We start from the raw sequence: 57,671 nt of genomic DNA, 5'->3' as shown, positions 1-57,671 counted from the left end.
TTTTGAAACGCTTTGCAGCGCCGCGATGAGTTTTTTGTTTAGGCATAGGTATTTCCTCCTCTATCTATTACTTATCGTTTTTCGGTGCTAAAACTAAGAACATACTGCGTCCTTCCATTTTAGGCTTAGATTCAACTGTGCTAACTTCAGCACAAGCTTCTGAGAAGCGATCTAAAACACGTTGACCGATTTCTTTATGAGTAATGGCACGTCCTTTAAAGCGAATTGATGCTTTAACCTTGTCGCCTTTCTCTAAAAACTTGATAGCATTACGAAGTTTTGTGTTAAAGTCGTGTTCATCAATTGTTGGACTTAAACGAACTTCTTTCATGCTAATTACTTTTTGATTTTTGCGCTGCTCTTTTTCTTTCTTCTGTTGCTCAAAGCGGAATTTACCGTAGTCCATAATGCGGCATACTGGCGGTTTCGCATTTGGAGCAACTAATACTAAATCAAGATTAAGATTTGCAGCTAAGTCTAAAGCGTCATTACGAGACTTGATTCCAAGTTGATCGCCATTTGCGCCAACTAAACGTACTTCACGTGCACGAATTTGCTCGTTAATCATCATATCCTTGCTAATAGTAAGCCACCTCCAAGGTTTTCTCAGAACATATTTTGTAGTCATAGAACCCGAACAAAAAAAGTGCGGGCATACGACACCCACACTTGTAAAATCTTAAGTAAGAAATACATTTACCTGTTAACTGCGAATGCGTCCATCAGGTGAGAAGCGGGTGCTTCTACTTGTTCCACAAAACAATATTCTATTATCCTTGATGAGTTTATCATAGGACATGACGTCTGTCAAGAAGACGCGATGTGTTTTACTAACAACAAGAAATATTGTAACAAACAACTAACATACTTGCAATACTTTTTTATGATAAGTGTTACATGGTTATTTTTTCTAATTTTTCTCAAGTATATTACATAAAAAAGCCGCGGTATACCGCGGCTTTTTCTTATCGTTTTCCTTCTACTTTAATCATGTCAACAAAAGCATCTAATGCGATTGTTTCTGATTTTTGTTCACCATATTTACGTACGTTTACGCCGTTTTCAGTTACTTCATTGTCACCTACTACAAGCATGTACGGAATTTTTTGCATTTGTGCTTCACGGATTTTGTAACCGATCTTCTCTTCACGAGTGTCTAATTCAACACGGATACCAGCACGACGCAATTCGTCTTGTACTTTCTTCGCATAGTCTAAATGTACTTGCGGAGAAACTGGAATTACTTGTACTTGAACTGGAGCTAACCATGTTGGGAATGCACCTTTGTATTCTTCAATTAAGAAGGCTACAAAACGTTCCATAGTTGATACAACACCACGGTGAATTACAACTGGACGATGTTGTTTACCGTCTTCACCAACGTATGATAATTCAAAGCGTTCTGGAAGCAAGAAGTCTAATTGTACAGTTGAAAGTGTTTCGTCTTTTCCAAGAGCAGTACGAACTTGAACGTCAAGTTTTGGACCGTAGAATGCCGCTTCACCTTCAGCTTCATAGTAATCAAGACCCATTTCATCCATAGCTTCTTTTAACATACCTTGTGCTTTTTCCCACATCTCATCATCCGCATAATACTTTTTAGTATCTGCTGGGTCGCGGTAAGATAGACGGAATGAGTAGTTCTCTAAACCGAAATCTTTGTACACTTCTAGAGTTAAGTTTACAACACGTTTTAACTCTTCTTTAATTTGATCTGGACGAACGAAAATATGCGCATCGTTTAAAGTCATTCCGCGTACACGTTGTAATCCAGATAACGCACCTGACATTTCATAACGGTGCATTGTTCCAAGTTCCGCAATACGGATTGGTAATTCACGGTAGCTGTGAATATCATTTTTATAAACCATCATATGATGAGGACAGTTCATTGGACGAAGAACTAATTCTTCGTTATCCATTTCCATTGATGGGAACATGCCATCACGGTAGTGGTTCCAGTGACCAGAAGTTTCATAAAGCTCTCTGCTTCCTAGTACTGGAGTATATACGTGATCATAGCCTAAGCTTGCTTCTTTATCAACGATATAACGCTCGATAATACGACGAATTGTTGCACCCTTTGGTAACCAAAGTGGTAAACCTTGTCCTACTTTTTGGCTATTAGTAAATAGTTTTAATTCTTTACCTAATTTACGGTGATCGCGCTCTTTCGCTTCTTCAAGCATACGTAAGTGCTCATCTAATTCCGCTTTTTTAACGAATGCAGTACCGTAAATACGTTGTAGCATTTTATTATTGCTATCGCCGCGCCAGTAAGCACCTGCAACGCTTAATAATTTAAACACTTTAATTTTCCCTGTAGATGGAAGGTGAACACCACGACAAAGGTCGAAGAATTCGCCTTGCTCATAGATTGAAATAACTGCATCTTCTGGAAGATCGTTAATTAAATCTAATTTTAACTCATCGCCGATTTCTTCAAAGCGACGAATTGCTTCTGCACGTGGTACTTCATGACGAACGATTTCTAAGTTCTCGTTCACGATTTTTTGCATTTCTTTTTCGATTTTCTTGAAGTCTTCAACTGTAATTGCTTCTTCCATATCAATATCGTAGTAGAAGCCATTTTCAATTACTGGACCAATGCCGAGCTCAACCTTAACATCTTTATATAAACGTTTTAACGCTTGTGCTAAAAGGTGGGCTGTTGAATGGCGTAAAATATATAGGCCATCTTCAGAATCTAATGTAATGATAGAAACTGCACCATCTTCTTCGATTGGTGTAACAAGATCGATCATCTCATCGTTTAATTTTCCAGCTACAGCTTTTTTCTTTAAGCCTGGGCTAATAGAAGCTGCGATTTCTTCAGTTGTTACGCCTTTTGGAAACTCCTTCACAGCTCCATCAGGGAAAGTAATTTTAACTACATCTGCCATCACTGGTCACTCCTCTTTTTCTCAAAATAAAAAACACTCATCCCGTAAAAAGGGACGAGTGTTGAATTCGTGGTTCCACCCTTGTTCCAATTAACATAATTGTTAATTGCTCAAGTTCAACATAACGGTGTTGTCCGTTAGCAATTACTAGAAAAACCGTTCACTGCTAAAGTTTAGAGGTGGTAAGTAATAATCCCGTACTAGGAAGCTCACACCCTAAGGCTTCCCTCTCTGAAAATCGTAGAAAACTACTCATGTCCTCATCATAACATTTCAATATATTTCATTTATGTAGGTAATTATATGCTCAAAAACTTAGAAAATCAAGGGCGTTACCTTTATTTTTTAAATTTTTCACATTGCGCTCAAAATCATGTAATCCATGTAATTGGACCCGTTCTTGGAACACATTTCGCAAAGTAATAATCATATTATGGTCTTGTTCTTTCGTATATAAATAAATCTTTTTAGGCGAAATAGAAAGAAGCGGCGCAATTACTTTCGTATCAATATATACATCATTTTGCTTTAATAATTCCTCATCTATATATTGGACCAACTTCTCCTGTTTTAAACGTCTACCTTTATCATCATAAAAGATAAAGCTTTCATCAAAAATAAGATGCACGCAAGACAAACGTGATTTACGGCTACTTACTTGTTGCCGAAGCGTCTCAATGAACATTTGGTATTCTTGCTCCATCTTATATTCATCAATTGCCACTTCCGCAAGTTTAGCCACCATTTCCCTATATGTACGAAGACGAAAACGGATATATGATGAAAACGAGAATGAGAGCGGATCACAAAGCCAATTATTTAAAGAAGACTTAATATATGACTCAAATGCGTTACGCGTTAAATCCTGAGCTACACCTTTTCTTCTTCCCTTTAAAATCTCATGTGCCATGTGCAATATTTGATGACACTCTTCTTGTTCTTCATAAAAAAACTTTTCTTTTAAAATCGTATAAATCCACTCATTTTGTTTCACATTCACAATGAAATACACCATTACTGGCAATAAGATTTTTTCAATATAATTCGATTCACGTACTGGTATGTGAATCACCACTTTTTGTTCCTGTAAATACACACTCGTTTCCTTATATAACACTTCCGCTCTTTTCAGCAATTGTCTATATACGTGCATAGCATCATTTTTTTCTTCGAAGCAAATTTCAATCACTTTTGTCCCCCCTTTTATCCCCGCTCTAAAGGACTGTATCTATACGTTACAAATCCTATAAGAGTCCGTCCCGCGTGAATTTCACTCTTAGTAGAATCACATTTCCTATCGTTAGAAAATCCACTCAATATGGCTTGCTAATTTTATATATATTAAGGGAGGGAGAAAAAAATGATACAAGCTACTATGAATTTTTATTGTATACTTTACTTATCAATAAAAGGGGGTATCTGAATGTTTGAATATAAATTCGTAAAAGTCGAATTACATTGGGGGTTCACTCGCTCAAAACCAGCTGAAGACTACCAAGAAATTATTCAAGAACATGCTAGAGATGGCTGGAGGTTCGTACAGATTGTTGCCCCTACGTTTGGCAGTTCTGGACAACCTGAATATTTCGACCTCATATTTGAAAAGAAAATATCACTATAATACAAAAGAGCAAGCTTCTCAGCTTGCTCTTTTACTTATGACGACGGTTTTTCCCACCAATCGGAATTGGTTTCGCTAAATATTTAATTCGTTCCATAATACGTGCTGCCTTCATTTCTTCAGCCTCGCCACGCTGCGTATACGTTAAATGGTGTTCCAGTTGTTTAAAATCAAAATTAGACGTAAAGAACGTCGGTAAGTTTTCTAACATACGGAATTGTAAGATTGCACCGAGTACATCGTCACGGACAAAGCTTGACATCGCTTCTGCCCCGATATCATCTAACATTAAAACTTGTACGCGTTTAACCGCATCAATCTTCTCACCAATCGAATTATCTTGAATTGAACTTTTAATTTCACGTAAAAATTCCGGGAAGTATACGAGCATCGAACTTATTTTCTTTCGAGCAAGCTCGTTCGCTATTGCTCCTAACAAATACGTTTTTCCTACACCAAATTTACCGTACAAATATAAACCTTGTGCTTTTTTACCTGGTTCATATGTACTTAAAAATTCATTCGCTGCACCAATCGCATCGATACGTGCATTTAAATCAGAAGGATCTAAGTTTTCCATAGTTGCCTGTAAAATATCCGTTGGCATATATACACTTTGAACAAGTTTTTCATATTTCTTTCTCTCGTCATGCGCTACTTTTCTAACGCAGCGATCGTATTGAATATCAATCATCTTCCCTTGAATAACAAGCTTTGGCTCGTACCCTTGTAGCATATTTTTACATGAGCCTAAATCCGGACAATCCACGCAACCTACACTTTGTCCAATATATTCATATAACTTCACAAGACTGCGCTCAATCATAGAAGTCGTTACTTCACCCTTATGTTCATCTATAAATTCTTTCACACGCGGATGCGCCATTACTTCTGCCTTTAATACTTCATATCTATTTTTAAAGTTTTCATTTTCCATTAATTTTGCAAATGAATTTTGAATATGCTCCATTTTCTCACCTCAAAGAGCGTTCATTCTCTTCTATTAATCACGCTTATATTTTTTTAACACTTCTTCTAGTCGTTTTCGTTCATCTTCTAGCGTACTTGCATCTTTTTCTACACTTACATCTTTCTTCACTGTTTCTTTCTCTTGTTCTTTCGGCTCTTCTTCCTTAAGCCAATCTGGCACCATTTCTTTCCGCACCGTTTTCTTCGCCGTACGGCCTTTTTTCTTCGTCTCAGCCCACTCTTGATATTGACGGTTCTCTTCTTTCGCTAACGCCATCGCGTCCGCTACTGTACCGACCTTTTTACGTGCCCAATGCCCAGCAATCTTCTCGACATACGTTTTCGCAAGTTTCATATCTGAGCGTAGCATAACGTAATAAATAAGTACATTCACAACTCCTGGTGTCAATTTTTGATTAATCATGACATCTTCAACGATTTGCAAGTCCGCTTTCGTTGCCTCTGCACCACCAGAAATCTCTTTCAATAGTTGTTTTGGTGAGATTTCCTCTAGCTGCTTTATTAGCATCTCCTCTTGCGATGAAGGCTCTTTCTCTTTCATCGTACGTGCAGCATGAGGCTGTACTCTTTCACTTAATACCGGTAATGCTTGACCATTTTCAAATTGATACCAATCGCGCGCTCCTTTTCTAAGCCTTTCCATATCAATTGTTTGCATTTCTGTCACTGCACCAAGAACGATATTTTGCATCGATAACACATCTACACCATACACGTAAGCAAGTGTTATAACGCAGTCTCTCACTTGATCTGTAATCGCCTTTTTAGGAACAAGAGCGGACAATCCATCTACAAATAAAGAGAAATCAAAGAAATCATTCCAAAGTTTCGGAGCGTCTCCCTTCTCGTTACTTGGCATAGTTGTCGTTTTTGGAATACGAAGGTCTTCTTGCGCATGCTCAAGTTGTCCTGGATTAAACGAACCAAACACATCATTGAAAGAACGCGTAACATTTTCATAAGAAGCAAAATCAAATTCTTCTTCTAAGAAATATTGCTTTACTTGATTATATTTTGTCCTGCTCAATCGATTGTATAAAAAGATACTTAAAACAATATCATCAAAAAACTGCTTCGGAGATAAAGGTGGTTGCAACTCATATATGAACATTCGAATATCTTTTTCTTTCTTAATATATACCTTCAAAAGCCCAATTGCCTCTAACTTTACTCGTTCCTCATATACTTCAGGAAGTTGCATTTGCATAGTCACCATAAGGGAATGATGCGTATTCTCTTTTCCAAATACACGATCTTGCTCAAGCTCTCCCCATAGTGTCATGTATAAGCTAAAAGCTCTACTACCTATTAACGGCTGATACAACATCGTTAACACTTTTCGGTCGTAATTGTGCAGTAGTCCTTTCGCACTTACTTTATAACGATCAATCGGCAATAGCTCCATCCATGACTGTTTTTCCATTCTTGCTTTTCCTTTCTCTCATCCAATCTATCCTCTACTTCATTCGTTCTATCTTCATTATATAAATTCTTAGTGAAAAAGAGCTATTAGCTTGCGCTTCTAGCTCTCTTATCCTATTACTTACGGTATGTAAAGAGAATAAAATACAACTTCTACTCTCTTTCTTTTTGCAGTATATCTTTTAATTCTTCAATAAATACATTTAAATCTTTAAATTGACGATATACAGAAGCAAAACGTACGTAAGCAACATCATCAATATCGCGAAGTTCTTCCATAACAATTTCACCAATCATATCACTTTTCACTTCTGATATACCTAAATTACGCAGTTCACGTTCCACGCTTTGTGTTACTTCTTCTAATTGTCTTAAAGATACTGGTCTTTTTTCACACGCTTTAATTAAACCGCGTAAAATCTTTTCTTTATTAAACTCTTCTCGTGTGCCTTCTTTTTTTACAACGATAAGAGGTGACTCTTCTACCCTTTCAAAGGTCGTAAAGCGACTTAAGCAACTTTCACACTCTCTCCTTCTTCGAATAGAGCGCCCCTCGTCTACCGGACGCGAATCTAACACTCTTGTACCATTATGAGAACAGGATGGACAACGCAATTCATTCACTCCTTTACACTATACTCTTTATTTTTCTCTACTCACTTCACCTAAAATATATATACAATATTATATAACTCATTCTAACTCTCTTACCACTTTAAGTTCCAGCGCATCACTTTATCATCTCATCCTTAAAAATAAGATGGTATATAGGGCACTACCTCATTTGCAAGAGTCCAATTTATTCAACTAACGAGTACGTTATATTTTCCCTTTTTTATAAACTAAAAAAGAGGTGCATTATACACCTCTTTACATTTTAAATCAATTATGTTCTTTTTTAAAGAGCTTTTGTTTCTCTCTGCTTAATTTCGAAGCTACCAGTGCCTCGAGGAAGCTCGATGCTCTCACGCGTTTTCGCGTTTAAACCTTCTGCAATATATTCTGCAGCAACATTTGGATCAATACGATCCCCACAAGTATAAACATCAATACTTGCGTAACCGTGCTCCGGAAAGCTATGAATTGTTAAATGTGATTCTGAGATAATTACTACTCCACTTACACCTTGTGGTGCAAATTTATGGAAAGCAACCTCACGCACTTCAGCACCAGCTCTTAGTGCTGCATCCACAAATAATTGTTCAATATACGGCATGTCATTAAGCTTGTCGAAATCGCAATCCCAAAGTTCAGCGATCACGTGACGACCCATCGTATCCATAGTATCCATTCTACAGTTCCCCCTTGTAAATTTATTCTAACTGTTCGAATTGAAAACTAATTTGCAATTTGGCTTGCTCCACTACCACGGGGGAAAGTTAGTCCAGAGAGGTCCTAACCCTTTAAGTAGTGACTACGTACCTCAGCTCTTAAGTTTACGAGTGTTAGTATACTTTGTTTATTTTCATTTTGCAACAACAGTTTTTTCGATTTTCTGTCATATTTTCCTCTTTACTTTTCCCTAAAAAAAATAAACGATTCACAAATGCAGTAATCACAACGTTTCGTGGTATGTCCACTTTTTAAAATATACTTATATAATTTTTTTCCTTTTCAGAAAAAATTAAAAAAAGAGGGCAAATATCGCCTTGCCCTCTCCTCCCTTATTCACTTAAATGTGTTGCACATTTTCTTGTTTCGCTAACTCTTCAACAACTAACGTTACAAGATCTACAACACGACGAGAGTAACCCCACTCGTTATCATACCAAGCAAGTACTTTCACTTTACGATCACCCATTACCATTGTAGATAAACCATCGATAATAGCTGAGTGTGTATTTGTATTAAAGTCGATAGATACTAAAGGCTCTTCGCTGAATTCTACAATACCTTTTAACGCACCGTTTGCAACAGTTTTGAATGCATCGTTAATAGCTTCAACTGTCACATCGCGTTTTACATCTACTACTAAATCAACAAGAGACACGTTTGGTGTTGGTACACGAAGTGCCATACCATGAAGTTTTCCGTTTAAATGTGGAAGAACTTTTGCTAGCGCTTTCGCAGCACCTGTCGTTGTCGGAATGATTGATTGTCCGCAAGCACGTGCTCTTCTTAAATCTTTATGTGGGTTATCAATATTTTTTTGGTCATTTGTATAAGCGTGAACTGTCGTCATTAAACCGTTTTCAATTCCAAACTGCTCATCTAACACCTTCACAACAGGCGCTAAACAATTTGTTGTACAAGATGCATTTGAAATAACAGTATGTTTTGTAATATCTAATTGGTCTTCGTTCACACCAACTACAATTGTTACATCTTCATTTTTACCAGGCGCTGTTAAAATAACTTTTTTCGCTCCAGCTTCAACGTGAAGAATTGCTTTTTCTTTCGAATTAAATTTACCAGTTGCTTCAATTACAACTTCAACACCTAAATCTGTCCAAGGCAATTCCTTTGGATCGCGGTTGTTTAAAAGGCGAATCATTTTTCCATCAACTAATAAGTGATCTTCAAATGCTTCTACTGTTCCGTCAAACTTGCCATGAACTGTATCATATTTAATTAAGTGTGCTAACGTTTCAGATGGATAGCTTGCATTGATTGCTACAATTTCGAATGCGCTTTCTTTTATTGCTTGACGAAATACCATTCTCCCAATACGTCCAAATCCATTAATTGCCACACGAGTCATAATATGTTATCCCCCTTGAATGCGTTATACTATTTATCTCCAATCCCAATAATAGTATAACACAAAAAGGGGCTATGTCACTAAGCATTTTCATTAATTTCACAATTTTTTAGTCAATAATGTTCCACTTTTTTAAAATTACCTGCAATTGTGTTTTCGTTCCCATAATTGTGCCATCATTATTTATCACTTCATCTGCATTTTTCACTTTTTCTTCTAACGGCATTTGAGATTGAATACGAGCTGTTGCTTCTTCTTCTAAAAAGTTATTTCGTTTCATTAAACGTTCTAATTGCGTATGCGGCTTAACCGCTACAACTAAAATGCGGTCAACGAGACTTGTTAATTTGCTTTCAAATAAGAGAGGAATATCTAACACAACCGCTTGCATACCTTCTTTTATGTACATTTCCTTTTGCCTATTCATTTCCTCACGCACTGCAGGATGAACAATTTTATTTAACTGCAATCGTTTTTCTTCATTATAGAAAACGACACTTCCTAGTTTTGGACGATCTAGTTCTCCATCCTCTTGTAACACTTCCGTTCCAAATACTTCTACTATTTTGTTATATGCTGGTTTTCCTCGCTCTACAACTTCTCTTGCGATAATATCTGCATCAATAACCGGTATGCTCAGTTCACGAAACATTTGAGACACTGTACTTTTTCCGCTTGCAATGCCTCCCGTTAATCCAATTACTACTGTCATAATAATCCTCCTCATAATAAAAGGCGCGAAACTAATGTTCCACGCCCATACTTACATTTTCCAAATTCCAATAATGATGAGTAATACTCCAGGCAGGAATGTAAATTTTTGTAACCACTTCATATTTGATAAAACCGTTCCAAGTTTCATTCCAATAAATAAAAACAAAGAACTCATAACTGCAACTAATATCGCCATCATAGCGGGTGCATACCCTAATAAAGATGCACCAATTCCGGCACCAAATGAATCTACAGAAAGAGCTATACCAAGAAGTAATGCTTCTCCTGCAGAAATGGTGCCTGATTTATCAAAATCTGCAACAGTCGGTTTCCGTAAAATTTGAATCACTAGGCCTAGCGAGGCAATCTCTAATTTCCAGACCTTCTCCTCTTGCTTCGGTTCTTCTTTTCTCTCACTTCGAAAAAATTGATATAATACCCAAATCCCTATTCCAATAAGAACAAGCCCACCGATACGCGTTGCGATAACAGGTGAAAATACTTTCGCGATCATATGTCCAATTCCCATTGAAACAAGCATAACAGCCGCTGAACACATTCCGATAATTATAATTGATCTTAGTGGAATTCTTACGCTTCTTAAACCATATGTTAGCCCTACACTACAGCTATCTAAGCTTAATGTAAAAGCTAATAAAATAAGAGATAAATAAAGGTACATCGGTAAGCTCCTCCCTTATACATAGCTCTGCTGTATGTATATGACAAATGCCTATCCGATGTTATCTCTTTTCTATATTCTAGGCTGACAAATTGGGCAGTAATGCGTTCCTCGCCCGCCAACAACTGTTTTTTCTAATATCGTGCCACAAGTTACGCACGGCTCTCCTTTTTTCCCATATACATTTAGGAGTTCTTGGAACGAACCAATTTGCCCTTGTGAGTTGATATACGTCCGAATTGTACTTCCGCCACGCTTTACTGCTTCGCCTAGCGTTGTAACGGTAGCCTCATAAATTCGCTCAATTTCTTCTACTGTTAAAGACGAAGCTTCTCGTTCTGGATGGATTTGAGAACGGAATAAAACTTCATCTACATATATATTTCCAAGCCCTACTAAAAGACGCTGGTCCAGTAGCACAACTTTTATTTTACGATTTGTCTTTTGTAATCTTTCTTGTAAATACTGCGGTGTCATTTCAGCATCAAATGGCTCCGGACCTAAGTCAGCAAGAGGCATTTGGTTCATTTCTTCACCTTTCTTAAAGAGATGCATCGTACCAAACTTTCTCACATCTTTATAATGTAATTCCGTTCCATCTGTAAATAAGAAACGGACGTGCGTATGTTTATCAATCGGCTCATCCTCTTGATGTAATAAAAACTTACCTTCCATACGCAAATGTGAAACAATGACATAATTCGTTACATATAAAAGCAAAAACTTTCCTCTTCGCTTTATATTTTCAATCTTCTCGCCTTTTAGCATTTCTTTAAAGATTTCTGCATCATCCGGTCGTTTCACTATTTTTGGATAAGTAACAATAACATCTTCAATCGTTTTTCCTGTTACAAGATTTTCAAGTGTCCGTCTGACGTTTTCAACCTCTGGTAATTCAGGCATTTCATCACTTCCTTATTTTGCGTCGTACCAAGTTGGACCGTAAGAATAATCAACTTTCAGCGGAACTGCAAGTTCAATCGCATGTTCCATTACTTCAGGTACAAGCTGCTCTAATTTTTCGATTTCTTCTTTTGGTGCTTCAAATATTAATTCATCGTGTACTTGCAGAAGAAGACGCGCTTGTAATCCTTCTTCTTCTAAACGATCTGCCATAATAATCATCGCTTTTTTAATAATATCTGCTGCAGTACCTTGAATTGGTGTATTCATCGCTGTACGCTCAGCGAAGCTACGCAAGTTAAAATTACGACTCGTAATTTCTGGAATATAACGGCGACGATTTAATAATGTAGCTACATATCCTTTTTGTTTCGCATCTTTTACGATGTCCTCCATGTATTCTTGTACACCAGGGAAACTTTCTAAATACTTTTCAATAAATTCCGCTGCTGCTTTTCTTGTAATTCCTAAGTTTTGTGAAAGACCATAATCACTAATACCATACACAATTCCGAAGTTAACAGCTTTCGCTTGTCGTCTCATATTTGAAGTTACTTCATCTTTTTCAACGCCAAATACATCCATAGCTGTTTTCGTATGAATATCCATGTCATGTTGGAACGCTTCAACTAGCCCTTTATCATTTGCAATATGAGCTAATACACGCAGTTCGATTTGTGAATAATCAGCCGCATACATAATCCATCCTTCTTCTGATGGAACAAATGCCTGACGAATCTTTCTTCCTTCTTCTAATCGAATCGGGATATTTTGCAAGTTCGGATCCGTTGAACTTAATCGACCTGTTTGCGTTAACACTTGATTAAAGCGAGTATGAATTTTAGATGAATCTTCATGTACAACTTTCAGTAAACCTTCAATGTAAGTTGAATTTAGTTTCCCTAATTGACGATAATGTAAAATATTTGGAATAATTTCATGGTGATTCATAAGCTTATCTAGTACATCAGCTGACGTAGAATAACCTGTTTTCGTCTTTTTAATAACCGGTAAGTTTAAGTTCTCAAACAGAATAACACCAAGCTGCTTCGGTGAATTAATATTAAACTCTGTTCCCGCAAGCTTATAGATTTCCTGTTCCATTTCCTTTAATCTACCCGCAAGTTCTTCTCCCATATTACGAAGACGCTCTGTATCAACTTTTACACCCTTTACTTCCATATCAGCTAATACACGTGCAAGCGGCAATTCTAACTCTGTAAACAGTTCATATTGCTCATTCTTCTTTAACTCTTCAACGAATGTTTGCTTTACATCATATAATACATGCACTTTACGAGCCACATGCTCCGCGACTACCTTTAACTCTGGAACAGCACGTTTCGCACCTTTTCCGTAAACTTCTTCATCTGATTTCACAGCATGCGTTTCTTTCATTTTCGCTACAGTACGGAAATCTTTATCTGTATCAGCCGGGTCAAGTAAATAAGCAGCGATTAATAGATCAAAGTCAATCCCTTGCATATCTATCCCATTCCATTTCAGTGCAACGATTGCACGCTTCGCATCAAATGTATGCTTTCTCATCTCTCCATCTGCAAGCCACTCTTTAAAAGCATCTGACTTAAGAGCAATGTCTGTCTGAATAAAGTAACATCCATTTTCATTTTGAATACCGAAACCTTGAATGTCTGCTTTATGATAGTTATCTTCTTGTACTTCAACGATAAGCGCACTATCTTGCTGAAGCATTTCTTCTGTAACTTCTTCCACAATATCAAATGTAATATCATCTAATTCAGCTGGAGCTGTTTCTTCTGGCGTAACGCCTAATTTATTTAAAAGAGATGTAAATCCTAAACTCTCGAACATTGGAATGACATCACTTGCTTCATATCCTTTATACGACATATCATCCACATGAACTGTAATCGGCGCATCTGTAATAATAGTTGCAAGATCCTTACTCATAAGAGCTTGTTCTTTATTTTCTTCCAGTTTTTCTTTTAATTTCTTCCCACTTACTTGATCTAGATTTTCATACACTTCTTCAACCGTTCCAAACTGTGTTAACAATTTAATCGCCGTTTTTTCACCAACTCCTGGTACACCCGGAATATTATCTGATTGGTCTCCCATTAAACCTTTCATATCGATAATTTGCTTTGGTGATAAGCTGTATTTTTCAAATAAAGCTTCTTTCGTATATTCATCCACTTCTGTAATCCCTTTTCGCGGAATACATACAAGCGTGTTATCAGAAACAAGTTGAAGTAAATCTTTATCTCCTGAAATAACTTTTACACTCGCCCCTTGCTCACTCGCTTCTTTCGCTAACGTTCCCATGATGTCATCCGCTTCATAATTTTCTAATTCATAACGCGGTACATTGAACGCATCCAGCATCTCACGAATAAACGGGAACTGCTCTGATAATTCAGGTGGAGTCTTTTGACGTCCTCCTTTATACTCACTATACGTTTTATGACGGAACGTTGTTTTGCCTGCATCAAACGCCACTAACATATGAGTTGGCTTTTCTTCCTCTAATATTCTCATTAACATCATTGTAAAACCGTAAATTGCGTTCGTATGTATACCTTTGTCGTTATTTAAAAGCGGTAGTGCAAAGAAAGCACGATACGCGATATTATTACCATCTACTAATACGACCTTTTTTTCCAAAATTGAAACCTCCCCATACAAATTTGAAATGATTTTTTTCACAGAAAAAAACCGTTCCTTTCCTCTCTCTATATTAACATGACTAATAGAGAGAAGAAAAATAACGGCTATTTTCTTTCATATATAAAACAGACTTATATTGGCATAAAGGGAAGTGACGAGAACAGCTTAACTATTCTCGTCCAAAATTACTCCTTGGATGAAGGGGTTTTCATGTATTATATTAACAGAGCTTTATTAATATTTAATTAAGCCATTGTTAATATATTGTAAACATCCTTCATCCTATTTTTCAGTTGCTGATTTCGGTAAAACAACTGTAAACGTTGTCCCTTCTCCAACTTCACTATCTACTGTAATCGTACCTTGATGCGCCTCAACTAAATGCTTTACGATCGACAATCCAAGGCCGGTACCACCAGTATTTCTACTTCTTGCTTTATCCACCCGGTAGAAACGTTCAAAAATACGCGGAATTTCCTCTTTACTAATACCAATTCCAGTATCCGATACTTTTATATAAGCATTATATTTATCTTCCGCTAACTCTACTGAAACAACGCCTCCAGCCGGTGTATATACGATTGCGTTATTAATTAAATTAATAAAGATTTGTTTCAAACGACTTGGATCTCCAATAACAGAGGCACGTTTTAACACATTAACTTGTAAAGAGATTTCTTTTTCTCCTGCTTTATTATCAAGTACCATATGAATATCTTCAAGCAGCCCCTTCATATCAACGGTTCCCATATTTAATTTAAATCCTTGTTGTTCGATCTTCGACAAATCTAATAAATCTTCAATTAATCCTTGCATGCGCTCACTTTCTTTTAAAATAATGTGCAAGAAATGTTCGCAGAATTTTTTATTATCCATCGCTCCGTCTAAGAGTGTTTCTGAAAAACCTTTAATAGAAGTAATCGGTGTCTTTAATTCATGAGAAACATTCGCTAAAAAGTCTTTTCTCATTTGTTCTAATTTCTTTAACTCTGTTATGTCATGGAATACGAGAACAATCCCTTTCCATTCATGGTTTGTCCCGATAATCGGCGCTCCATATACTTCGAAATGCTTCCGTTCAATTCCAAGTGGCAATAACATTTGTTTACGCACTTTCACTTCTGTCATAAAGATTTCTTCTACAAGCTCAATAATTTCTGTATGATGAAACGATTCATAATATAAGCGATCTAAATATTCTTCATCTGTTACGTGGAAAGTTTCCTTATAAGAGCGGTTTACAAGGTTTATATATCCTCGGCTATCAATTAAAATCATTCCGCTTCCCATATTTTCAATTAACGTATGCAGACGATCTTGCTGCATTTCTTGTTCAAGTGTCATCTCTTGTAAATTTCGAGCTAAAATATTAATCGCTTTACTCAGCATTCCAGTTTCATCCGAATGACTTTCGTATGCACGTGCTTTATAATTGCCCTTTGCCAATTCAATTGCAACTTTCGTAACCGATTCAATTGGCCTAATATATTGCCCTGTAATTTTCATACCTAAAAATACAACTACGAGACAAGCAATGACAAATCCGATAATTAATAATCCCCACGTTTTTTGATGTACGTCTCTTAAAGGATCAATTATACTTTTCACCAAAATGTATCCTTGTTTTCCTTCTACATCTTGAACGAACACCGCATGATAAAATTCATTCTTTCGATCCGTTTCTTTCGTAATCACTTTACTTCGTTGTTTTGCCACTTCCGAAGAAAGTTCTTTAATCGTCTCTGGACTAAATGCCAATTCTTGTCCTTTTCTATATTGAACTTTCTTTTTTTCATCCAAAAATACGATAGAAGCTGGTATTTTTTCTTCTAACTTTTCAAATATGTATGGGTTTTTTAAGACATTATCAAAACCTTGCTCTTCTGCTAACGTCGCAACATACTCTGTCTCTTTTACCATTCTCTCTTTAGCATGATCTATATAGTAGTTTTCAAACACAGTTTCTAGTAATAAACCTAGTCCAACTAAAATAAATACAATAAGAGAAACAAATGTAAAAAGAAGCCTGGAACGAAATTTATTCATTCCCTTTTGGCTCCTCTAATTTATATCCTAAACCACGTATCGTTTTAATGTACGTCGGTTTTTTCGTATTTTGTTCAATTTTATCGCGCAAATGGCTAATATGAACATCAACAATTCGTGTATCACCAGCAAAATCGTAATTCCATACAGCACTTAGTAATTGATCACGTGTCAACACGCGACTTTTATTTTTCGCAAGATACACAAGTAGTTCAAATTCTTTTGGTGTTAATTCAAGCTTTCTTCCTTGGAAATAAGCCTCATAAAATTCCGGTAAAATTTTAAGTTCTGCAATTGTGATGCTATCTTCATCTGGCGCTTCTGCAACTTGTTCTTCTTGTTGTAATTTCGTACGACGCAAAATCGCCTTCACACGAGCAACAACTTCTCTTGGACTAAATGGCTTTGTCATATAATCATCCGCCCCAAGTTCAAGGCCTAGCACCTTATCAAACTCATCATCTTTTGCCGTTAACATTAAAATCGGCGTCATAACGCGCTGCAATCGTAATTCTTTACACACTTCCATACCATCCATTTTCGGAAGCATTAAATCTAATATAATTAAATCTGGGCGTTCTGTTGTCGCTTTTTGAAGCGCCATTTCTCCATCCATCGCTGTTATAACTTCAAACCCAGCTTGTTGTAAATTAAATTCGATTAAAGTTAAGATAAATTCCTCATCATCAACTACTAAAATACGATTGTTCATTCTTTTCCTCCAAGTTATAGACTTGAAACCTTCTTCATCCTAGTATTTTCCCCGTTATTCTCATCATACTAGAAAACAAGGTCCCTCTCAATATAATTGTCTATTCATGGAGAGCGTTTGTGTAGAATTGAGAAAATAGAAGTAATTACAATTCACCTGCAACTACACAGGATTTTGCCAAACTTTATAGATTGCTCTCTCTTCTTTAAAGCTCACTTCCGTATGAACTATAAAATCTTAATTTTGTGCTAGGAAAAACGAAAGAGCATACGCTATTTTATAATCTGGTGTTTCATATCCATCAAATACTCTTCCATACATTTCATTTGCTACCCCATCTGGCCCACACTTCAGCTTCTCTTACCGTTTCAAAGATCACGTCTTCTCTTTTCCACCTTACCTAAAAAACCACTCCTTTAATTGACTTCAATTACCGATAATAATATCATTAATCTTAATATATAAATTAATAATATACGGAGGTCTATTATGCGACTAATACTATCCATTCTATCTTTAGCAGTCACATGTATCCTTGCTTTTAACGCTCCGAGCTGGGATACGATTAAAACGGGGTGCTCAGAATTTGCTGAAGGGTTCTTCAACTAAAAATAGCGCTAGCATCCTTATTAAAGGTATGCTAGCGCTATTCATATTTTCATCTTTTTAAAAATTATCTAATGCTTTTTCCATAATAGAAACTGATTTAAAAGGTGGCGTTACTGTTAATGAACCTTTCACAACAGTTTCTCCTTTTTCATCATGAGCAGATACAAGCATATCAATTGTATGTTCCTCCTCAGAAACAGCCACAACTTCAAAGTGGATTTGTAACGTTTCATAATGGTGAACATGTTTCACGAATGTAAGGTCCTTTCTCGTAATATGACTTCCTGGACCCGGTAAATATTTCGTAACCGCCGTTGTAATCATTCCCGTTAGCATAATGCTTGGTACAATCGGCTTTTCATACGGAGTTTGGGATGCGTAATCATGCTGAATATATAATGGATTGGCATCATTCGTTAACCCTAAGTACAATAACAAATCTTTATCCTCAATTTTTTCAGTGATAGATAATTTCTCTCCTACTGTAATTTCATCCATTTTACGACCAATTTGAACTTTTTTCTTTAACATGTTACAACCCCCTCCGATTTTTTCACCTTATTATCCTACTAAAAGCGATACCTTATCCGAAATTTACTATGATGAGGGCAATGTATAGTATAAATCTACAGTTTCATTATAGGATATTACAAATGATAGCGTTTTCATATTATTTCAAAAAAACAATTCGGTAAATAGTAGAAAAAGATTCGGAATCCCGAATCTTTTTCACTACTATTCAATTATTAAACAAGAACTTTCATTACATTACGTACAGATTCTACAGAGCGATCTAACGCTTCTTTTTCATCTGCAAGAAGTTCTAATTCAATAATTTTTTCAATTCCGTTACCACCTAGAATTACTGGTACCCCTAAGTAAAGGTCACTATAACCATACTCACCTTCAAGGTACGCAATAGCTGGTAATATACGGCGTTGATCTTTTAAGATTGCTTCTGTCATTTCAACTAAAGAAGCTGCTGGTGCGTAATATGCACTACCGTTTCCTAATAAGCCTACAATCTCACCGCCACCTTTACGTGTACGTTCTACGATTGCTTCTAAACGCTCTTTCGGAATTAACGTTTCTAACGGAATACCGCCTGCATAAGAATAACGCACAAGAGGTACCATGTCGTCACCGTGTCCGCCAAGAACAAATCCTGTAATGTCTTTTACAGAAAGATTTAATTCTTGTGCGATGAATGTACGGAAACGAGCTGTATCTAATACACCCGATTGGCCGATTACACGCTCTTTCGGGAATCCTGCTTCTTTAAATACAGAATATGTCATTGCATCAACTGGATTTGTTAACACAACAATAATTGCATTTGGTGAATGTTTTGCAATGTCGCGCGTAATACTTTTCATAATTTTAGAGTTTGTTGCTACTAAGTCATCACGGCTCATACCAGGCTTACGTGCAATACCTGCTGTAATAACGACAACGTCAGAATCAGCAGTATCTGCGTAATCAGATGTTCCAATAATGTTAGCATCAAAACCTTGTACTGGGCTCGCTTCTAACATATCTAACGCTTTCCCTTTTGTTGGATTTTCCAGTTGTGGAATGTCCACTAATACAACATCTGCAAGTTCTTTTTGTGCTAATAAGAATGCCGTTGTTGCTCCTGTAAATCCTGCACCGATGACTGAAACCTTCTTGCGTTTGATTGTCATAATTTACCCCCCGCTTTAATTATGCGTTTTTGATTATCGCTACATCCATGTTTTTAATAAGTTCATTAGCGAACTCAGAACATTTCACTTCTGTTGCACCTTCCATTAAGCGTGCGAAATCATAAGTTACTACTTTTGAAGCAATTGTTTTCTCAACAGAAGCAGTTACTAATTTCGCAGCTTCGTTCCATCCTAAGTGTTCTAATAATAATACACCTGAAAGCAGAACAGAAGATGGATTTACTTTATCTAAACCTGCATATTTTGGAGCTGTACCGTGTGTAGCTTCAAAGATAGCATGTCCAGTCACATAGTTAATGTTTGCACCAGGTGCAATACCAATTCCACCTACTTGCGCAGCAAGTGCATCAGAGATATAGTCACCATTTAAGTTCATTGTTGCAACAACATCGAACTCACGTGGACGAGTTAAAATTTGTTGTAAGAAGATGTCTGCAATAGAATCTTTTACGATGATTTTTCCAGCCACTTCAGCGTCTGCCATCGCTTTATTCGCTGCATCTTTACCATCTTTTTCAACGATACGATCGTATTCAGCCCAAGTAAATACTTTGTCGCCGAATTCTTGTTCCGCTACTTCGTAACCCCAGTTTTTGAAAGCACCTTCTGTAAATTTCATAATGTTTCCTTTATGAACTAATGTAACAGAAGAGCGTTTTTCGTTAATTGCATATTGAATTGCAGCACGAACAAGACGCTTTGTCCCTTCTTCTGAAATTGGCTTAATACCAATACCAGATGTTTCTGGGAAGCGGATTTTATTAACACCCATTGCTTCTTTTAAGAAAGCAAGAACTTTTTCTGCTTCTGGAGATCCTTGCGCATATTCAATTCCAGCATAAATGTCTTCTGTATTTTCACGGAAAATAACCATATCAGTATCTTCCGGACGTTTTACAGGTGAAGGAACACCTTCAAAATAACGAACTGGACGTAGACATACATATAAATCTAATTCTTGACGAAGTGCTACGTTTAGAGAACGAATACCACCGCCAACTGGAGTTGTAAGTGGACCTTTAATCGCGATTAAATATTCACGAATTAAGTTTAAAGTTTCTTCTGGTAACCACTCGCCTGTTTGGTTGAATGCTTTTTCCCCTGCAAGCACTTCTTTCCAAACGATTTTCTTCTCACCATCATAAGCTTTTTCAACTGCTGCTTCTAGTACGCGAGATGCAGCTGCCCAAATATCAGGACCAATTCCATCTCCCTCGATAAATGGAATAATCGGATTGTTTGGTACATTCATAACACCATTAGTTACAGTAATTTTTTCACCTGTCGTCAATGTGATAACCCCCATGTTTGAAATTTCATATGTATGAAACTGAGGGAATAACCCCTCAGTTCAAACCGTTAGTCAAATTAAAATATTCTAATCATTACATCTTTCCGAAAAAATCAGACTTTTGAAAGCGTATTTTCACTATCAAAATAGTGTTATTCGCTTATCGTTGTGCAATTGGAACATACACTTGATGCGTTGGTCCATTATAATCAGCACGCGGACGAATTAAACGGTTATTTTCATATTGTTCTAGAATATGAGCTAACCAGCCTGACATACGGCTAATTGCAAAAATAGGTGTAAATAAGTCATGGTCAATTCCTAAACAATGGTATACAGAAGCTGAATAGAAATCAACATTTGGTGGAAGACCTTTTTCTTTTGTTACAATGTCTTCAATTTTGATAGACATATTATACCATTTCTCTTCTCCTAAAAGCACGCATAATCTCTTAGACATTTCACGTAAGTGTTTTGCACGTGGATCACCCTGCTCATACACACGGTGGCCAAAGCCCATGATTTTCACTTTATTTTGAAGAGCATTATGAATATATGACTCTACATTTTCTTCTTCACCAATCTCAGTTAACATCTTCATTACATTTTCATTTGCCCCACCGTGAAGAGGACCTTTTAATGCACCGATTGCTGCTGTAATACCAGAATATACATCTGAAAGTGTAGCTACGCAAACACGTGCAGTAAATGTAGAAGCGTTTAACTCATGATCTGCATGAAGTACAAGCGCCTTATCAAAAGCTTCAATTTCAACTTCATTTGGCTCGCGATCATTTAACATGTACAAGAAGTTTGCAGCTAATGATAAATCCTTTCTTGGCTCAACAATATCTAAACCTTTACGGATTCTCGCGTAAGCAGCAACTAAAGTTCCCACTTGCGCCTGTAATTTAACCGCTTTCAAATAATTGGACTTTTCGTCCATAATTTCAGCGCTCTCATCGTATAATGATAGCATGGAAATTGCAGTTCGTAAAACCGACATCGGATGTGCAATTTTTAAATCTACTTGTTTCAAATATGTTAAAATCTCACCTGGAACTTTATAGTATTCTGATACAATTTCATTAAATTCCGCTAGTTCTTTTTCATTAGGAAGCTTGCGGTGCCATAATAAGTACACTACTTCTTCAAACGTAGCATTCTCAGCTAAATCATCAATATTATACCCAACATAAGTTAATGTATCATCAATAATAGAGCTCACAGATGATGTTGTTGCTACTACCCCTTCTAAACCTCGAATAACAGTCATGACATTCTCTCCTTTTCCTGAAAATTCTCCCAACCTTGCTCCTTATATCTATTTGCTCCCCTTATGAATTATGAACGCCCGTTCACTCTTTAGGCAAGCAAAATGCACGATCATGCAAATTTGTTGCGATGTTCCCCTCTTATTGTCCATTGTTTACATGGAAAGCATGAGCGTGAATGTCTCCCCGAATCCTCACGCTCAAAACAACAAGTTAGTGAGGAAAATACATTCCGAAGAGTTTTATGATAAAAACAACATAAAACAATATCATTATAAAATTGTTTTATGTTGTTTTTATTTTATCTGGTGTAAAGTCTCTGCTGTTATGTAACTTTTCAAAGTTTCTAATCCTATTATAAACAATTATCTGACTTTTGTGAACAGAAAGAATTCAAAAATTTTATATTACTATAAAATTCCTTATTTAAACATTTGTATAATACTCATAACCGCATAGGCAATTCCAGCCCCAATTAACGGACCAACAGCAACCCCATTAAATAGCGCAACCGCTATAATTGTCCCAAAAACAAGCGCAGTTGTAATGTGGGGATCCGTTGTCAACAATTGTACGCCGCCTTTCGCTAACAAAGCGACCGCTACACCTGAAGCTAAAGCAATCCACGCATAATAAGATTTTGCCGCTTCTCCAAGTTGTTTAAAACCTATTTCCCCCGTCGCAATCGGTACGAGCACCGCTATTGTAATGACCGTTACACCTAGGTTAATTCCTTTCGTTTGTAAATAAGGAAAGACCTTATCTCCTAAAAACGTAAACTTCAATAAAAATAACACACCAATAGCCACAGTAAGCGATTGGTTTTTCGCAATAAGTCCTATAATAAGTAGTATGAATAAAAATAACGTTGACTGACTAATCATGTTTGCACTTCCTTTCTGAAAATAATGAACTCATTTCCAAACAAAAATACCTTTAAACCTATCGTTATACATGATATATCGATGCCTATTCAACATGAATCACTTCATTTTTTATGTATTTTAAAATGATAAATTGAGACTTTCACCATAAAAATTTAAGCGTGTATACATTTTAAAAAACAGGCGTCTCTTCTTTCTTTTCTAATTAGAAACAGGTAAAATAAAAAGAAGAGAAAATGAAGTTTTTACCATATAGTAGAAGCATCAACACCAAGCTTTCACAGTCACTCACATACTGAAAAAGCAGGAAAAATCCATCATTCCACTATAACATAAAGTGAAACTTTAATCAGTGGGGCACACTCGTTATAAGTTGAACGAATTAGGATAATCCAAATTGGAATGGGAGGTATACATCTTTGAACCGAAACTTACTATATATGATATTGCGACTCATATTTGTCATTGTAGCAACGGTAGCTGGGTTCTATGTATTACTATACATGTCAGGGCTTATCTATCCTTTTATTATCGCTTTTGCATTTGCTTATTTGATTAATCCTGTCGTCAATTTCCTTAATCAAAAACTACAATTTCCTCGCGCACTAGCAGTACTCGTTAGCTTAATTCTCGTATTTGGAGCTATCGTTGGACTTGTTACATATCTTGTGACTGAAGCAATATCTGCCACAACATACTTACTACAACTTGTTACAGTAAAGTTTCCAGATATCGTTACATTCGCTCAGCAATTTGCACTTAATCATATTATGCCTCTCTACGATGATTTAATCTCTAAATTTAATCATCTTGGAGAACCACAGCGCTATACAATTACACAAAACATTCAAAACTTAGGAACAGAAGCGACAACACAAATGAAAGAACTTTTAACCGCCATTATAAGCGGGTTAACGAATTTCATTAGTGCACTGCCAACAACTTTAACTGTCCTTGTATTCATTTTATTAGCCACTTTCTTCATTAGTTACGATTGGCACCGTCTTGCTCAGAAAGCAAGAAAATTGCTACCGAATCGTGTACATGGCTATGGAAAAACTATTTTTGTCGACTTAAGAAAAGCTTTGTTTGGTTTTGTGAAAGCACAACTTACACTCGTATCTATGACAACTGTCATTGTACTAATCGGGCTTTTAATATTACGCGTACCATACGCCATTACTATCGCGATTATTACAGGGGTTGTAGATTTACTACCATATTTAGGAACAGGCGCAGTCTTTGTTCCATGGGTTATATACGTATTTTTCACTGGCGATACCGCATTCGCCATTGGTCTTCTCATTTTATACATCGTCGTGATTGTCCAAAGACAAATTATGGAGCCGAAAGTACTTTCATCTAACATCGGTCTCGATCCATTAGCAACACTCGTCGCTCTATTTGTCGGCTTTAAACTTTTTGGCTTTTTAGGATTAATCATCGGCCCAGTCACCTTAGTACTACTTAATACATTACACAAAGCTAATGTCTTCCATGACTTGTGGAAATATATTAAAGGTTCACCTTCAAAATAATAGTTTCTAATTCATACACAACAAAAAACTTACCTGTAATCAGTGGGAAATTCCCACTGATTATTCCTTGTACTTATTTTTCATACTTATTACATAAAACAAGAGAATTGCACTCAAAAAAGATAATTCTCTTGTTTTTTTGCATGAAAAACGCATATTCCGTGGTGTTTTTACATATTTATTCTATTTATTTTATAATTATCATTTACATTTATTACTTTTTATGTAAATGAATAAATATACAAAATAGCATAAAATACGACTTCAACTAACAATCTCCGCCTTTTTATATGAATTTTTTACACCAATCGTTCCTCTATATAAGAAAGCAAAACTTTAATTTAGCAGTGTTTCCCTCCATCTTATTCATCTAAATTAATAGCACTAAAAAATCACAAGTTTAATCGAAGTACACACAAGAGTTCAAACGAAAATTATATAGCAAATATAATAAGCGAACGTTTTGTTCATCCCCACTCATCATTCGCCCCACATCAGACACTTACGAGCAGCCCAGCTTTGAGATAGAAATCCCCCCCACAAATAGCGCGGTAAAACAAAGCTTCAATCAGCAAGTTCCTCTCCTTTTACAAGACAAAAAAATAGCACTTAGATTTCTACAATCTAAGTGCTATTTCTGAATAATAATAGTAGAATTCTTTCTAAATTTCCATTCCATCCACTTCATAACAAGCGGCTTCAATAAAGCTCTCGTAATAGGGATCACGCAGATAAACCCTAGCATATCTGTCACATACCCAGGAAGCACTAAGAGAATACCTCCTACAAATACAAAAATACCATCTAGTACCGCCTCACCTGGCATTTCCCCTCTATTCAACTTAGATTGAATCTCTCCAAGCACTTTAAACCCTTGTCTTTTCGCCAAATACACACCTACAACACCTGTAAATACAATCATAGCGAACGTAGACCATAAACCTATTACATGACTTGATCCAATTAAGACCGTAATCTCAATCGCCGGTATTAAAATAAACAAGAATAGTAACCACTTCATAGTTCTACACCTCTCTCACATCTCACTTTTAACGCCCTCACAATGCCTATATACATCATATGAAATATAGATACCCTTTCATATTAAAACCCATAACAAACAGCTTTTAAAAGCAATTCTAGGCGCTTCAAGCTAATTTTATCTCGTTTTTGTGTAAAAAAAAGAGAAGGACTCCGATCCTTCTCTCCGTATTACTTATAGCACTTCCGCATGTCCATTATAAACAATTCCGCGTGCTGCATCAACTGTTACTTCTTGGCCATTTTTTAAAGTTGCTGTTACGCCGTTTACACCAACGATAACAGGAATACCGATTGATACACCTACAACAGCTGCATGGCTTGTTAAGCCACCTTCTTCTACAACTAAAGCTGCAGCTTTTTCGATTGCAGGAATCATATCTTTATCAGTGCTTGTTGTAACAAGGATATCACCTTCGTTTACGTTCGCTACAGCTTCAGCAGCTGTTTTTGCTACAACTACTTTACCTTTTGCAGCTTTACGACCGATTCCTTGTCCTTTAGCAATTTCTTCACCAACAACGTGGATTTTCATTAAGTTTGTTGTACCAGTTTCAGCAACTGGAACACCAGCAGTAATCACTACAGTATCTCCAAGTCCGATTAGACCTGCATCCATACCTGTTTGAATTGCTGTATCTAACATTTCGTCAGTTGAAGCTGCGCGCTTCTCAGCCATAAATGCTTGTACACCCCAAACAAGTGCAAGACGACGTCCTACTTGCTCGTCAGATGTTACAGCTACGATTGGAGATTTTGGACGGTATTTAGAGATCATTTTCGCAGTATATCCACTTTCTGTTGGAGCTACGATTGCAGCTACATCAAGAGCAAGTGCTGTATGTGCAACAGATTGGCTAATTGCATCTGTAATTGTTGGAGTGAACTCTTTAATACGTTTTTTGAACATATCTTCATATTGTAATGATTTTTCAACACGTACCGCAATGTTAGCCATCATTGTTACTGCTTCTACTGGGTATTGTCCAGCAGCTGTTTCACCTGAAAGCATGATTGCATCTGTACCATCGAAGATTGCGTTAGCTACGTCACTTGCTTCCGCACGAGTTGGACGTGGGTTACGTTGCATAGAATCTAACATTTGTGTTGCAGTAATAACTGGTTTACCTAACACGTTACATTTTTTAATTAGACGTTTTTGTACTAACGGTACTTCTTCTGGTGGAATTTCTACACCCATGTCACCACGAGCTACCATTAAACCGTCAGAAACTTCTAAGATTGAATCGATGTTGTCGATACCTTCTTGGTTTTCGATTTTTGGTACGATTTGGATGTATTGAGCGTTATGCTCTTCTAATAATTCACGGATTTCTAATACGTCAGACGCTTTACGTACGAATGAAGCTGCAATGAAATCAACTTTTTGCTCGATACCGAAGATGATATCTTTTACGTCTTTTTCAGTGATACCAGGAAGCTTAATGCTTACGTTTGGTACGTTAACACCTTTTTTATTTTTTACAGTTCCGCTGTTAAGAACTTTTGTACGGATGTTTCCATCAGCTTTTTCGATTACTTCTAGTTCGATAAGACCGTCATCGATTAGAATACGAGAACCTGGGTCTACATCGTCATAAAGACCAGCATAAGATACAGAGAACTTCTCTGCAGTACCTAATACTTGCTCAGTAGAAAGAACTACTTCTGCACCTGTTACAAGCTCAGCTTGTCCGTCTACGAAGTCGTGAGTACGGATTTCTGGACCTTTTGTATCAAGTAAGATACCAACTGTTTTACCAGTTTTCTTTGAAGCTTCACGAATGTTTTTAATACGAGCTCCGTGCTCTTCATGGCTACCATGAGAGAAGTTTAAACGAGCAACGTTCATACCTGCTTCGATTAATTGCTCTAATTTTTCAATACTTTCACTAGCAGGACCTATAGTACATACAATTTTAGTTTTACGCATATTGCACCTCCGAAAATTATGAAACCGTTCCCAAATATCTGACATTACGCCGATTAGATGGATAATTCTTTAGATAATTGATACATGTCTTTATCGATTGTATGCTTTTGAGCTAACGCTTCGATAATGTCATGATCAACAAGTTTGTTATCTTGAATACCTACACAACGTCCGCCTTTACCAGCAATTAATAATTCAACTGCTCTTGCGCCAAGACGACTTGCTAATACACGGTCTTGTGCACTTGGTGATCCACCACGTTGTACGTGACCTAATACAGTTACACGAGTATCAAAGTTTGTTGCTTCTTCAATGTGCTTACCGATGTCAATTGCACTTCCAACACCTTCAGCTACAACGATAATACTGTGTTTTTTACCACGTTCACTACCACGCTTCAGACGAGCGATAACATCATCCATGTCATACTCTTCTTCTGGAATTAAGATCGTTTCCGCACCATCAGCTAAACCAGCCCATAATGCGATATCACCAGCGTGACGTCCCATTACTTCGATAACATATGTACGTTCATGAGATGTAGCTGTGTCACGAATTTTATCAATTGCATCAATAACAGTGTTTAAAGCTGTATCGAAACCAATTGTGAAGTCTGTTCCAGGGATATCATTGTCGATTGTACCTGGTACACCAACACATGGGAATCCTTGTTCAGTTAATTTTTTAGCGCCTTGGTAAGAACCATCTCCACCAATAACAACAAGTCCTTCGATACCGTGTTTCTTTAATTGCTCGATACCTTTTAGTCGTACTTCTGGATCTTTAAACTCAGGACATCTTGCTGTATATAATTTTGTACCACCGCGGTGGATAATATCGCCAACAGAACCAAGTTCTAATTTTTCAATGTGACCAGAAATTAATCCAGCGTATCCATGGTAAATACCATATACTTCAATATCATGGAAAATCGCTTTACGAACAACTGCACGAATGGCAGCATTCATACCAGGTGAATCTCCACCACTTGTTAATACACCAATACGTTTCATTTGTACTCACCTCATAAAGATTATTTGCCTTATAATAAAATAACACGAAAAAATATAAAAATACAATGGAGAAGATGTGTCTTTTCATAATAAAAACGTGCATTCGCGAAGTGGAACGCACGCTTTTCTTATTTTATCCAAATGGAAGCGTTTGAAAACGAAACTTGCCCAATTTTCATATATTTTTCATAACGTTTTTCGATTAATTCATCTTTCGAAATTCCGTTTAATTGTTCAAAAGTTTTTCGAATCATTAAGTCTATATTTTCTGACTGTTTCAAAATATTACGGTGAGCTCCGCCTCTTGCTTCTGGAATAATTTCGTCAATTACACCTAATTCTTTCAAATCTGCTGCTGTAATTTTCATTGCCTCTGCAGCTTCCTTTGCTTTTCCTGCATCTTTCCAAAGAATTGCCGCTGCACCCTCTGGTGTAATAACAGAATAAGTGGAATTTTCTAGCATATGAATGTAATCTCCAACTCCAAGGCCTAGCGCACCACCACTACCACCTTCGCCGATAACGATACAAATAACAGGTACCGTTAAACCTGCCATTTCAAATAAATTGCGGGCGATAGCTTCACTTTGACCACGTTCTTCAGCAGCTTTACCAGGATAAGCTCCTTTCGTATCAATAAAACAAATAATAGGACGATTAAACTTTTCCGCCTGCTTCATTAAACGTAATGCTTTTCGATATCCTTCTGGATGAGGCATTCCAAAGTTACGGCGAATATTTTCTTTCGTATCTTTTCCGCGCTGATGCCCAATTACAGTTACAGGCATCCCTTTATATTTCGCAATGCCGCCGACAATCGCTGCATCATCGCCAAATAGACGATCTCCATGACATTCGAAAAAATCAGTAAATAAGTGCTCAATATAATCGAGCGTTGTCGGTCGTTCTGCATGACGAGCAATTTGAACACGGTCCCATACTTTCAGATTGCCGTATATATCTTCCTCTAAATTTTCTAGCTTTTCTTCCAAAATACGAATCTCCTCGCTGAAGTCCATCTGGCTGTTTTTCGTATAGTCTTTCAGTTCACGAATCTTATTTCTTAGCTCAACAACTGGTTTTTCAAATTCTAGCTCTGCCATACAGCCATTTCCCCTCCTTGATGAACTTCTAAAATCTTGCGAAGTGATTCTCTCATATCATCACGATGCACCACCGCATCTAATTGACCATGATCTAGTAAGAATTCTGCCGTTTGGAAATCTTCTGGTAGTTTCTCACGCACCGTTTGTTCAATTACACGTCTACCAGCAAATCCGATAAGTGCACCTGGTTCTGCAAGATTATAATCACCAAGTGAAGCGAAACTCGCTGAAACCCCGCCCGTCGTTGGGTGAGTCATAACAGAAATAAATAATCCTCCTGCATTACTATGCTTTTTCAAAGCTACGCTTGTTTTTGCCATTTGCATTAAACTTAATATACCTTCTTGCATACGGGCACCACCCGAAGCAGTAAAGATAATAAATGGAACTTGTAAGTCGTACGCCTTTTCAACCGCACGGGCGATTTTTTCTCCTACTACAGAGCCCATGCTCCCCATTCGAAAACGAGAATCCATTACTGCAACAACAACAAGCATGTCATCAATTGTTCCTTCACCAGTTACAACCGCTTCGTTCAATTCAGTCTTCTTACGATCGCTCTCTAGTTTCTCTTCATAACCTGGAAACTCGAGTGGATTTAATGAAACCATTTCTTTGTCATACTCACGGAATGACCCTTCGTCCAATATACTATCAAGACGTTCCCATGCATTCATAGGATGATGATATCCACAATTCACACATACTTTTAAATTTTTTAGAAGTTCTTTCGTATACATGATTTTTTTACATTCCGGACATTTTGTCATAACGCCATCTGGTACATCTTTTCGTACTTGTTCTGAAGGTATTGCAGCGTACTTTTTCTTTTTCACGAATAAATCTCTTAGCACAATTTGACCCCCTTCGTTGAGAGCTAAGGTTAGCGTAAGAAGAAAATGGGGCTAACACCAAAGTTTGATGTTAGCCTTATCTTCTCAATCTGTCTAATAACCTCACTCTTTACGTTTAACTTTAACCGCTAAGCGGTAGAATGTTTGTCATAACGTGTCATGGTCATTTCGACAAATTTTATACATTACGAGTGAAACTGTATATTCTCTACTAATTCATCGTAAATTTTTAGTGCATCATTTTCTTGTTTTTCTTCCAAAGTAGCATAAAGCTTTCTATACATATCGATAGAATCTCTTGAAACTTTACAAGAAAGAGTTGCTACGTAATCATTTACGATCATCCAAATGCGATATAGTAAATAATTATCGACTTGTTCAATAAGTGTTTTAAAGAACGTTTGATGAAGCGTTGGGACTGAGCTTTCATTTCCTTCAAGTACTTGGTGTAATCTACTTAGTACTTTAGAAAACGTTTCTTTCGGTAAATTACATACAATTCGAATCATATCTTTCTCAAGTAATCGTTTCGTTTGTAATAAATCACGAATTGTTTTCTCATCTTGCAATAAGAACGGGGCAATTAATTGTACAAGACCGTTATCATAAAAGTTTCGAATAAACGTCCCTTCACCACGTCTCGTTTCAATCAATCCTACCAGTTCTAAAGCACGCAATGCTTCTCTTACAGAGGAACGTCCTACGTTTAAGCGTGAACTTAACTCACGCTCAGACGGCAAACGATCCCCCGCCACCAAACCATCCTCTTCCATAATGGAACGGATTTTTTTTACAATTTCGAGATATACTTTTGTATTTGATGATGTCAATGGAAATTCCTCGCTTATTCTTTACCAATCAGCGCTAATTGTTTTGTTTTTTCAGCGATCTCATTTGGATCTACTTGACGGCGAGCTACTCCTGTCTCCATTGCTGCTTTTGCAACGTAAGCCGCTACTTGAGGCGCTACACGCGCGTCAAATGGTGCCGGAATGATATAGTCTGCATTTAACTCATCTTCTGCTACAAGCTCAGCAATAGCCTGTACAGCTGCCATCTTCATTTCTTCGTTAATTTGTGTCGCATGTACGTCAAGTGCACCGCGGAAAATACCAGGGAACGCCAGTACATTATTTACTTGGTTCGGGAAGTCAGAACGACCTGTTCCAACAACAGCTGCGCCCGCTGCTTTTGCCAATTCTGGCATAATTTCTGGAACTGGATTCGCCATTGCAAAAATAATCGCATCGTCATTCATTGTACGAACCATCTCTTCTGTTAATGCACCTTCTGCAGATACACCAATGAATACGTCCGCACCTTGTACAACATCAGCTAAAGAACCTTCTATACGATTCTTATTTGTATATTTTGCAACTTCATCCTTCACCGGATTCATACCTGTAGGACGACCATCATAGATTGCGCCTTTACGGTCACACATAATAATGTCGCGTACACCATAGCGATATAAAAGTTTAATAATTGCAATACCTGCTGCACCTGCGCCATTTGCGACAACTTTAATGTCAGACATTTTCTTTCCAACTAATTTCAGTGCATTTACAAGACCTGCTACTGTTACAATAGCTGTTCCGTGTTGATCATCATGGAAGATAGGAATATTTGTTTCTTTTTTCAAACGCTCTTCAATAATGAAGCAGTTTGGTGCTGCGATATCTTCTAAGTTAACGCCGCCAAAAGTTGGCTCCATTAATTTTACAGTTTCAACAATTTTATCTACATCGTTTGTATTTAAGGCAATTGGGAATGCATCTACACCAGCAAAGCTCTTGAATAATACAGCTTTACCTTCCATTACTGGAAGAGATGCTTCAGGTCCAATGTTACCAAGACCAAGTACAGCTGTTCCATCTGTCACAACTGCTACCATATTTCCCTTCATCGTATATTCATATACCTTACTTTTATCGTCATAAATTTCTTTACAAGGTTCTGCAACCCCTGGAGAATATGCAAGACTTAAATCTTTTGCATTTTCTACTTTTACTTTTGATACAGTTTCTAATTTTCCTTGATGCACTTTATGCATGTGAAGTGCTTCTTCACGAAGTGTTGACAAACTATCCACTCTCCTCAAATTATTCTTGCTGATATCAATTTCTCCAAGTGGTCTGACCACGAACACTACTACTATAATAATCGAAGTGTAGGGAAATTGTCCATTATATTTTCACAACTACATTTTCTTCCCCGACAATTTCACGAAGTGCTCCTAAACATTCTTCACTTGGATGAATCGATAAACTCCGAGATAATTGTACCATTTTATGTTCCTTTTCATAATAAATTAGTACTTTCGCAAAACCTGAATAGTCGAACAATATTTTCGTAACCTGATTTAAAAGCTTTTTCTCATACTGAGACGGCAATTTCACGTAAACAGATGCGTCTTTCTTTTCTTCATAAACATCCATTTCCTCTAGCGGATATAGTCCATTTACAATCCATTGCAGCTTATGATTTCTTAGCTCAATCGTACCGTCAACTAAAACAATTGCTCCTTCTTGCAACTTATCCGAGAAATGTATATACGTTTCCGGGAAGAGGACCGCTTCCATTTCATCATTTTGATCACAGAATGTAATAAATGCCATCTTTTGAAACTTTTTCGTACGAATCACTCTCACACTTGTTATATACACAATAGCTCTTTGTACTTTTTTCTTGTGTCGCATCGCCTGAGCGAGAGATGGAATTTCTAATTCTTTTGCTAACTTCACATATTGCGCTGTCGGATAACTTGATAAATAAAAGCCAAGCGCTTCCTTCTCTTTATTTAGCTGTTCAATAAAAGATAACTCTTCTCCTTGTACATATTTTGATTTTGGAACAGCATCTCCTAAATCACGTGCGAGATTCGCGTACTCTAACGCCCCTTTAATACTTTTCCATAAATTCGTTCTCGAAACACCAAAATCGTCAAAACATCCCGACCAGACGAAAGCTTCTAAATTACGCTCCGTTACGAACTTTGACGGCATACGAAGACAAAATTCAAATAAATCTTCAAACATTTTTTCCTCTCGTTCTTCTAATAATGCCGTCACTGTAGCCATTCCAATATTTCGGATCGAAAGTAAACTGTAACGTATCGCATTCCCTTCTATTTGGAAGTTGTAGCCACTCCTCTGAAGAGACGGTGGCAAAACGTGAAAACCTTTCCGCTTCGTTTCTCGTATATACTGTACAATCTTATCTTCATTTCCAATTGCGCTTGATAATAATGCCGTCATAAATTCCAGCGTATAATTCGCTTTCAAATAGGCAAGCTGATATCCGATCATACTGTAAGCTACAGCGTGACTTCGGTTAAAACCGTAATTCGCAAATCTTACAATTAAATCATAAATTTTCTCTGCGGATGTCTCATCATAACCATTTCGCAAACATCCTTGGACGAAATGCTTACGTTCCTGATCTAAAATATCACGATTTTTTTTACTCACCGCACGGCGCAGTAAATCTGCTTCTCCGAGCGAAAAACCAGCTAACTTCGATGCAATTTGCATAATTTGTTCTTGGTATACAATGACGCCGTATGTTCTTTCTAAAATTGGCTTTAAATCCGGATGTAAATATTCAATTTTTCTTTTTCCATGTTTCGATTCAATAAAAGTCGGTATCTGTTCCATCGGTCCTGGTCTGTATAACGAGTTAACAGCTACGATATCTTCAAACTCATTCGGTTTTAACCCGCGAAGTACATTTCGCATACCACCCGACTCAAGCTGGAATACACCTGTTGTATCCCCTCTCCCTAATAATTGGAACGTCTTTTCATCTTGAAGAGGTAAGTTTCTTATATCGATTTCTTTCCCTGTTTTGTTCGCGATAAATTTTATAATATTTTCAAGTAACGTTAAATTACGTAATCCTAAAAAGTCCATCTTAAGCAAACCAAGTTCTTCTAGCGCATCGGCTGGATATTGCGTAACATAAACATCGTTATGTCCTTCTTGAATTGCTACACTTCCTGTTAGCGGTTCTTGACTCATAATAACACCAGCCGCATGAATAGACGTATGACGTGGTAAACCTTCTACACGTTTTGCGATTTCAAATACACGCTCATGCAGAAGATTCCCTTGTATAAACTCACGAAGTGATTGTGATTCTTCATATGCATCTTTTAACGTTATACCAAGCTTTGATGGAATAAGTTTTGAAAATATATCAATATCTCGCGGCGGAAGCCCCATTACGCGGGCAATGTCTCTAATTGCCGCTTTTGCTGCAAGCGTACCAAACGTTACAATTTGCGCAACACGGAGCTGACCGTATTTATCTTTCACATAGCGAATCATCTCATCACGTCTTACGTCTGGAAAATCAATATCAATATCGGGAAGCGTCACACGTTCAGGATTTAAAAACCTTTCAAATAATAGATCGTATTCAATTGGATCAATATCTGTAATTTCTAATACGTATGAAACGAGTGAACCAGCTGCCGATCCACGACCTGGTCCTGTTAGAATATGATTTTCATGTGCATACTTCATAAAATCCCATACGATGAGGAAATAATCACTAAATCCCATACGAGAAATAACATTTAATTCATGATCCAAACGCTTTATATGCACTTCTTTCGGTTCACCATATCGTTTCCGCAAACCTTCTTCACAAACACGACGCAAGTATATATCACTCGTTTCATTAGACGGAACAGGAAACTTCGGAAGTTGATTTACATGGAACGGTATTTCTACTTGGCAACGCTCTGCAATTTTTATTGTATTTTGGATTGCTTCCGGCGCATGGGAAAATAGTGCTTCCATTTCATCCGATGACTTTAAATAATACTGATCTGTTTTCAGCCTCGGCCTATCTAGATCAGTCATTTTCGTTCCACTTTCAACAGATAGTAAACATTCGTGAACAAGCGCGTCACTTTGATTGATATAGCGCACATCGTTTGTTGCAACGACTGGAATATTAACCCTACTAATAAATTCAGGTAGTTTCTCTTGTAAAAGCAACTCATCTTGAATCGCATGATGCTGCAAACTCATATAAAAATGGCCAAACATATTTTGATACGTGCGAGCTACTTCTTCAGCCTGACTCTCATTGTCTTCTAGTAATAATTGCTCAATTTCGCCATCTTTACCTGGTGAAATTGCAATTAATCCTTTCGCATAATGCGCAAGCCACTTCTTAGGAATACCTTCTTTGGACTTTGTCATAATACTGCTAGAAATCTTTAATAAATTTTGGTAGCCTATTTCATTCTCAGCAAGTAATACAAGCGGATAAGACCTTTCTTCTTCTTCACTAAAAATAGAAGCGGTTAATCCAATAACGGGCTGTATACCATGTTTCTTACATGCTTTATAAAACGGAATAACGCCATACATAACATTTTCATCCGTAATAGCCAGCGATGAAAAACCGAGTTCTTTCGCCCTGACTACAAGCTCATCAATTTTACAAGCACTTTTTAATAAACTAAAAACGGTTTGACATTGTAAATGCACAAACTTCACTGTTGTACCCTCTCTTTACCTATTTGACTACTTTTATTATAGGTGATGAGGAAAGCGGAAATCAAAACATACTTCTTATACTTTGTCCATATATATGAAGAAGAAAGGGGAATGACGATGGATGTAAGAGAACATACTTTTTTCTCTCTGCTTATTATTAGTTATTTTATTGCCTTTGGGGTTATACTTGGCGGTTCATTAATTGGTGGATTTGGTGCGTTTCTTATCGGAAAACCAGCTCTAACTTACATTAATCAATTCGCCCAAAATTTAAGAATTTGGGCACTCGTTGCAGCAATCGGCGGAACATTCGATACCTTTTATAGCTTTGAAAGAAGTTTCTTTGGCGGAGATATGAAAGATATCGTAAAGCAAATTCTCCTTATTTTTTTCGCAACTGGTGGTATGCAAACAGGTCTCATTATTATTAAATGGCTAACGCAGGAACATGTATGAGAGTACCAAGTGCCAATACAGCAAAAAGATGGTACTTAGTATTAGCTGGGGCTGCTGTTGGAGGCGTGTTGAGCTGGTTTATTTTTTTGTACATATACGGTGTTTTTCAAGAAGAACAAGCTAGTAAAATAGCAGAACAAAGAGAAATTATAGAAAAACAAGAAGCAAAGCTCCACGTCCTTCTCGAAGATCAAGAAAAATTGAACACTGAAAATAAACGGCTCTTAACCATTCAAGAGATTAAAATAAAACTTATCAATCGAGAAAAATACGATTTAGACAATCTCACACTCGAAAATATGACTACATCTATCCATAATGACCTCCAACATCTTTTAACGAAAAACATTCAAAGTATCGCAAAAAATAAAGACCTACTTAAAAAGGTAATCGAAAATAAAACGTACAAACATTACGATCGGCTATACCGTTTTAAAGTCGATACAATATCTTTTGATACAGTGCTTGAAATTAGCATTACTATAGAGAAAGAAAAATAAAGAAGGAGGGCTTTAGCGCCGCTCCTTCTTTTCGTTCTAACATATAGTCTCTTATTTACAAATCTCACGTAAATCAGCAAAAAGACGATCCGCTTCTTCCCAAGAAGATGCCTTCGCACCAGAAGCCATCGGATGCCCCCCGCCGTTATATTGCATTGCTAATTTGTTTATAACTGGTCCTTTTGAACGAAGACGAACACGAATTACGTCGTCTTCCTCTAAAAATAGAACCCACGCCTTTAATCCATCAATATTGCCAAGCGCTCCAACAACACCAGATGCTTCAGAAGGAAGTACATCAAACTCTTCTAATACTTCTTTCGTTAATTTAATGTAAGCTGCTCCTTCTTCTACCATCGTAAAGTTTTGTAAAATATAACCGTTTAAACGAGCAATTTTTTCTTTTGTCTTATACATCTCATTGTATAAATCTGTGAATTTCACACCCATGTCAACAAGCTCACTTACGTAACGAAGTGTTTTTGCTGTCGTATTCGGGAATAAGAAACGACCTGTATCTCCAACAATTCCTGCTAAAATAAGGCGGGCTGCTTCTTTTGTTATTTTTAATCCTTTATCTTTTCCATAGTTATAAAACTCATAAATCATTTCACTTGTAGAACTCGCTGTCGTATCTACCCACGTAATATCTCCATACGGATCTTCATTTGGATGATGATCAATTTTAATTAACATCTTCCCTTTTGTATAGCGTTGATCGTCAACACGTTCTTGATTCGCAGTATCACAAACAATAACAAGCGCATTTTCGTATACACTATCTTCAATATCATCCATTACTCGTAAGTATGCTAGTGACGGCTCATTATACCCAACCGTATAAATATTTTTCTCTGGAAACGATTCTTGTAGAATTGTACCAAGACCACCCTGTGAACCTAACGCATCTGGATCCGGACGCACGTGGCGATGAATAATAATTGTATCAAACTCTTTAATTGCTCCTAAAATTTGCTCATGCATATGTATAATCTCCTTTTTAATCAACTTCTTCACTTTATCCTCCATTATAACGGAAAGTATTTCATACATGCGAACAATTGCTTTATAATAAAAGTTAGAAAGTTTAGATATTTCTTTTTCTTTTCTATTATTTTTCACAAAGCGATGGGAGTGTTCATTATGCCAGTATTAGTCTTCTGTATTATCGTCTCATTTATGTTGTACCTCTTTTACAAAACAAAATACTTTCGTACAAACCGCCCAATGGAGAAAGGTTGGCTCTCAGGAAAATCCGCAATGGCACTCGGTTCATTCGTTTTATTTTTCGGGATAAACCAATTCTTTTTAGAACTTTCAACCGCTCGTATTATCGTTGGTGTTTTATTCGTTCTATTTGGTAGTGCAAGTGTATTTAACGGGTTTCGCCAATACAAACATTTCTTGCCATTAGCAGTTAAAGAAGCTGAAGTCTATGAAGCAACGTAAAAAAGCATCAATATTGTGATGCTTTTTTACGTCCCTTAACTTTCAAAATCATATACGCAACAAACGCAGATGGTATATTAAATGGGTTCCCTTGTACGTGAAAATGTAATTGTTCTTCTCCAAAAGACATTTTTTCATATAGCTCTCGCTGAGATAATCCTGTCTTTTCCTTTTTTTCATGTAAACCTTGTAAATATAAATATTGAATCGGTATCATTACAAGAAAGTAAAATAGTGCGATACTACCAAAAAAGAGTACGGCTGACGACATAATGCATACCACCTCTCGCGATTCCATTTTATTACAATATAATCATGACACAATATACAACTGAATTGAATTATTATTCCGTCTTTTCTCACATTACTTTTCCACTCCATCCCATACATATTTCACTAAAACTCCCATCTAAAATCATGCCTTTCAAATTTAAAACAACAAAAAAAGATGGAACAAATCAAAACGATTTGTTCCATCTTTTTATTTATCGATTAACTGAACCATAAGTAATGCTTTTCCAACAACATTACCTTCATGATGCACCTCTACATCGACCTTACCAAATTTACGTCCAATTTCTAATACTTTCGGATGAACAGATACAACATTATCAATTTGAACCGGCTTTACGAAATAAATCGTTAAGTTTTCAACAATTAAATCACTTTTCTTTTGCGCACGAATGACGCGATTTGTCGCTTCTGTCACAATTGTTGCAAATACACCGTACGATAACGTCCCGATTGAGTTCGTCATTTGCGGCGTCACCGAAAATTGATATAGATGCTCATTCTTCGCTTCTTTTGGTGTCATAAATTGATTCGTTACAATATCATCAATGGTTTCTCCAACTTGTGGCTGACGTTGAATCATTTGCAGTGCCTGAAGTACATCTTGACGGCTAATAATACCTTGCAGTTTGTTTCCTTCCTCAACGACAGGAAGTAATTCAATTCCTTCCCACACCATCATACGTGCCGCAGCTGCGACAGACATTTTACCGTTCACTGTAATTGGGTGTTTTGTCATTACTTTATCAATTGGTGTTTCTTTCGCTACTCCGATCATATCTTTTGAAGTTACGATTCCTAGTACTTTGTTACTTTCATCGACAATTGGATATCTTCCGTGCATTGTCTCTTCGTTATATGCATGCCATTGCTGTACTGTATCACTCGGCTTTAAATATAACGTTTCTTCAATTGGCGTTAAAATATCTTCAACGAGTACAATTTCTTTCTTAATAAGTTGGTCATAAATTGCACGATTAATTAACGTTGCGACCGTAAATGTATCGTAGCTACTTGAAATGATCGGCAGCTTTAATTCGTCTGCTAATTTCTTCACATGATCTTCCGTATCAAATCCGCCCGTAATTAATACAGCGGCTCCAGTTTCTAGCGCTAATTCATGTGCATTGGTACGGTTACCAATAATGAGTAAATTCCCAGCTTCTGTATAGCGCATCATCGCTTCTAATTTCATAGCTCCGATTACGAATTTATTTAATGTTTTATGTAGTCCTTCTCTGCCTCCAAGTACTTGACCGTCGACAATGTTAACGACTTCTGCATATGTCAGTTTTTCGATATTCTCTTTCTTCTTTTGTTCAATTCGAATTGTTCCGACACGTTCAATTGTACTAACATATCCTTTATTTTCTGCATCTTTAATTGCACGGTAAGCGGTCCCTTCACTTACACTCAAATCTTTCGCAATTTGTCTTACAGAAATTTTATGGCCTACTGGCAGGCTATTAATATGTTCTAAAATTTGGTTATGCTTGGTAGCCAAATGGTTTCACCATACTTTCTTTTCCCTAAATTCTTCATGTGTTGTACTTTTAGTATACTATATTTTCAAAACTGTTACACTCTCTCTTTGCATACCTGTACTATTTTTTTTATAACAAAATGACGCTTACATTCCACCAGTCATTCTATTACAACAATGTAATGCTATTGTCATCTCATTCGATAGTTCGCCCACTTAATTGCCTATACAATTAAGACAAGAAATAAAACAAAGGAGCGAACACATGATGAAAAAACTTTTAGAGGTTGTAGGTGCTGTATTTTTAGCTTTCGTAGATGGGAAAAAAGTTGCAATGGAATTGAATGAAACACCTGAACAACCACGTACCAAAAGAGAAGAATCACCAAAACAAATACAAGCATTAAAAGCTGTCCTACACACGTAAAAAACCCTTCACTTTTCTTTTCAAATGAAGGGTTTCTTTTCTATAGTGTAATACTTTCTCCAACTTCTAATACTTTCCCTGTACAATTTTGTAGCTTTTCTACAAATTGATATGGATCTTGTTCAATAACTGGGAACGTATTGTAATGCATCGGTACAACAGTTTTCGCATTAATCCATTTTGCCGCTAGTACAGCATCTTCTGGCCCCATTGTGAAATTATCACCAATTGGTAAAAATGCTAGATCAACTTTATTTAATTCCCCAATTAACTTCATATCAGAGAATAGTGCAGTATCTCCTGCGTGGTATACAGTTTTCTCTTCTGCTGTAAATAAAATACCTGCTGGCATACCTGTATATGTAATCGTCTTATTTTCTTCATCAATATAACTAGAGCCGTGGAATGCTTGTGTAAACTTCACTTTTCCGAAGTCAAATTCATGTGAACCACCAATATGCATCGGGTGTGTATTTACACCTTGCCAACTTAAAAATGTTGCTAGTTCAAATGGCGCTACAACAACTGCATTATTTTTCTTCGCAAGTTCTACTGTATCTCCAACATGATCACCGTGTCCATGCGATAAAAGAATTGCATCCACTTTTACATCTTCAGTTTTTAAATCTGTTTTCGGATTACCTGTTAAAAACGGGTCAATTAAAATAACTTTTCCATTCGCCTCAATTTTCACAACTGAATGTCCATGATAAGATACTTTCATTATTACATTCCTCCCCTGTTCACATTCTCACTTTGTATTCTACATGATTTTTCAATTCCCTGTCTTTTCTAACATCTATTTACTTGTCATAACGCTTTCTTCCGAGTTAAAGTTATATTTGTAATTAAATATCTCGGGGGTGCCAATCGATGAATGCTAGATTAGAAAATTTAATGCAATGGCTAAAAGAAAAAAACGTAGAAGCTGCGTTCTTAACTTCTACACCAAACGTCTTCTACATGACAAACTTCCACTGTGAACCACACGAAAGATTACTTGGTATGTTTGTATTCCAAGAAAAAGAACCTATTTTAATTTGCCCTAAAATGGAAGAAGGTCAAGCACGTAACGCTGGCTGGGCACATGAAATTATCGGATTTACTGATACTGACAGACCATGGGATATGATTGCAAAAGCAATTAAAGACCGCGGCATCAATGCAAATGCAGTTGCAATTGAAAAAGAACATTTAAACGTAGAGCGCTACGAAGAATTAACGAAATTATTCCCAAATGCAGCTTTCAAATCAGCTGAGGAGAAAGTTCGCGAACTTCGTTTAATTAAAGATGAAAAAGAACTTTCTATTTTACGCGAAGCAGCTAAAATGGCGGACTATGCTGTTGAAGTTGGTGTAAATGCAATTAAAGAAGATCGTAGTGAACTAGAAGTATTAGCAATTATTGAACACGAATTAAAAACAAAAGGCATACATAAAATGTCATTTGATACGATGGTATTAGCAGGTGCGAACTCAGCTCTTCCACACGGTATTCCTGGCGCAAACAAAATGAAACGCGGTGATTTCGTACTATTTGATTTAGGCGTAATCATTGACGGTTATTGCTCTGATATTACACGTACAGTGGCATTCGGCGAGATTTCTGAAGAACAAACTCGTATTTACAACACTGTACTTGCTGGACAACTACAAGCAGTTGAAGCATGTAAACCAGGTGTTACACTTGGCGCAATCGACAACGCTGCTCGTTCTGTTATCGCAGATGCAGGTTACGGAGACTTCTTCCCACACCGACTTGGTCACGGACTTGGAATTAGCGTACACGAATATCCAGATGTAAAAGCTGGTAACGAGTCTCCATTAAAAGAAGGTATGGTCTTCACAATCGAACCTGGTATTTACGTACCAAACGTAGGTGGCGTTCGTATTGAAGATGATATTTACATCACAAAAGACGGATCAGAAATTTTAACGAAATTCCCGAAAGAGTTACAATTTGTAAAATAATAGAAAAAGGCAGCGGGAGTGCTGCCTTTTTCTATTTCCCTACTATTTCAAATTTCTCTACAATCATTTTTGCTGGATAACTTTCAAGTATTTGAGAAAACCATACTTTTATTTTATCCCCTGTTTTTAACTGTTTATATGCGTCTTTGTCCTTAAAGCTCAAGACTATATGTGCTGGATGCTCTTTATTCATTTGTTGTTCTATATAATGTTGCAACTCTACTTTTGTTTCAACCGTTTTATCATCGGCAAAAAACATCGTGTCATTTCTTAATATGATATACCCTTCTTTAGGTACTTCTTTTACCGTTACTTGCTCTACTTGTTTTGTATCACACGCTGATAATACGACTAGAAATACACTTAAAAACATAACAATTTTCATATGCCTATTCATTTTTAACTCCTTACTCTAGGCTATTTCAAATTTAACACCATCTTCTCCTCATACTTATCATCCCATTTAATCACAACTTCTATAGGTTCATCTTTAGAGATAGGCGCGCAACTTACACAAGAAGACTTCATTTCAACCTTTGCTCCTCTATGAACTTCTGACGTTTGTGTCATTGTACTAAAGGCTCCATTAATAGCAATCTCTAAGTTTTTAAATTCTGTCTTTCCATCCCCGCCCTTATATTGAAACGTAAACATTCCATCTTCACTGTCATCCTTAATATGCCCTTTATATTGTCCAGTCCAACTTTTGCTCTCGCTAGAAAAAGTAAAATACCAAATCGAGCAGCTTCCTAAAAAGAAAATACTAATGAAAAAGAATAACGCTCTCTTCATCATGCCCCTCCATTCAAATGCACTTATTTATTGTCTATTTCTTCCTTCTATTATACTATTAAAATACAGAATTTTCTAAAATAGGGGGTTTATATGTTACAACAACAGTTAGAAGAAATTCGTAATAATAATTACATACTGGATAACACACTTAACATTGATTCTTTAAGTTCCAATATGCTTGAGCAAATTGGCGATACTGATAGCTATTTAAGGGACAAACTCATCTACTCTACTTTTTTTCATCTCATCAAGAAGGAATATCTTTCACACACACAATTACAGAAACTATTATTAGAAAGCATCGGTGAAAAATATTTATTGTATAAGATTCATTCAGATGATGAAGATGCGGTATTTACCCGAGCATTTACAACATTATTAATTGCCCTCATTATTGATGCTGATACAAATCATAATTTCTTATCACAGACTGATATTTCAAATGTAAAAGATCAACTAATTCTATATATGAACAACGAACATGATTTCCGGGGATATGTGCAAAAACACGGCTGGGCACATAGTATCGCTCATGCTTCTGATACATTTGAGGCGCTTGTGAATAGTCCTAAACTGGAAACTTTATATTACGAAGAAATATTACAAACTTTATTAAACAAATTTTGTGTTCATTCCATCTATTACAAATATGAAGAAGATGAACGTATCGTTTATCCGATTGTCGCAATGCTACAAAATGGCTTAAAGGAAGAAGCACTCATATTAGCCCTTCGTGATTTAGTAGCTCAATTACCCGTTCAAAAACAAACATTACATATTGAATCATACGAGTTTCTATACGGAAATATAAAATCTTTCTTACGCAGCTTATTTTTCAGACTGCGCAAGCTTTCTATATGCGAAGAAACAGAATGCGAAATTGAAAAATTGCTACAAGAACTTCCAAAATATTATTAAAAAAAGAAGGCCACTCAAAAAGTGCCTTCTTCTATTTCACTAATATTTAATTGAAATTTCACGATCCAAACTGAGAAAAGGTGGACAAGAAGCGCAAACGCCATACATGCTCCGCTTAAAAAAGTTAGTATAGGATGCGAATACACGTGCCCCAATCCATAGGATACCGCCACGAAAAACATTGTTATGTAAATATAAATTGCTCCATGTATTTGCCTCATATAAACCTCCTTTTCCCATATTATAACATAAATTTTCTGATTATTCACATTAATTGCTTGTAATCAATATTTCTCAACTGTTACACCTCTTACAGCAGCCTTAATATATGGTGCTCCTTGTAAACTTTGTAAATCCTCTGTTTTGCCTGTTACGACTACACCGTATATTGGTAGGTCTTTTGGTTTGGTGTTTTTTATTTCTTTATCCCGCATTAACGGGCAGTAAGACCTCACATCAAAATTCAGCGGAAGCAAGAAGTTAGATGGGGGATGAACCCCACACTGATTAAAGTTTCACTTTATAGTTTATCCTAAAATATTCTCAGTATCCCTCTTTATTTTCACTTAAAGACATCCAAATGCAGCTTTTATAAATTGTTTCATAATAAAAAGCACATCCATTTTGATGCGCTTCTCTGAAATACTATTCTATTATTTCATCGCGTCCTTCACAACATCTTGAATCATAACGACTTCTGTTTTCATATCAACAGAGGGTGCTTCTTCATCAATACACTCATACCAAAATTCCAAGTGCTTTTTATCAATTTCATAATGAGAATTTTCGACAAGATCCCCACCTTCTCCTTGCACAGAATACCAATATAAGTACTCTTCTCCATCTCTTATTTCCCGGAAAATTGTCTCAACGTACATCTTTTCGTCGTTTAATGTCAAAAGTACTTCTTTCATATTGTCATTCAGAAGCTGCATCCATTCATTTACTCGATGACTCTTACCAGGCTTAACTTTAAATCTCGTTAATTCTACATTCATTTTTCTTCCCCCGTTTTCTTACGTACAAACAAACTGTATTCTATTGGATGATAAAAACTTAATTTACTAGCTAATTTTCGCGAAGGAATATTGTCTACATAACAATCCCAGCTCGGTATAATATCATTTTGCATGCAATGTTCAATGAACCGTGTTGCAACAGCTTGAGCTAATCCTTTCCTTTGATGCGCTTCATGTGTTGCAATATCTATTTCAGCATAACCATTCCCGCTAAATATCGAGACACATTCAGCTACAATTATCCCATCTTGTTCTATACAAAATCCAAAACCACTATTCAAAAACGTTTCTTTTGATCCCCAATATTCTTTGTAGTACTCCTCTTTAAATTCACTGCTTCGCTCTATATCTCTTCTATCAATACGCTTCACTTCATATGTATTTTTGTTAAAATCTCGTTTTCTCTCCTCAAAGGTTACTCTTTGAAATTTCATTCGCGGGATGTTCCGAAGTGTATTACTAAAACGCTCTTCTAACATCATTTCCCACTCTTCACTTGAAGTAAAGAGTGTAAATCTCTTCTCTGTTTTCTCAATAGCTGTTTTTAAATATGAAAATAACTCTTCGTTATAATTTTGATCATCAGTATCACCAAATAAATAATAGATACCGTTAGCTGTAATAATTAATCCTGCTGTTAATTTCTCGTTTGCAAAAACCTCACCATCTATCACTTGATCACATACCGCATAAGCAAACGTCGTCGTTTTTGTATGACTTTCTAAAATCGGAAGGATTTTTCTATACTCGGCTACGGATAATTTTTTCATAATTGCTCCACTTTAATCGTATCCGCCTCTATATGTTCAAAACAAAGATTTACAGTTCTCTTTAATGCTCTCGTTCTATGAATCTTACATGCTGGAATTAAGATTGAATCATTTGGCTTTAAAACCGCTGTTTCTCCATCTTCAAAATCAATAAGTAATTCTCCCTCTAACACAATAAATAATTCATCCGAATTAGAATGATAGTGCCAATCATATTCACCAGTAAATACAGCGATTCGTAAGCAATGACTGTTTATATTTGAAACGACGAAGTTTTTATGTTGATCTTTAATATCCTTTGTTAATTCTATTAAGTTCACAGTCTCCATCTTTCGTCCCATCCTTTCATTAGTCGTTCTTCTAAAAAACTAACTTAATCTCCACCACCTCCGCAATCTCCTCCACCATCACTTGAGCTACTACAGTCATTGCTACTGTAGTCACCGAATCCACTTGATGAGCTTGAAGCGTATGAAGATTTTTTCCTTCTTTTTCTATCTTTTTTACTTTCATGACTAGGCCATACTGTAGCAAAGAGTATAACGAATAAGGCTAATTCTATTACAACAAGTATAAATTCTAGAATGCTCTCAATAATATTGGGAGTTATCCCAAAACTGTAAAACACTCCAAATGAATACATACACAAAATTACATACAGAGCCATACAAATATACCGAAATGTTTTCTCTATCGTAATGACTACTTTTTGTGAAAAAGGTATGTTCTGTTCCTTTTTGTTCTTTATATACCTTTGTCTCTTTGCCTGTTTTTTCTTCCTCTTTTTGCTCCCCATCGAATCCCCTCTTTTTATTATATAATTCTAAATTATCATAATAAAAATCGATTTACACCAATAAATAACAATTATTCACATGTTATTTCTCCATATAAAAAAGACCCTCCTCACGAAAAGGAAGGTCTCAAATGTATTTCTATTATGATAAAGCAGGAGCTTTTTCAAGAAGCTCTTTTGCATCAGCGTATTGTAAGCCGTGAGCTTCCGCAACTGCTTCGAATGTTACATAACCATCTAATGTGTTAATACCTTTTAATAATGCAGTGTTGCCTAAGCAAGCTTCTTTGTAGCCCTTGTTAGCAATTTGTACTGCATATGGTACTGTTACGTTTGTTAACGCAAGAGTTGACGTACGTGGAACTGCACCTGGCATATTAGCAACTGCATAATGAACAACGCCATGTTTTTCGTAAGTTGGGTTGTCATGAGTTGTAATACGATCAGTTGTTTCGAAAATACCACCTTGGTCAATCGCGATATCTACAACGACAGAACCTGGTTCCATTGATTGAATCATTTCTTCAGTTACAAGTTTTGGCGCTTTTGCACCCGGAATTAATACTGCTCCAATAACAAGGTCAGATTCTTTAACAGCTTCTGCAATGTTGTATGGATTAGACATTAATGTTTTTACTTGGTTACCGAAAATATCATCTAATTGACGAAGACGTTCTGCACTTAAGTCAATGATTGTTACATCTGCACCTAAACCTACTGCAATCTTAGCTGCGTTTGTACCAGCTTGACCACCGCCAATGATTGTTACTTTGCCGCGTTTTACCCCTGGAACGCCTGCAAGTAAAATACCTTTACCGCCTTTGTTTTTCTCAAGGAATTGTGCACCGATTTGTGCAGACATACGACCAGCCACTTCACTCATAGGTGCAAGTAATGGTAAAGAACGATTGTCTAATTGTACTGTTTCGTATGCGATTGATGCAACTTTGTTATCGATTAATGCTTTCGTTAATTCTGGTTCTGGAGCTAAGTGTAAGTATGTGAATAAGATTAAGCCTTCACGGAAATAGCCGTATTCACTTGCTACTGGCTCTTTTACCTTCATAACCATATCTTGATTCCATGCTTCTTCAGCAGTTTCTACAAGTTTCGCACCAGCTTGTACGTATTCTTCATCTGTAAAGCCAGATCCTAAACCTGCTCCTTTTTGAACAAAAACTTCGTGACCATTTTGTACTAAATGTACTGCTCCCGCTGGCGTCATTGCCACACGGTTTTCATTGTTTTTAATTTCTGTTGGAATACCGATACGCATGATTAGTTCCCCCTTGAGTTATGAAATGACCCCTGAATCATTTTTTAAAGCGCTTTCTACGCTCTTATATTTTAACATAATATCTCAATATTTGACAAAAAAATAACACGAGTTTTCCGATAGATTTAATTTTATATTAAAGGACAGTATTATCCGCACCTCTCAGCACAATGGATAAACTGTCCAATTATTCGAAACTTCATCTTATTTTATTCTATCGATGTCTATGAATAACATCCACTGCACCAGTCACTTCAATAATTGTACCGGTAATCATATCGGAATCGTCCTCACATAAAAACGAAATGGTTCTTGCAATATCTTCACCTGTTCCAGATCTACCAATCGGTGTGTTATGCTCTTTCAGCTGACGTGCTTCTTGAATAGTTGCCTCTTTCATATCGCCAATAATATCACCAGGACATACCATGTTCGCAGTGATACCATACTCCGCTTCTTCATAAGCAACTGTTTTCGTTAATGAAACAAGTCCTACTTTCGCTGCGGCAAAAGCTGAACGATAAATCCATCCCGGTGCACTATCCGCCCCTTGAAATCCGTAATTAATAATACGGCCAAAGTTCTGTTTTCTCATGACCGGAACGACAAGTTTTAATAAATGAAATACCGCTGTTAAATTTCCCTGAATCATTTCATTCCATTCATCTTCTTCATAATCAACTAACTTTTTTCGTTCAAATACATATGGACCAGCATTATTAATTAAAAAGTCAATTTTGCCAAAACGGCTCATCGCTTCTTCTACTATTTTATGTAAATCTTTCTTTTTCGTGACATCCGCTTGCACGAATTGTAGACGCTCTTCCACATCTTTATATGTTTCTTTCATCGTTTCCATAGCCGTGATATCGCTATGGTACGTTACTGTTACTGAATAGCCTTTAGCCAATAACTTTTCTGTTACTTGCTTTCCTAAACCTTTCGTACCGGCTGTAATGAGCGCATGTCTCACAAAACTGCCCCCTTTTAAATTGCTATACTTCATATGTAACAAGTTCTCGCTCCAATTACAACTAAAATGAATTGAAACAGAGTTTTCAAAATTCTGTAACGTTTCTGGCAAGCACGTTACCAAAATTTGTTTTATAATTAAGTTGTAAACAGTTATAAAACAGATTGGGAGGAATTTACTATGAATAATACATATACAAATATTTTAATCGCGGTGGATGGTTCTAAAGAAGCAGAAAAAGCCTTTAAAAAAGCAATTCAAGTCGCAAAGCGCAACAATGCAACATTAACAATTGCTCATATCGTTGATGTAAAAGCATACTCAGCAGTAGAAGCTTATAGCCGTGCAATTGCGGAACGTGCAAATCTATTTGCAGAAGACCTATTAGAAGACTACAAAAAAACTGCGCTTGAAGCTGGTCTTGAAAAAATTGAAACTGTATTAGAATTCGGTAATCCTAAATCAAAAATTTCAAAAGAAATCGCTCCAAACCATAAAGTAGATTTAATTATGTGTGGTGCGACTGGTTTAAATGCTGTTGAGCGTTTCCTAATTGGTAGCGTCTCTGAACATATTATTCGCTATGCGAAATGCGATGTCCTTGTTGTTCGTGGTGATGAAGAGCAAGGTGAGCTTTAATTTATAGATAAAACACCAAGTCCACATAGGCTTGGTGTTTTTCATTTTATAAACTTCACTATAAACAAAAGACATGCTACGACAACAACGGTAATTGCCAACACATAAGGCGGAAGAAACTTCAAAGACCATAATGCCATCATAATCGTCGCAACCGTTAAGTACGTTCGCCTTGCACCTTCTGTCATTTTTTTACGAAATAAGAAAACATACAAATAACCAATTGGCGGCGTAATAAAGCAAAGAACGTATATGATTTTTGATTTTAAATACCACTTTTGTTCTCCAAGTTTCTTTATATCCCCTTCTATTCTCTTATGCTCTTGTTCTTTCGCTTCTTCTACAAGCGGATTTTCCTCTTCTCCTCGCTTTTCTTTCATATAAGGAAGAAAGTGCATAAAAAAATAGTATGCGAATACGAATGCTCCAAATCCAATATTTACTCTTTCTAATGGAATATGTTCACTAAAAAAAGCAGCAGTAAGCACTAAAGACAAACAGTATGTCATCATCCAAAAGGAACGTTTTCTCTTTTTCCGTTCCATTTCTTTTTTGCCTTGTATATCTTTTCTTTTCGAAAGCCATATAGAAATAAAGCAATCTACTACAAATAGAGCAAAAATAAATATCGCAACGTGTACTGTTTCTAAATCCTCAAATGAAAAGATATTTGGGAATGCAACATGTAATACAATGAATGTGTACAAAATTAGCCCTATAAAATAAATACGTCTCATTTTCCATCCCTTTCTTATTTCCTAACATTACGTTAACATACATTTTTTAGAAATAGACGGACAAAATATATATGTGTAAAAAAGGAGGATGCTATATGGATGATTCTGAACGCATTATTTTAGATGTGAACGGCAAAGAAATTGAAATGCTAGATACGATTCGCACTCATTTTAAAGAGAAGCACGGCGTTGAACTAAGTAATGGTGCATTACTTCGTGATTTGATGGATATTGAGTATATTCGAATTACGGAAGATCGACATAAGTATGATTAAAAGAAAACGACTGCAGGCGAATGCCATCAGTCGTTTTCTTTCTTTATTTAAGCTCTTGATGTTTCCCGCCCATACCACCAGACTCATTGCTATCTTGGTGTACAGTTAGTTTATTTGTTTTCGCATCTTTTAAAACTCTATATGTATATGATTCATTTGGTTCATCTTTAAACTGTACATTCATACCATAAGAATCCATTTTGCTATAAAAGGCCGGTTTTATATATAAAATATCACTTTCTTTATATCCTTTATCTTGTAAATGCCACATCGTTGCGATAACCGCTTCTTCTCGCTTTTCTTTTTCACCAACATACATATATTTGTCCAAAAGAAACACTTTAGCATTTGCAATTAAGCTAATTAACAGTACAATGATCAACACTATTTTTTTCATAGACTTCCCCTAAATTGTTATTTTTTACTACATTGTAACTTAAATGCTAGTAAAAAATAAAGTACGCCAGACTTTAATAGACTGGCGTACTTCCCAACTCAACTCTTAATAACTTCTTTCGTTAACCCCTTCGCCTTCTCCAAAGCGTTTTTGATTTGTTCAAACCCAGTCCCGCCAGCACTGTTACGACGCTTTACAGCTGCATATGGTGACAGCACTTCATACAAATCTTCTTCAAATAAGGAGCTCATTTCTTTATATGTTTCAAGAGAGACATCTAATAAATAAATTCCTTTTTGTGTGCAATATAGCACTAACTTTCCAACAATTTCATGAGCTTGACGGAATGGTAGTCCTTTGTTCGCTAAATAGTCAGCAATTTCTGTTGCGTTGGAGAAATCTTGCGTCACAGCTTGCCCCATTTTTTCTTTGTTTACAGTCATCGTTTCAAGCATGCCCGCCATAATATGAAGGCATCCTTCTACTGTTTTAACTGTATCAAACATTCCTTCTTTATCTTCTTGTAAGTCTTTATTGTAAGCGAGCGGTAATCCTTTCATTACTGTGAGTAAACTGAATAAATTACCGTATACTCTGCCTGTTTTACCACGGATTAGTTCCGCCATATCCGGGTTTTTCTTTTGCGGCATAATGCTGCTTCCCGTTGCATATTGATCGCTCATTTCAATAAATTGAAACTCTTGGCTACTCCATAAAATAAGTTCTTCGCAAAAGCGTGATAAGTGCATCATAAGCATAGAGGAGTTACTTAGGAACTCCAGTATGAAATCACGATCGCTTACTGCATCTAAACTATTTTCATAGATTCCATTAAATCCAAGAAGCTCCGCACTATACTCTCGGTCAATGGGGAATGTCGTTCCAGCTAACGCTCCTGCTCCTAATGGCGAAATGTTAATACGTTTTAACGAATCTTCATAACGATTCACATCACGCTCTAACATCCAAAAGTAAGCGAGAATATGATGAGCAAATGAAATCGGCTGAGCACGTTGCAAATGCGTATAGCCAGGCATAATGGTTTCAATATTATTTTCTGCTTGATGAACAAGAACAGTTTGCAATTGCTTTGTAGCTTTTATAATATGTTCTACCTTTTCTTTTAAATACAAATGCATATCTGTCGCTACTTGATCATTACGACTTCGGCCAGTGTGAAGTTTTCCTCCTACTTCGCCAATTTGTTCAATTAACATTTTTTCGATGTTTAAATGAATATCTTCTGCTTCTACTGAAAATTGTAGCTTATTCTCTTTTGCTTCTTTCAATAAATATTGAAGACCTATCTTTATTTTCTCTGCTTCTTCTTGCGTAACGATGCCTTGCTTTGCTAGCATCGTTACGTGTGCCATACTCCCATTTATATCTTGATTTACTAATTGTTGATCGAAGGAGATGGATGCTCCGAACTCTTCAACCCATGCTTCCGCTTCTTCTGTAAAACGTCCGCCCCAAAGTTTGCTCACGCTTCCACCTTCTTTTGATTCACTTGGCTGTATACTTTCGTCGGTAAACCGAATAATGAAATGAATCCAACTGCTGCATCATGATTAAATTCATCTTGAGCAGTATATGTTGCTAATTTTTCATCGTATAAAGAGTATTCAGATTTACGTCCTTCTACAATCGCATGACCTTTAAATAATTTCACACGCACTGTACCTGTTACATTCTTTTGCGTTTCTTGTAAAAATGCATGAAGCGCTTGTTTTAAAGGCGAGAACCATAAACCATTATAAATAAGTTCTGTTATTTTCTGTTCAATCACTGGTTTAAAATGTGCTACTTCTTTTACGTGTGTTAAATCTTCCAACTCTTTATGCGCAGTGATTAACGTCATTGCTGCTGGGCATTCGTATACTTCACGAGATTTAATACCGACAAGACGATTTTCTACGTGATCAATACGTCCAACGCCGTGTTTTCCAGCAAGCGCATTTAACGTTTTAATTAATTCTGCAAGTGAATATGCAGTGCCATTTAAAGTAGTCGGTACGCCTGCTTCAAATCCGATTTCTACAAACTCTGGTTTATTCGGTGTATCTTCTAATGCCAATGTCATCTCATATGCATCTTCTGGCGGCGCTGCCCATGGATCTTCTAAAATTCCACATTCGTTGCTGCGTCCCCATAAGTTTTGATCGATTGAAAACGGGCTATCTAAATTAATCGGAATTGGTACATCGTTTTCTTTTGCATAGGCAATTTCTTCTTCACGTGACCACTTCCATTCACGTACAGGTGCAATCACTTCTAAGTAAGGATTTAATGCTTGAATAGAAACTTCAAAACGAACTTGATCATTTCCTTTCCCTGTACATCCGTGTGCAACTGCAGTTGCGCCTTCTTGTTCTGCGATTTCTACTAATTTCTTCGCAATAAGCGGACGAGATAATGCAGAGACAAGAGGGTATTTCCCTTCGTATAATGTGTGTGCTTGCATCGCCATCAATGCATATTCGTTTGCAAATTCTTCTTGAACATCAATCATATATGATTTAATTGCACCTACTGAAAGTGCCTTTTCTTTTACAAATGCTAAGTCTTTACCTTCCCCTAAGTCTAAACAAAGCGCGATAATATCATAATTCTTCTCTTGTAACCATTTAATTGCAACGGAAGTATCAAGACCTCCGGAATATGCTAATACAACTTTTTTCTTCTCCATTTTGCATCCCCCTAAAGAATAAATATTCATTTTCTTTTATAATAATTCACACTTTACCACCTTTCACAAAATGTATCAAGAGTCATTTTCAAATTTTTTCAAACAATTTCGTCGAACTTCTTTCTGTTTTTATGTACAATATAAGCAGGAAAACGGGGGTGAACTTATGGAAAAGTATTTCTTATACGATGAACATCTAGGAATTGAAATTCCACATTTACAAGAAGACTGGGAAGAAATCCCCGAAAAAATGCAACATGCTATTTTACTAAAATGGGAACAAGTTCGCGGGAAAATTCCTGATCGTATAAAAGAACTTGAGCACTATATTAATACAAAACAACATTATTTAAATAACGAAGAAGACTTCGAAGTTTCTTGTAAACTAAATTCAGAAATTGCCGATCTTGCTTCCATCATTAATGACCTTTGGCTTTGGTATCGACTCACTCAAAATGTATCTGAGGGGAAAGCACACCAATGAAAAAAGCATGCCCCTCAATAACTTTGGGTCATGCTTTTTTTGTCATAACATGATTTACAATATATTTCTTGTGCTGTTTTCGCCAAACATACATCGAATGGACCAACTAATATACTTCTTTCTTTCGGCAACTTTACAAAAGCAACAAGCTCTTCTTCATATTGAATTTTTTTCTGACATGAAATGCATATTAATTCTTTTCTTTTGAACATGTCTTTTAGCATACCTTCACTCTCCCCTTCATCTATCTATATTAATATACTCTCATAATAGTTAAGACTTGTAAAAAAATGACACATTCTGAATCGAATGATTCATATACTATGTACAAAAGGAGGTTTAAAAATTATGCGTGCTTTCGTTATTATCACTTTAACTTTTTTAAGTGTAATTAGTTGGGATGCGTTTTTTAAAGATAAAAGTGATGAAAAGAACACAACGGAATAAAACCCTTTTTTCTTACTTATTGGACAAACCGTTATAAACTGTCCAATCCTCCGAAATAACTTAGGCTTTTCTACAAAAATATTTAAACATAACATTTTTTGTAGATTCCCTCCGTTTATTGTCGGTTTCCATCCGCATACATTTTTTAAAAGTATGATATAATAGTATAAATCTTGAAGGAAGGGATTTTGATATCATGATCGCTCGAAGGAGCATGTGGCATCGTATTGACGAATCATACACGTAGCGTATTTTTCAGCTCAGATACTTTAGTCTAGCGAAAAAAATACGAGAGTGGGGAAATTATGATTGCCCGAAGGATAATTTGGCAAAAAAAAGACTCTTCTTACACATAGCGTTTTGTTTAGGACTTAATTGTTACTAACTAAACAAAACAAAGAAGAGCAGGATTGCTAAATGACGAATCCTACTCCACGTTTTGTTTAGTCGTTTTAAGACTTAAACTAAAACGAAGGTAGGGAGAATTGATGGACGAGAGGATTATTCGTTATTTCTTCAGCGACATATAGCGTAGTTAGTTTTTTCGTAAACTAACTGAAAGCTACATGTGAGCTCGTAGTTAGTTTACAACACAAAAAGGACTACTAACTACGGAAAGAAGGAATAACGATGAGGAACATCCAAAGTCGGCAAATTATTAAAGAAATTTTTATGGTTTTAATCGGTTCATTTATTTTAGCAGCAGCGCTATATCACATTCACTTCCAAAACCACTTAACAGAAGGTGGATTTGTAGGAATTGCACTATTCATTCAAAACTTTTATGATATTTCACCATCTATTTCAACTGTATTAATGGATATCCCAATTATTTTACTGTGCGCTTCATTTTTAGGTAGAAAAATGGTTGGTTATTCATTCCTAGGTTCAATTTCATTCGGAGTATTTTATTCCTTTATGGAAAATTATTCTCCATTTACGGTAGATTTATCAAATAACTTATTTATAGCTGCAGTAGTTGGCGGTGCGTTAGCTGGTATTGGACTCGGTTTTATATTACGATTTGGCGGTGCAACCGGTGGAGACGATATTTTAACAATTGTATTAAGTAAACGAACTCGTTTTACAATTGGGCAAATTTTCTTCGTCTTTGACGCGATTGTTCTTGCGCTTTCATTATATTATTTAAATTGGACAGAAATTGCTTTTACTATTCTTTCGATTGCCGTACAGGCAAAAACATTGGATTTAATTTATTATCCAAAAACAGAAAAAACAGCAGAAAAGCAGCCAGTATCTGTTCCAATGTCCAAAAAACATGCAACGAATTAAAAAAGCGAAAGGCTTCGGCCTCTCGCTTTTTTTATGCTCTTTTTTCTTTCTCGACTATATGGCGCACTTGATAAAATCTATTTGCAAATTCAGTAACGTTTCTTGTTAAACGATAATTCACTGTAGATCCAATTGCCATTCCAATTACCGGTATACCTTGGAATAATTTACGACGAAGAGCATAAATCGAAAATGTCTTCAAAATTTGTTTTAACACAACCTCAGTAGAAGCTGTTTGTAGCACTGCTTCGTCTCCTTCGTAAAAGAACGAATCTTCTTGCTCCAGCTCTTGCAATAAATTGTACCATGCATATTGCTGAAGTCTTCCTGGTAGTAATGACGCATGAAACACCTTTAACGCAAGCATCATTTCATACGGCTTGTTCACATCATGTCCAAATGATGTTGCAATAAGTTGGACTGCCTTCACATTTAACGCGATCATAACCGGAAAATCCGCCGTTAATAATAATAAACCTCCAGCACCTGTTGCCCCACCTTGTACAAATGAATATAGACGATGACGTGCTGTTTGCTGCTCTGCTATGTATGTTAATTGATCAATAGATAATGCTTTCAAATCTTCAAGCTGTTCAATCGATTCATCAAATAACCTTGATGTTCCTAAAATCCGATTACGTGCATCTAACTGTGCTTGTGAACTTTGAATAAATGCATGCAAATGAAAGAGCCATCCATCTGCTTTCGTGAAGAATTCTTTTCGCTTTTTCTCAGGTAATTTCGCAACTGTAGCATGTAACCATTTATCAAACACTTTTTGAAAATCGGTCGCTTCTTGCTCAACTAATTGCGCTTCCCATTCTTTTATATTGTCTAAAATGGCTTGTTCTCGCTTCGATCGCATCGTAACAACCACCTCGTTCGATTTTTTTCTATTGTAACATATTTCTGCTTATTCTTTGCAAATATGCTTGTCTATCTTTATTCACATACCATTTTTGAATGGCATAAAATATTAACAAAAAGGATGAGATAAATCACATGAATCTATCCGATATAAAAAAAGAATATAATGCGGTATTCAGCTTAGGACAAAACTGCTGGCCCGCTTGGGCATTATATCAATTAGAATTATCACCATTTTTTGGCGTTATTGATTTTATGCTAAGTCCCTCATTAGAAAAAGTGAATGTATTATTACAAAATCGATTTGACCGCTTTTTAAATTTCGAAAATTTATCCTTCATCTCATTTTGGGATGATGATGCAAAATTAAGATTAAGGGACAACCTTTATGAAATTGACTCCTGTCATGACTTTAAAACAGATGTAAACACACCAACTTCTTGGCCTTCTTATACAGAAATTAAGTTAAACTATGAACATCGTATTAATCGTTTTCTAGCTACAATTGAAACGGCAGAATCCATATTATTTATTCGAACTGGAGGAACATATGAAGAAGCATGTTCCCTAGAACAAATTTTATCTCAAATCGTTACACATACATTCTCTGTCCT

General features: G+C 36.4%; 60 protein-coding genes, 2 pseudogenes and 2 other annotated features (2 of these 64 only partly in view). Of the genes and pseudogenes, 13 read left to right on the top strand and 49 right to left on the bottom strand.

From position 1 onward, the window contains the following. The 4 genes from rpmI to ytxC form a co-directional block, all read right to left on the bottom strand. On the bottom strand, positions 1 to 46 hold the 5' portion of the coding sequence (rpmI, locus tag ACTFRM_RS14760) for a 50S ribosomal protein L35 (RefSeq protein WP_001125945.1). Its footprint begins 155 nt before the window's first position; 46 of the gene's 201 nt are visible here — the first part of the coding sequence; it begins with the start codon at positions 44 to 46; its stop codon lies off the left edge, out of view. 21 nt (positions 47 to 67) lie between these two features. After that, complete coding sequence (gene infC, locus ACTFRM_RS14755) at positions 68 to 571, bottom strand: translation initiation factor IF-3 (RefSeq protein WP_000973215.1); 504 nt, start codon at positions 569 to 571, stop codon at positions 68 to 70. 63 nt (positions 572 to 634) lie between these two features. Next, positions 635 to 755 (bottom strand) — a sequence feature (ribosomal protein L20 leader region). A 210-nt stretch (positions 756 to 965) separates the two neighbouring features. After that, a complete protein-coding gene (gene thrS / locus ACTFRM_RS14750) occupies positions 966 to 2,903 on the bottom strand; it encodes a threonine--tRNA ligase (RefSeq protein ID WP_000786083.1) in 1,938 nt (645 codons plus the stop codon). A gap of 47 nt (positions 2,904 to 2,950) precedes the next feature. Next, positions 2,951 to 3,179: a binding site (T-box leader), on the bottom strand. Between the two features lie 31 nt (positions 3,180 to 3,210). Beyond that, positions 3,211 to 4,092 carry a putative sporulation protein YtxC gene (gene ytxC, locus ACTFRM_RS14745; RefSeq protein ID WP_000569629.1) on the bottom strand — a complete coding sequence of 294 codons (882 nt, stop codon included), beginning with the start codon at positions 4,090 to 4,092 and terminating at the stop codon, positions 3,211 to 3,213. Between the two features lie 234 nt (positions 4,093 to 4,326). Between ytxC and ACTFRM_RS14740 the strand changes: the two genes are divergently transcribed. Further along, positions 4,327 to 4,524 carry a DUF4177 domain-containing protein gene (locus ACTFRM_RS14740; RefSeq protein ID WP_000464456.1) on the top strand — a complete coding sequence of 66 codons (198 nt, stop codon included), beginning with the start codon at positions 4,327 to 4,329 and terminating at the stop codon, positions 4,522 to 4,524. 31 nt (positions 4,525 to 4,555) lie between these two features. Here ACTFRM_RS14740 and dnaI read toward each other — a convergent pair whose 3' ends face one another. The 17 genes and pseudogenes from dnaI to ACTFRM_RS14655 form a co-directional block, all read right to left on the bottom strand. Beyond that, positions 4,556 to 5,494 carry a primosomal protein DnaI gene (gene dnaI / locus ACTFRM_RS14735; protein WP_000400104.1) on the bottom strand — a complete coding sequence of 313 codons (939 nt, stop codon included), beginning with the start codon at positions 5,492 to 5,494 and terminating at the stop codon, positions 4,556 to 4,558. A 33-nt stretch (positions 5,495 to 5,527) separates the two neighbouring features. Beyond that, positions 5,528 to 6,937, bottom strand: coding sequence for a replication initiation and membrane attachment family protein (locus tag ACTFRM_RS14730; protein WP_440043436.1), 1,410 nt, complete (start codon positions 6,935 to 6,937; stop codon positions 5,528 to 5,530). 152 nt (positions 6,938 to 7,089) lie between these two features. Then, positions 7,090 to 7,551: a transcriptional regulator NrdR gene (nrdR, locus tag ACTFRM_RS14725; protein ID WP_001203687.1), complete on the bottom strand. Its 462-nt coding sequence runs from the start codon at positions 7,549 to 7,551 to the stop codon at positions 7,090 to 7,092. 283 nt (positions 7,552 to 7,834) lie between these two features. Further along, positions 7,835 to 8,218, bottom strand: a complete 384-nt coding sequence (gene speD / locus ACTFRM_RS14720; RefSeq protein ID WP_002003660.1) for an adenosylmethionine decarboxylase — start codon at positions 8,216 to 8,218, stop codon at positions 7,835 to 7,837. Positions 8,219 to 8,608: 390 nt separating this feature from the next. After that, positions 8,609 to 9,637 (bottom strand): glyceraldehyde-3-phosphate dehydrogenase, encoded by a 1,029-nt coding sequence (locus ACTFRM_RS14715; protein WP_000198974.1) that lies wholly within the window; start codon positions 9,635 to 9,637, stop codon positions 8,609 to 8,611. 109 nt (positions 9,638 to 9,746) lie between these two features. Continuing rightward, a complete protein-coding gene (gene coaE / locus ACTFRM_RS14710; RefSeq protein ID WP_000219314.1) occupies positions 9,747 to 10,349 on the bottom strand; it encodes a dephospho-CoA kinase in 603 nt (200 codons plus the stop codon). Positions 10,350 to 10,400: 51 nt separating this feature from the next. Further along, a complete protein-coding gene (gene ytaF / locus ACTFRM_RS14705) occupies positions 10,401 to 11,033 on the bottom strand; it encodes a sporulation membrane protein YtaF (protein ID WP_000281747.1) in 633 nt (210 codons plus the stop codon). A 72-nt stretch (positions 11,034 to 11,105) separates the two neighbouring features. Then, positions 11,106 to 11,936: a DNA-formamidopyrimidine glycosylase gene (mutM, locus tag ACTFRM_RS14700; protein WP_001114478.1), complete on the bottom strand. Its 831-nt coding sequence runs from the start codon at positions 11,934 to 11,936 to the stop codon at positions 11,106 to 11,108. Between the two features lie 12 nt (positions 11,937 to 11,948). Beyond that, on the bottom strand, positions 11,949 to 14,582 hold the full coding sequence (gene polA / locus ACTFRM_RS14695) for a DNA polymerase I (protein WP_025690731.1): 2,634 nt from the start codon (positions 14,580 to 14,582) through the stop codon (positions 11,949 to 11,951). Between the two features lie 285 nt (positions 14,583 to 14,867). Next, positions 14,868 to 16,631, bottom strand: a complete 1,764-nt coding sequence (gene phoR / locus ACTFRM_RS14690) for a sensory box histidine kinase PhoR (RefSeq protein ID WP_001032102.1) — start codon at positions 16,629 to 16,631, stop codon at positions 14,868 to 14,870. Next, complete coding sequence (phoP, locus tag ACTFRM_RS14685; RefSeq protein ID WP_001065220.1) at positions 16,624 to 17,343, bottom strand: two-component system response regulator PhoP; 720 nt, start codon at positions 17,341 to 17,343, stop codon at positions 16,624 to 16,626. Before phoP ends, phoR begins: the two co-directional genes overlap by 8 nt. A gap of 162 nt (positions 17,344 to 17,505) precedes the next feature. After that, a pseudogene (locus tag ACTFRM_RS14680) lies at positions 17,506 to 17,722 on the bottom strand (hypothetical protein). A 287-nt stretch (positions 17,723 to 18,009) separates the two neighbouring features. Beyond that, positions 18,010 to 18,483, bottom strand: coding sequence for a MaoC family dehydratase (locus ACTFRM_RS14675; RefSeq protein WP_000914180.1), 474 nt, complete (start codon positions 18,481 to 18,483; stop codon positions 18,010 to 18,012). Positions 18,484 to 18,698: 215 nt separating this feature from the next. Next, on the bottom strand, positions 18,699 to 19,637 hold the full coding sequence (mdh, locus tag ACTFRM_RS14670) for a malate dehydrogenase (RefSeq protein WP_000153230.1): 939 nt from the start codon (positions 19,635 to 19,637) through the stop codon (positions 18,699 to 18,701). Positions 19,638 to 19,656: 19 nt separating this feature from the next. After that, positions 19,657 to 20,949: an NADP-dependent isocitrate dehydrogenase gene (gene icd / locus ACTFRM_RS14665; RefSeq protein WP_000206898.1), complete on the bottom strand. Its 1,293-nt coding sequence runs from the start codon at positions 20,947 to 20,949 to the stop codon at positions 19,657 to 19,659. A 160-nt stretch (positions 20,950 to 21,109) separates the two neighbouring features. Continuing rightward, entirely contained in the window at positions 21,110 to 22,258 is a 1,149-nt protein-coding gene (citZ, locus tag ACTFRM_RS14660; RefSeq protein ID WP_000503652.1) for a citrate synthase, read from the bottom strand. A gap of 387 nt (positions 22,259 to 22,645) precedes the next feature. Further along, positions 22,646 to 23,107, bottom strand: coding sequence for a DUF441 domain-containing protein (locus ACTFRM_RS14655; RefSeq protein ID WP_000625507.1), 462 nt, complete (start codon positions 23,105 to 23,107; stop codon positions 22,646 to 22,648). A gap of 419 nt (positions 23,108 to 23,526) precedes the next feature. Here ACTFRM_RS14655 and ytvI point away from each other — a divergent pair, with 419 nt between their 5' ends. Continuing rightward, the gene (gene ytvI / locus ACTFRM_RS14650) at positions 23,527 to 24,645 is read left to right on the top strand and encodes a sporulation integral membrane protein YtvI (RefSeq protein WP_001081388.1); all 1,119 of its coding nucleotides are present in this window, start codon (positions 23,527 to 23,529) and stop codon (positions 24,643 to 24,645) included. Between the two features lie 631 nt (positions 24,646 to 25,276). Here ytvI and ACTFRM_RS14645 read toward each other — a convergent pair. The 8 genes from ACTFRM_RS14645 to dnaE form a co-directional block, all read right to left on the bottom strand. After that, complete coding sequence (locus ACTFRM_RS14645; RefSeq protein WP_000871628.1) at positions 25,277 to 25,666, bottom strand: FxsA family protein; 390 nt, start codon at positions 25,664 to 25,666, stop codon at positions 25,277 to 25,279. A gap of 195 nt (positions 25,667 to 25,861) precedes the next feature. After that, the gene (gene pyk, locus ACTFRM_RS14640) at positions 25,862 to 27,619 is read right to left on the bottom strand and encodes a pyruvate kinase (RefSeq protein WP_001232673.1); all 1,758 of its coding nucleotides are present in this window, start codon (positions 27,617 to 27,619) and stop codon (positions 25,862 to 25,864) included. Between the two features lie 53 nt (positions 27,620 to 27,672). After that, positions 27,673 to 28,632, bottom strand: coding sequence for a 6-phosphofructokinase (pfkA, locus tag ACTFRM_RS14635; RefSeq protein WP_000821157.1), 960 nt, complete (start codon positions 28,630 to 28,632; stop codon positions 27,673 to 27,675). A 128-nt stretch (positions 28,633 to 28,760) separates the two neighbouring features. Further along, entirely contained in the window at positions 28,761 to 29,735 is a 975-nt protein-coding gene (gene accA / locus ACTFRM_RS14630) for an acetyl-CoA carboxylase carboxyl transferase subunit alpha (protein ID WP_000818804.1), read from the bottom strand. Further along, on the bottom strand, positions 29,723 to 30,592 hold the full coding sequence (gene accD, locus ACTFRM_RS14625; protein WP_000942856.1) for an acetyl-CoA carboxylase, carboxyltransferase subunit beta: 870 nt from the start codon (positions 30,590 to 30,592) through the stop codon (positions 29,723 to 29,725). Before accD ends, accA begins: the two co-directional genes overlap by 13 nt. Before the next feature lie 185 nt (positions 30,593 to 30,777). Further along, complete coding sequence (locus ACTFRM_RS14620) at positions 30,778 to 31,422, bottom strand: FadR/GntR family transcriptional regulator (RefSeq protein WP_000204448.1); 645 nt, start codon at positions 31,420 to 31,422, stop codon at positions 30,778 to 30,780. 14 nt (positions 31,423 to 31,436) lie between these two features. Then, entirely contained in the window at positions 31,437 to 32,645 is a 1,209-nt protein-coding gene (locus tag ACTFRM_RS14615) for an NAD(P)-dependent malic enzyme (protein WP_161508111.1), read from the bottom strand. 133 nt (positions 32,646 to 32,778) lie between these two features. Beyond that, positions 32,779 to 36,105: a DNA polymerase III subunit alpha gene (gene dnaE / locus ACTFRM_RS14610; RefSeq protein ID WP_440043434.1), complete on the bottom strand. Its 3,327-nt coding sequence runs from the start codon at positions 36,103 to 36,105 to the stop codon at positions 32,779 to 32,781. A gap of 42 nt (positions 36,106 to 36,147) precedes the next feature. Between dnaE and ACTFRM_RS14605 the strand changes: the two genes are divergently transcribed. Together ACTFRM_RS14605 and ytrI are read left to right on the top strand one after the other, a co-directional pair. After that, positions 36,148 to 36,561: a YtrH family sporulation protein gene (locus tag ACTFRM_RS14605; protein ID WP_002005839.1), complete on the top strand. Its 414-nt coding sequence runs from the start codon at positions 36,148 to 36,150 to the stop codon at positions 36,559 to 36,561. Continuing rightward, the gene (ytrI, locus tag ACTFRM_RS14600; protein WP_001265736.1) at positions 36,558 to 37,061 is read left to right on the top strand and encodes a sporulation membrane protein YtrI; all 504 of its coding nucleotides are present in this window, start codon (positions 36,558 to 36,560) and stop codon (positions 37,059 to 37,061) included. Before ACTFRM_RS14605 ends, ytrI begins: the two co-directional genes overlap by 4 nt. 51 nt (positions 37,062 to 37,112) lie before the next feature. Here the strand turns inward: ytrI and ACTFRM_RS14595 are convergent, their stop codons facing one another. Next, the gene (locus ACTFRM_RS14595; RefSeq protein ID WP_000545136.1) at positions 37,113 to 38,045 is read right to left on the bottom strand and encodes a DHH family phosphoesterase; all 933 of its coding nucleotides are present in this window, start codon (positions 38,043 to 38,045) and stop codon (positions 37,113 to 37,115) included. 159 nt (positions 38,046 to 38,204) lie between these two features. On the opposite strand from ACTFRM_RS14595, the gene ACTFRM_RS14590 reads away from it, so the two are divergent. Then, positions 38,205 to 38,510, top strand: a complete 306-nt coding sequence (locus ACTFRM_RS14590) for a YtpI family protein (protein ID WP_001144776.1) — start codon at positions 38,205 to 38,207, stop codon at positions 38,508 to 38,510. 7 nt (positions 38,511 to 38,517) lie between these two features. On the opposite strand, the gene ACTFRM_RS14585 is transcribed toward ACTFRM_RS14590, so the two are convergent. Both ACTFRM_RS14585 and ACTFRM_RS14580 read right to left on the bottom strand, forming a co-directional pair. Further along, positions 38,518 to 38,781: a DUF3949 domain-containing protein gene (locus tag ACTFRM_RS14585; RefSeq protein ID WP_000093045.1), complete on the bottom strand. Its 264-nt coding sequence runs from the start codon at positions 38,779 to 38,781 to the stop codon at positions 38,518 to 38,520. 210 nt (positions 38,782 to 38,991) lie between these two features. Beyond that, positions 38,992 to 40,305: a CBS domain-containing protein gene (locus tag ACTFRM_RS14580; protein ID WP_000201572.1), complete on the bottom strand. Its 1,314-nt coding sequence runs from the start codon at positions 40,303 to 40,305 to the stop codon at positions 38,992 to 38,994. 244 nt (positions 40,306 to 40,549) lie between these two features. On the opposite strand from ACTFRM_RS14580, the gene ACTFRM_RS14575 reads away from it, so the two are divergent. Then, a complete protein-coding gene (locus ACTFRM_RS14575; RefSeq protein ID WP_000976303.1) occupies positions 40,550 to 40,711 on the top strand; it encodes a hypothetical protein in 162 nt (53 codons plus the stop codon). Between the two features lie 40 nt (positions 40,712 to 40,751). Here the strand turns inward: ACTFRM_RS14575 and ACTFRM_RS14570 are convergent, their stop codons facing one another. Continuing rightward, a complete protein-coding gene (locus tag ACTFRM_RS14570; protein ID WP_000868928.1) occupies positions 40,752 to 41,435 on the bottom strand; it encodes a metal-dependent hydrolase in 684 nt (227 codons plus the stop codon). Positions 41,436 to 41,584: 149 nt separating this feature from the next. On the opposite strand from ACTFRM_RS14570, the gene pepQ reads away from it, so the two are divergent. After that, positions 41,585 to 42,682 carry a Xaa-Pro dipeptidase gene (gene pepQ, locus ACTFRM_RS14565; protein WP_000994026.1) on the top strand — a complete coding sequence of 366 codons (1,098 nt, stop codon included), beginning with the start codon at positions 41,585 to 41,587 and terminating at the stop codon, positions 42,680 to 42,682. Between the two features lie 31 nt (positions 42,683 to 42,713). Here pepQ and ACTFRM_RS14560 read toward each other — a convergent pair whose 3' ends face one another. After that, on the bottom strand, positions 42,714 to 43,079 hold the full coding sequence (locus ACTFRM_RS14560; RefSeq protein WP_001079377.1) for a DUF3221 domain-containing protein: 366 nt from the start codon (positions 43,077 to 43,079) through the stop codon (positions 42,714 to 42,716). Positions 43,080 to 43,099: 20 nt separating this feature from the next. Then, complete coding sequence (locus tag ACTFRM_RS14555) at positions 43,100 to 43,474, bottom strand: hypothetical protein (protein ID WP_000816717.1); 375 nt, start codon at positions 43,472 to 43,474, stop codon at positions 43,100 to 43,102. Positions 43,475 to 43,567: 93 nt separating this feature from the next. On the opposite strand from ACTFRM_RS14555, the gene ACTFRM_RS14550 reads away from it, so the two are divergent. After that, the gene (locus tag ACTFRM_RS14550) at positions 43,568 to 44,395 is read left to right on the top strand and encodes a DUF2785 domain-containing protein (RefSeq protein WP_440043433.1); all 828 of its coding nucleotides are present in this window, start codon (positions 43,568 to 43,570) and stop codon (positions 44,393 to 44,395) included. Positions 44,396 to 44,409: 14 nt separating this feature from the next. On the opposite strand, the gene ACTFRM_RS14545 is transcribed toward ACTFRM_RS14550, so the two are convergent. The 8 genes and pseudogenes from ACTFRM_RS14545 to ACTFRM_RS14510 form a co-directional block, all read right to left on the bottom strand. After that, positions 44,410 to 44,616, bottom strand: coding sequence for a hypothetical protein (locus ACTFRM_RS14545; RefSeq protein WP_001248908.1), 207 nt, complete (start codon positions 44,614 to 44,616; stop codon positions 44,410 to 44,412). 63 nt (positions 44,617 to 44,679) lie between these two features. Further along, positions 44,680 to 44,820, bottom strand: a pseudogene (locus ACTFRM_RS14540) (anti sigma factor C-terminal domain-containing protein); the annotation flags it as partial. Between the two features lie 228 nt (positions 44,821 to 45,048). Next, complete coding sequence (locus tag ACTFRM_RS14535) at positions 45,049 to 45,393, bottom strand: DUF6176 family protein (protein WP_440043432.1); 345 nt, start codon at positions 45,391 to 45,393, stop codon at positions 45,049 to 45,051. After that, entirely contained in the window at positions 45,390 to 46,184 is a 795-nt protein-coding gene (locus tag ACTFRM_RS14530; protein ID WP_440043431.1) for a GNAT family N-acetyltransferase, read from the bottom strand. The genes ACTFRM_RS14535 and ACTFRM_RS14530 overlap by 4 nt, the downstream gene beginning before the upstream one ends. Next, complete coding sequence (locus ACTFRM_RS14525; protein ID WP_000450925.1) at positions 46,181 to 46,513, bottom strand: cupin domain-containing protein; 333 nt, start codon at positions 46,511 to 46,513, stop codon at positions 46,181 to 46,183. The genes ACTFRM_RS14530 and ACTFRM_RS14525 overlap by 4 nt, the downstream gene beginning before the upstream one ends. Before the next feature lie 44 nt (positions 46,514 to 46,557). Beyond that, a complete protein-coding gene (locus tag ACTFRM_RS14520; RefSeq protein WP_440043429.1) occupies positions 46,558 to 46,980 on the bottom strand; it encodes a hypothetical protein in 423 nt (140 codons plus the stop codon). Positions 46,981 to 47,122: 142 nt separating this feature from the next. After that, complete coding sequence (gene ald / locus ACTFRM_RS14515; RefSeq protein ID WP_001219403.1) at positions 47,123 to 48,256, bottom strand: alanine dehydrogenase; 1,134 nt, start codon at positions 48,254 to 48,256, stop codon at positions 47,123 to 47,125. 214 nt (positions 48,257 to 48,470) lie between these two features. Continuing rightward, positions 48,471 to 49,262 carry an SDR family oxidoreductase gene (locus tag ACTFRM_RS14510; RefSeq protein ID WP_166572308.1) on the bottom strand — a complete coding sequence of 264 codons (792 nt, stop codon included), beginning with the start codon at positions 49,260 to 49,262 and terminating at the stop codon, positions 48,471 to 48,473. Between the two features lie 147 nt (positions 49,263 to 49,409). On the opposite strand from ACTFRM_RS14510, the gene ACTFRM_RS14505 reads away from it, so the two are divergent. Next, the gene (locus tag ACTFRM_RS14505; protein WP_001066673.1) at positions 49,410 to 49,868 is read left to right on the top strand and encodes a universal stress protein; all 459 of its coding nucleotides are present in this window, start codon (positions 49,410 to 49,412) and stop codon (positions 49,866 to 49,868) included. A 41-nt stretch (positions 49,869 to 49,909) separates the two neighbouring features. Here the strand turns inward: ACTFRM_RS14505 and ACTFRM_RS14500 are convergent, their stop codons facing one another. Beyond that, complete coding sequence (locus ACTFRM_RS14500; protein WP_001252877.1) at positions 49,910 to 50,605, bottom strand: hypothetical protein; 696 nt, start codon at positions 50,603 to 50,605, stop codon at positions 49,910 to 49,912. Positions 50,606 to 50,700: 95 nt separating this feature from the next. Here ACTFRM_RS14500 and ACTFRM_RS14495 point away from each other — a divergent pair, with 95 nt between their 5' ends. Beyond that, positions 50,701 to 50,880 carry a hypothetical protein gene (locus ACTFRM_RS14495; RefSeq protein ID WP_000342760.1) on the top strand — a complete coding sequence of 60 codons (180 nt, stop codon included), beginning with the start codon at positions 50,701 to 50,703 and terminating at the stop codon, positions 50,878 to 50,880. Positions 50,881 to 50,923: 43 nt separating this feature from the next. On the opposite strand, the gene ACTFRM_RS14490 is transcribed toward ACTFRM_RS14495, so the two are convergent. The 3 genes from ACTFRM_RS14490 to ACTFRM_RS14480 form a co-directional block, all read right to left on the bottom strand. After that, a complete protein-coding gene (locus ACTFRM_RS14490) occupies positions 50,924 to 51,277 on the bottom strand; it encodes a DUF3139 domain-containing protein (protein WP_000725032.1) in 354 nt (117 codons plus the stop codon). 98 nt (positions 51,278 to 51,375) lie between these two features. After that, positions 51,376 to 52,764, bottom strand: coding sequence for an argininosuccinate lyase (gene argH, locus ACTFRM_RS14485; RefSeq protein ID WP_000041295.1), 1,389 nt, complete (start codon positions 52,762 to 52,764; stop codon positions 51,376 to 51,378). Then, positions 52,761 to 53,966, bottom strand: a complete 1,206-nt coding sequence (locus ACTFRM_RS14480) for an argininosuccinate synthase (RefSeq protein ID WP_000412315.1) — start codon at positions 53,964 to 53,966, stop codon at positions 52,761 to 52,763. The genes argH and ACTFRM_RS14480 overlap by 4 nt, the downstream gene beginning before the upstream one ends. 166 nt (positions 53,967 to 54,132) lie before the next feature. On the opposite strand from ACTFRM_RS14480, the gene ACTFRM_RS14475 reads away from it, so the two are divergent. After that, positions 54,133 to 54,450: a hypothetical protein gene (locus ACTFRM_RS14475; protein WP_000417218.1), complete on the top strand. Its 318-nt coding sequence runs from the start codon at positions 54,133 to 54,135 to the stop codon at positions 54,448 to 54,450. A gap of 14 nt (positions 54,451 to 54,464) precedes the next feature. Here the strand turns inward: ACTFRM_RS14475 and ACTFRM_RS14470 are convergent, their stop codons facing one another. Then, the gene (locus ACTFRM_RS14470; RefSeq protein WP_000910274.1) at positions 54,465 to 54,674 is read right to left on the bottom strand and encodes a hypothetical protein; all 210 of its coding nucleotides are present in this window, start codon (positions 54,672 to 54,674) and stop codon (positions 54,465 to 54,467) included. A gap of 853 nt (positions 54,675 to 55,527) precedes the next feature. Here ACTFRM_RS14470 and ACTFRM_RS14465 point away from each other — a divergent pair. Beyond that, complete coding sequence (locus ACTFRM_RS14465) at positions 55,528 to 56,190, top strand: YitT family protein (protein WP_001244515.1); 663 nt, start codon at positions 55,528 to 55,530, stop codon at positions 56,188 to 56,190. 31 nt (positions 56,191 to 56,221) lie between these two features. On the opposite strand, the gene ACTFRM_RS14460 is transcribed toward ACTFRM_RS14465, so the two are convergent. After that, positions 56,222 to 57,055 carry an EcsC family protein gene (locus tag ACTFRM_RS14460; protein ID WP_001256850.1) on the bottom strand — a complete coding sequence of 278 codons (834 nt, stop codon included), beginning with the start codon at positions 57,053 to 57,055 and terminating at the stop codon, positions 56,222 to 56,224. A 137-nt stretch (positions 57,056 to 57,192) separates the two neighbouring features. Between ACTFRM_RS14460 and ACTFRM_RS14455 the strand changes: the two genes are divergently transcribed. Next, positions 57,193 to 57,671, top strand: partial view of a DUF1796 family putative cysteine peptidase gene (locus tag ACTFRM_RS14455; protein ID WP_440043428.1) — the 5' portion only. It continues 157 nt past the right edge of the window; 479 of the gene's 636 nt are visible here — the first part of the coding sequence; its start codon is at positions 57,193 to 57,195; its stop codon lies beyond the right edge, outside the window.

Origin of the sequence: Bacillus cereus group sp. MYBK227-1, from assembly GCF_051916325.1 — a bacterium.
Lineage (GTDB): Bacteria > Bacillota > Bacilli > Bacillales > Bacillaceae_G > Bacillus_A > Bacillus_A cereus.
This window is presented reverse-complemented; position numbering and strand designations above follow the sequence as displayed.

Excerpts from the sequence above, each read along its gene's own strand:
- infC (WP_000973215.1), bottom strand. The coding sequence starts at position 571 with ATGATGATTAACGAGCAAATTCGTGCACGTGAAGTACGTTTAGTTGGC.
- thrS (WP_000786083.1), bottom strand. The coding sequence starts at position 2,903 with ATGGCAGATGTAGTTAAAATTACTTTCCCTGATGGAGCTGTGAAGGAG.
- ACTFRM_RS14740 (WP_000464456.1), top strand. The coding sequence starts at position 4,327 with ATGTTTGAATATAAATTCGTAAAAGTCGAATTACATTGGGGGTTCACT.
- dnaI (WP_000400104.1), bottom strand. The coding sequence starts at position 5,494 with ATGGAGCATATTCAAAATTCATTTGCAAAATTAATGGAAAATGAAAAC.
- ACTFRM_RS14730 (WP_440043436.1), bottom strand. The coding sequence starts at position 6,937 with ATGGAAAAACAGTCATGGATGGAGCTATTGCCGATTGATCGTTATAAA.
- speD (WP_002003660.1), bottom strand. The coding sequence starts at position 8,218 with ATGGATACGATGGGTCGTCACGTGATCGCTGAACTTTGGGATTGCGAT.
- ACTFRM_RS14715 (WP_000198974.1), bottom strand. The coding sequence starts at position 9,637 with ATGACTCGTGTGGCAATTAATGGATTTGGACGTATTGGGAGAATGGTA.
- coaE (WP_000219314.1), bottom strand. The coding sequence starts at position 10,349 with ATGACAGTAGTAATTGGATTAACGGGAGGCATTGCAAGCGGAAAAAGT.
- ytaF (WP_000281747.1), bottom strand. The coding sequence starts at position 11,033 with ATGTACCTTTATTTATCTCTTATTTTATTAGCTTTTACATTAAGCTTA.
- mutM (WP_001114478.1), bottom strand. The coding sequence starts at position 11,936 with ATGCCTGAATTACCAGAGGTTGAAAACGTCAGACGGACACTTGAAAAT.
- phoR (WP_001032102.1), bottom strand. The coding sequence starts at position 16,631 with ATGAATAAATTTCGTTCCAGGCTTCTTTTTACATTTGTTTCTCTTATT.
- phoP (WP_001065220.1), bottom strand. The coding sequence starts at position 17,343 with ATGAACAATCGTATTTTAGTAGTTGATGATGAGGAATTTATCTTAACT.
- ACTFRM_RS14675 (WP_000914180.1), bottom strand. The coding sequence starts at position 18,483 with ATGTTAAAGAAAAAAGTTCAAATTGGTCGTAAAATGGATGAAATTACA.
- mdh (WP_000153230.1), bottom strand. The coding sequence starts at position 19,637 with ATGACAATCAAACGCAAGAAGGTTTCAGTCATCGGTGCAGGATTTACA.
- ACTFRM_RS14655 (WP_000625507.1), bottom strand. The coding sequence starts at position 23,107 with ATGATTAGTCAGTCAACGTTATTTTTATTCATACTACTTATTATAGGA.
- ACTFRM_RS14645 (WP_000871628.1), bottom strand. The coding sequence starts at position 25,666 with ATGAAGTGGTTACTATTCTTGTTTATTTTAATACCGGCGATTGAGATT.
- pyk (WP_001232673.1), bottom strand. The coding sequence starts at position 27,619 with ATGCGTAAAACTAAAATTGTATGTACTATAGGTCCTGCTAGTGAAAGT.
- pfkA (WP_000821157.1), bottom strand. The coding sequence starts at position 28,632 with ATGAAACGTATTGGTGTATTAACAAGTGGTGGAGATTCACCTGGTATG.
- accA (WP_000818804.1), bottom strand. The coding sequence starts at position 29,735 with ATGGCAGAGCTAGAATTTGAAAAACCAGTTGTTGAGCTAAGAAATAAG.
- ACTFRM_RS14615 (WP_161508111.1), bottom strand. The coding sequence starts at position 32,645 with ATGCATAAAGTGCATCAAGGAAAATTAGAAACTGTATCAAAAGTAAAA.
- ytrI (WP_001265736.1), top strand. The coding sequence starts at position 36,558 with ATGAGAGTACCAAGTGCCAATACAGCAAAAAGATGGTACTTAGTATTA.
- ACTFRM_RS14595 (WP_000545136.1), bottom strand. The coding sequence starts at position 38,045 with ATGCATGAGCAAATTTTAGGAGCAATTAAAGAGTTTGATACAATTATT.
- ACTFRM_RS14590 (WP_001144776.1), top strand. The coding sequence starts at position 38,205 with ATGCCAGTATTAGTCTTCTGTATTATCGTCTCATTTATGTTGTACCTC.
- ACTFRM_RS14585 (WP_000093045.1), bottom strand. The coding sequence starts at position 38,781 with ATGTCGTCAGCCGTACTCTTTTTTGGTAGTATCGCACTATTTTACTTT.
- ACTFRM_RS14575 (WP_000976303.1), top strand. The coding sequence starts at position 40,550 with ATGATGAAAAAACTTTTAGAGGTTGTAGGTGCTGTATTTTTAGCTTTC.
- ACTFRM_RS14570 (WP_000868928.1), bottom strand. The coding sequence starts at position 41,435 with ATGAAAGTATCTTATCATGGACATTCAGTTGTGAAAATTGAGGCGAAT.
- pepQ (WP_000994026.1), top strand. The coding sequence starts at position 41,585 with ATGAATGCTAGATTAGAAAATTTAATGCAATGGCTAAAAGAAAAAAAC.
- ACTFRM_RS14560 (WP_001079377.1), bottom strand. The coding sequence starts at position 43,079 with ATGAATAGGCATATGAAAATTGTTATGTTTTTAAGTGTATTTCTAGTC.
- ACTFRM_RS14555 (WP_000816717.1), bottom strand. The coding sequence starts at position 43,474 with ATGAAGAGAGCGTTATTCTTTTTCATTAGTATTTTCTTTTTAGGAAGC.
- ACTFRM_RS14550 (WP_440043433.1), top strand. The coding sequence starts at position 43,568 with ATGTTACAACAACAGTTAGAAGAAATTCGTAATAATAATTACATACTG.
- ACTFRM_RS14545 (WP_001248908.1), bottom strand. The coding sequence starts at position 44,616 with ATGAGGCAAATACATGGAGCAATTTATATTTACATAACAATGTTTTTC.
- ACTFRM_RS14535 (WP_440043432.1), bottom strand. The coding sequence starts at position 45,393 with ATGAATGTAGAATTAACGAGATTTAAAGTTAAGCCTGGTAAGAGTCAT.
- ACTFRM_RS14530 (WP_440043431.1), bottom strand. The coding sequence starts at position 46,184 with ATGAAAAAATTATCCGTAGCCGAGTATAGAAAAATCCTTCCGATTTTA.
- ACTFRM_RS14525 (WP_000450925.1), bottom strand. The coding sequence starts at position 46,513 with ATGGAGACTGTGAACTTAATAGAATTAACAAAGGATATTAAAGATCAA.
- ACTFRM_RS14520 (WP_440043429.1), bottom strand. The coding sequence starts at position 46,980 with ATGGGGAGCAAAAAGAGGAAGAAAAAACAGGCAAAGAGACAAAGGTAT.
- ald (WP_001219403.1), bottom strand. The coding sequence starts at position 48,256 with ATGCGTATCGGTATTCCAACAGAAATTAAAAACAATGAAAACCGTGTG.
- ACTFRM_RS14510 (WP_166572308.1), bottom strand. The coding sequence starts at position 49,262 with ATGAAGTATAGCAATTTAAAAGGGGGCAGTTTTGTGAGACATGCGCTC.
- ACTFRM_RS14505 (WP_001066673.1), top strand. The coding sequence starts at position 49,410 with ATGAATAATACATATACAAATATTTTAATCGCGGTGGATGGTTCTAAA.
- ACTFRM_RS14500 (WP_001252877.1), bottom strand. The coding sequence starts at position 50,605 with ATGAGACGTATTTATTTTATAGGGCTAATTTTGTACACATTCATTGTA.
- ACTFRM_RS14495 (WP_000342760.1), top strand. The coding sequence starts at position 50,701 with ATGGATGATTCTGAACGCATTATTTTAGATGTGAACGGCAAAGAAATT.
- ACTFRM_RS14490 (WP_000725032.1), bottom strand. The coding sequence starts at position 51,277 with ATGAAAAAAATAGTGTTGATCATTGTACTGTTAATTAGCTTAATTGCA.
- ACTFRM_RS14480 (WP_000412315.1), bottom strand. The coding sequence starts at position 53,966 with ATGGAGAAGAAAAAAGTTGTATTAGCATATTCCGGAGGTCTTGATACT.
- ACTFRM_RS14475 (WP_000417218.1), top strand. The coding sequence starts at position 54,133 with ATGGAAAAGTATTTCTTATACGATGAACATCTAGGAATTGAAATTCCA.
- ACTFRM_RS14470 (WP_000910274.1), bottom strand. The coding sequence starts at position 54,674 with ATGCTAAAAGACATGTTCAAAAGAAAAGAATTAATATGCATTTCATGT.
- ACTFRM_RS14465 (WP_001244515.1), top strand. The coding sequence starts at position 55,528 with ATGAGGAACATCCAAAGTCGGCAAATTATTAAAGAAATTTTTATGGTT.
- ACTFRM_RS14460 (WP_001256850.1), bottom strand. The coding sequence starts at position 57,055 with ATGCGATCGAAGCGAGAACAAGCCATTTTAGACAATATAAAAGAATGG.